Genomic DNA, 57,201 nt, shown 5'->3' with positions numbered 1-57,201 from the left:
TCTGGTTTGGCCGTTATTGCGAGCGCTGTGATGACAGCGCGCGCTGGCTGCGGATCGTCCTCGCCCGCTATGTCGACGGAGACGACCCGCTGGCGCTGCAGGCGGCCGTTGAGCTGGGTGAGAACCTGCGACTGTTACCGGAGGAGGGGGAGTTGCCTGAGCGGCTTCAGGCGGCGTTGCTCGGTGATGACTGGCCGTCGAGCCTGCGGGCCAACTTGCAGCGTTTGCAGTGGGCGGCGTCCCAGGTGCGCGGCAAGCTGTCCCGGGAAAACTGGCAGGCGCTGGTGGAATTGCAGCGCGAAGCCCTGGAGCTGGAGAGCGAAGAGCCGGACTTCGGCGAACTGCTGGATTTCCTCAACCGCCTGGTGATGTCCCTCGCGGCGCTGTCGGGCTTTGCCCTCGACGACATGACCCGCGACGAAGGCTGGCGTTTCTTGATGATGGGCAGGCGCATTGAGCGCCTGCAGTTTCTCAGCAGCAGCCTGGCGGCCTTCCTGCGCGGCGTGGCGGTGTTCGATCAGGCCGGGCTGGAATGGTTGCTGGAACTGGGCAACAGCAGCATTACTTACCGCTCGCGCTACCTTGCAGTGCCGCAATTGATCCCGGTGTTGGACCTGTTGCTGCTGGATGAGCAAAACCCTCACGCGGTGCTGTTCCAGCTGAAACTGGTGAGCCGCACCTTGCGTCGCTTGAATGACGATTTCGGCGTGCCCCGGGAAACCGGACTGGCGCCATTGGTGGAGCGCCTGGCGCGCTTTGACTTGGGCTGCCTGGAGAACCCGCTGTTCGGCGAGTCCAGCGTGCGCGCTGCGCTGGACGGCCTGGCCGACCTGCTGCAAGCGGTGGCCGATGAAAGCGGGCAAGTCTCGGACCGCCTGGCCTTGCGCCATTTTGCCCATGTGGACGATGTCAGCCAGCAAACGGTGTCTGTGTGATGAGTGCCCGCTACCAGATTTTCCACGATACCCATTACCACTACGACAGCCCGGTGTCCCTGGCCCAGCAGCTCGCGCACCTGTGGCCGCGGCCTTGCGCCTGGCAGCGCTGCAGCTCGCAGCAACTGGAGATCAGCCCCGAGCCGACCTCGCGCCGGGATGAGCTGGACGTGTTTGGTAACCCGATCACCCGGCTCGCGTTCGAGCGGCCCCACGATGAGCTGTTGGTCAACGCCGGGCTGACGGTGGAAGTGCTGGCCCGGCCGGTGCTGGATTTCAGCCTGTCGCCGGCCTGGGACCAGACCCGCAACGGCCTGACCTACAGCAGCCAACCGCTGTCGGCCGAAGTGATCGAGGCCTGCCGCTATCGGTTCGAATCGCCCTACGTGCATCTGAAGAAAAGCTTCGTCGAGTTCTCCGAAGACTGTTTCCCGGCAGGTCGCCCTTTGCTGCTGGGTGTGCAGGCGCTGATGGAAAAGATTTTCAGCGAGTTCACCTTCGATGCCGAAGCCACCCAGGTTGCCACGCCGCTGGTGGAAGTGCTGGAGCGCCGGCGCGGCGTGTGCCAGGACTTCGCCCACCTGATGCTCGCATGCCTGCGCTCCCGGGGCCTGGCGGCGCGGTATATCAGTGGTTACCTGCTGACCCAGCCACCGCCCGGCCAGCCACGGTTGATCGGCGCGGATGCGTCCCACGCGTGGGTATCGGTGTTTTGCCCGGTGTCGGGCTGGGTGGATTTTGACCCGACCAACAATGTGCAGCCGGCACTGGAACACATCACCCTGGCCTGGGGCCGGGATTTTTCCGATGTTTCGCCGTTGCGGGGGGTGATTCTGGGGGGAGGGAGCCATGACCCGGAAGTGCGGGTGACGGTGATGCCGCTGGAGTAATGCACAAGATCGTTCCCACGCTCCGCGTGGGAATGCCTGCTGTGACGCTTTGCGTCACCCTGCACATATCTCAAATCGGGACGCGGAGCGCCCCAGGATGCATTCCCACGCGGAGCGTGGGAACGATCACCTATTCAGCGTCTTTCGGTGCTTCGGTGTCGTCTGTAGCCACTGTACCTTCAGCATCCGGGTTCAGTGCACCGGCTTCTTCGTCGGCTGCAATTTTCTTGCGCTGCAGCTTTTCCTCTTTCTTCTGCTCTTTGGCCAAGTCTCTCTGACGTTTGGCGAAGGAGTAATTAGGTTTTGCCATGGGCGATCCTCTGGGGTCGAAGGTGAGGTTGAGCGGCGCGTATTCTGCCTTTAATCGCGTCCCAAGGGTTAATCGGGTTTTTGGTCCACCCATTTGGGCAAGACCAGCGGTTGCCAGGCATCCAGTACGTCAAGCAGCTCAGCCGGCGATTCGCTCATTTGCAGCATGGCACGATGCGGGGCCCGGACGAAGCCTTCGCCGACGATATGATCAAGAAAATCGGTCAACTTGCGGTAAAAACCGTTCACTTCGAGCAAGCCCAGCGGTTTGCCGTGGTAGCCGAGCTGGCCCCAGGTCCAGACTTCGAACAGTTCTTCCAGGGTGCCCAGGCCGCCCGGCAGTGCAATAAAGGCGTCGCTCAGCTCGGCCATGCGGGCCTTGCGGGCGTGCATGCCGTCGACCACTTCCAGGCGGGTCAGGCCTTTGTGGCCGATTTCCAGGACTTTCAGGCTTTCGGGAATGATCCCGATCACTTCACCGCCGGCTTCCAGGGCGGCATCGGCGACGATGCCCATCAGGCCCACGGCGCCGCCGCCGTACACCAGGGTCAGCTTGCGTTGGGCCAGCGCGCGCCCGAGGGCCACGGCTGCTTCACGGTAGGCCGGGTTGGTGCCGCTGCTGGCACCGCAAAACACACAGACAGACTTCAAGGACATACCTGACTCCACTCAGTTGTGGCTAAAGAGTAAAGGCTGGCTTGCGTCTCTCAAAGGATTAAACCTCGCGTTGAGGTGTTTCGCAGGTGCCGCTGGCGCCACAGGCATAGGCGGCAAGCAGGCTGCGGAACAGGCTATTGAGGTGCATGGCTCGGACTCCGGAAGGGTGATGAGCCGATCATAGGCCGGCATCAGTACTTTGGCCGGTAGATTGTGTCGATGAGTCTGATAGCCTAAAGTTGTATACAATCTGTTGATGCAGATCATAAGAATTCCCGCCTGCCTCAGGCACCCTTGTCGCAATATGCGTTTTTTAAACCCTGCCCTGGAGATTCACATGTTTGCCAAACTCGTTGCTGTTTCCCTGCTGACTCTGGCTAGCGGCCAGTTGCTTGCTGCAGAGTGCAAGGTCACTGTCGACTCCACTGACCAGATGTCCTTCAACACCAAGGCCATCGAAATCGACAAGAGCTGCAAGACGTTCACCGTTGAGTTGACCCACTCCGGCAGCTTGCCGAAAAACGTCATGGGCCATAACTGGGTGCTGAGCTCCGCCGCCGACATGCCTGGCATCGCCAGCGACGGCATGGCCGCCGGTATCGACAAGAACTACCTTAAAGACGGCGACACCCGCATCATCGCCCACACCAAGATCATCGGTGCTGGCGAGAAAGACTCCGTGACCTTCGATGTGTCGAAGCTGGCGGCAGGCACTGACTATGCGTTCTTCTGCTCGTTCCCAGGCCACATCTCGATGATGAAAGGCACTGTGACCCTGAAGTAATCACCCTTCAGGCAAAAAAAAGCGCCCTTCGGGGCGCTTTTTTTTGCCTGTAGACAAGCTGCTCTTGTGGCGAGGGAGCTTGCTCCCGCTGGGCTGCGGAGCAGCCCCAATATGGTCACCGCGTAGCATCAGAAAAAGCGGTAAGCAGGTTTCAGGGGCCTCTTCGCGCCCCAGCGGGAGCAAGCTCTCTCGCCACAACAAGCCCTTTTGCCACAATGAGCTGCTGAGTTACCTCAGGGTGCAAACGGCATCACCCGCTTGTGCTCGGTCTTGCGATAGGTGTCGCAGATGATCTTGAAGGCTTCCTCGCGCACCGGCTCGCCGTGGAGGAACGCATCGATCTCGGCATAGGTCACGCCATGGGACGCTTCGTCCGGCTTGCCCGGCGAGAGGTCTTCCAGGTCGGCCGTCGGGATTTTCTCCACCAACGATTCCGGTGCACCAAAGTGCCGGGCAATCGCGCGTACCTGATTCTTCACCAGCCCGCTCAGCGGCGCCAGGTCGCAGGCGCCATCACCGAACTTGGTGAAAAAGCCCATCACTGCTTCCGCCGCATGATCGGTACCGATCACCAAACCACCGGCCGCACCGGCGATGGTGTACTGCGCCACCATGCGCATGCGCGCCTTGGTGTTGCCCAGCACGAAGTCCCGGGAGACCGCGGCCTTGCCTTCAAACGCCGCCACTTCATTGGCCAGGGATTTCACCGCCGGGCCGATGTTCACCGTGTGGCGCTCATCGGGTTCGATAAAGTCCACGGACGCCTGGGCGTCGTGTTCGTCGAACTGGGTTTCGTAGGGCAGGCGCACCGCAATAAAGCGGTAGGCGTCGTCACCCTTGGCCGCACGCAGTTCTTGCATCGCGCGCTGGGCCAGCAGGCCGGCGGTCAGGGAGTCGACGCCGCCGCTGATGCCCAGCACCAACGTTTTGAGGCCTGAATTGAGCAGGCAGTCCTGGATAAAGGTAACGCGCCGGGCAACCTCCGCCTCAAGGGCGGCCTGGTCCTTGAACGGTGGTTGGACCTTGAGCTGTTCAGCAATCTCGCGCTGTACGGCTTGCATGATTCACTCCTTGCTGGGTAGGGCAGGTACTTTGAAAACGTGGCGCAAATAAGCGACGAAGTTCGGATCGGTGCAGTGGGTCTTGCCCGCTTCATCAGAGATCTTTGCGACGGGCTGGCCATTACAGGCGGTCATTTTAAGCACGATGCTCATCGGTTCCACACCTGGAATATCACAGGTCAGGTTGGTGCCGATGCCGAAGCTCACATTGATCCGACCACGCAGCGCGCGGAAAATCTCCAGCGCCTTGGGCAGCGACAGGCTGTCGGAGAACACCAGGGTCTTGCTCATCGGCTCGATCCCCAGCTTGTGATAGTGGGCGATCGCCTTTTCGGCCCATTGCACCGGGTCTCCGGAGTCGTGGCGCAGGCCGTCGAAGAGCTTGGCGAAGTACAGGTCGAAATCGCCGAGGAACGCATCGGTGGTGATGCAATCGGTCAGGGCGATGCCCAACAGGCCACGGTACTCGCGCACCCAGCAGTCGAGGGCGGCGATCTGGCTGTCGATCAGCCGCGGGCCGAGTTGCTGGTGGGCCATGATCCATTCGTGAGCCATGGTGCCCAGCGGCTTCATGTTCAGCTCGCGGGCCAGGTGCACGTTGCTGGTGCCGACAAAACGCCCGGGGAAGTCGTGCTTGAGCACGTTCACCACTTCTTCCTGCACGCGGTAGGAGAAGCGCCGACGGGTGCCGAAATCCGCCACCTGCAATTCGGAAAGTTCTTCGACGCTGGCATTCGCCGTCAGCCAGTCGAACTTGCGATACAGCTGCTCGCGGGCCTGTTCGAGGATCACGGTCTGGTAGCGATAGCGGTTACGCACTTCGCTGACGATTGCGAGCATCGGCACTTCAAACAGGATCACATGCAGCCACGGCCCGCGCAGGCGGATAAACAGCTCGCCGTTTTCGATGCCGGTGTGCACGTAGCGCAGGTTGAAGCGAAACAGCCCGAGGAAGCGCAGGAAATCCGGCTTCATGAAGCTGATGCGCTCCAGGAAACCCAACTGGTCGGGGCTCAGGCTCAGCTCGGCGAGGCGCTCGATCTGGTAGCGGATCTCCGCCAGGTACGGACGCAGGTCTTCACTGTTACGGCAACGAAACTCCCATTCAACTTCCACGTTCGGGTAGTTGTGCAGCACCGCCTGCATCATGGTCAGCTTGTAGAAGTCGGTGTCGAGCAGGTTCTGCACGATGCGATCGGCAAACACACTCTCGCTCATAACGGGAATCTCCAGACGGGTCGGCGATGGGCGCCGACCTTTACGCACAATTAAGGAATGGCGCTAGTGGCGCATAGACCTGTGCTGTTTTGCCAGTGATTTTTTTGAGGATGGCTACCGGCGCCATCGCAGGCAAAGAAGCTCCCACAGGTGAATGCATTCCAAAATGTGGGAGCTGGCTTGCCTGCGATAGCGGTATTGCAGGCAAAGAAGCTCAATCAGACTCAACCTGCTCCATCATCCACTTCACAAAATCCCGCACCTTGGGCACTTCCGCCGAGTGCTCGGGGTAGGCCAGGTAATAGGCGTCCTGGCTCGGCATCGCGTGCTGCCAGGGGTTCACCAGCTTGCCTTCGGCCAACTCCTCTTCCACCAGAAACCTGGGCAATAGCGCCACGCCGCAGCCCACTTGTGCGGCGCGGATGCACATATAAAAGGTTTCGAAGCGCGGCCCGTGGTAGCTGTGTTCGGTGTGATAACCCTGGGCGGCGAACCAGTCGTGCCAGCCCTGGGGGCGCGAGGCGTTTTGCAGCAGCACCAGTTCGCTGAGTTGTGTGGGGTCGGTAAACGGTTGCGCGGGCAGGCTGTCGGGCGAGCACACGGGCACCAGTTCTTCGTTGAACAGCTTCAGGCTTTCAGTGCCAGGCCGTGAGCCCTGGCCGAAGTAGAAGGCCAGGTCGGCCTTGCCTTGCAGCAGCTCGTCGGGCTCCTGTTCGTTGCACAGGTCCAGGTGAATCTGCGGATGCCGCAGTCGCCAGCCCTTGAGGCGCGGCACCAGCCAGCGCGCGCCGAAGGTGTAGGGCGTGGACACCCGCAGCACTTCAGTCTCGCCGCCATAGGAGCGCAGGTAATGGGTGGACATCTCCACCTGGGTGAGGATCTTGCGCACTTCCACCAGGTACAGATCGCCCGCCGGGGTCATCTGCAAGCGGCGGCGCACCCGGCGAAACAGCAGGTGCTGCAGCAGCTCTTCCAACTGCGCGACCTGTTTGCTGACGGCGCTCTGGGTGAGGTTCAGCTCCTCGGCGGCGCGGGTAAAACTCAGGTGGCGGGTAACCGCTTCGAAACACTGCAAGGCGGTGATCGAGGGCAAATGTCTTTTATTCAGCACGGCACGCCTCTTTTTGTTCTTAGCATGAATAAACGGAATGATATCTCGCCTAATCGTCGTTTGTTGGCAAGTCTTGGTCCAGCTACAAATAAGGTCTGGATCGCCGTGTGAACTGGCGGCGCATATTTCTGTTTGTGGATTGAAGGAGTGACCCATGGTTGCCGCATTGCTTGATCGTCTCGGGGTAAACCCGGCGCTGTACCAGTCGGGTAAACAACCCGTGCATTCGCCGATTGATGGCAGCCGGATTGCCAGTGTGCACTGGGAAGGCGCCGCCGAGGTGGAGCAGCAGGTCAGTCGCGCCGAGCATGCATTCGACGCCTGGCGCAAGGTGCCGGCACCCCGTCGTGGCGAGCTGGTGCGCCAGTTCGGGGACGTGTTGCGCGAGTACAAGGCCGACCTCGGCGAGCTGGTGTCGTGGGAAGCCGGCAAGATCACCCAGGAAGGTTTGGGTGAAGTGCAGGAAATGATCGACATCTGTGACTTCGCCGTCGGCCTGTCGCGCCAACTGTACGGCTTGACCATCGCTTCCGAGCGCCCAGGCCACCATATGCGTGAAACCTGGCACCCGCTGGGCGTTGTCGGCGTAATCAGCGCGTTCAACTTCCCGGTCGCCGTATGGGCGTGGAACACCGCGCTGGCGCTGGTATGCGGCAACGCGGTGATCTGGAAACCGTCGGAAAAGACTCCGCTCACCGCCCTGGCCTGCCAGGCGCTCTTCGAGCGTGTGCTGAAGAATTTCAGCGATGCGCCGCCGTACCTCAGCCAAGTGATCATCGGTGGCCGCGATGCCGGCGCCGCACTGGTGGATGACCCGCGCGTTGCGCTGATCAGCGCCACCGGCAGCACCCGCATGGGCCGCGAAGTGGCACCGAAAGTCGCCGCACGTTTTGCCCGCAGCATTCTCGAGCTGGGCGGCAACAACGCGATGATCCTCGGCCCAAGCGCCGACCTGGACATGGCCGTGCGCGCCATCCTGTTCAGCGCCGTCGGTACCGCCGGGCAGCGCTGCACCAGCCTGCGCCGCTTGATCGCCCATGAGTCGGTCAAAGAGGAAATCGTCACCCGCCTCAAGGCCGCGTATTCCAAAGTGCGCATCGGCCATCCGCTGGAAGGCAACCTGATCGGCCCGCTGATCGACAAGCACAGCTTCGAAAACATGCAGGATGCCCTGGAGCAAGCCTTGAGCGAAGGCGGCCGGGTGTTTGGCGGCAAGCGGCAGTTGGAAGACAAGTTCCCCAACGCTTACTACGTGTCGCCGGCCATTGTGGAAATGCCGGAGCAGAGTGATGTGGTGTGCACCGAGACGTTTGCACCGATTTTGTATGTGGTGGGCTATACCGATTTCGCTGAGGCGCTGCGCCTGAACAATGCGGTGCCACAGGGCCTGTCTTCGTGCATCTTTACCACTGACGTGCGTGAAGCTGAGCAGTTCATGTCGGCGGTGGGCAGTGATTGCGGGATCGCCAACGTCAACATCGGCCCGAGCGGCGCGGAGATTGGTGGCGCGTTTGGCGGTGAGAAAGAGACCGGTGGCGGGCGTGAGTCGGGTTCGGATGCATGGCGCGGGTACATGCGTCGCCAGACCAACACCGTGAACTACTCGCTGGAACTGCCGCTGGCCCAAGGTATTACCTTCGACTGAATCTCTGCTCGAAGTGCGGTCAATGTGGGAGCTGGCTTGCCTGCGATAGCATCACCCCGGTGTAACGGATGCACCGAGGTGCCTGCATCGCAGGCAAGCCCGCTCCCACATTTGATCGGGTTCGCACATCAACAATAGTGGTTTGTTAGGTCTCATTGGAGTCTGGCAATGGCATTACGCGAAGCATGTTTGTGGGAGCAACTCACCCCTGGCCGGCCGGATCGCGCTGCGCTCAAGGGCGAGGTCAAGGTGGATGTGTGCGTGATCGGCGCCGGGATCACCGGTTTGTCGGCGGCCATTCACCTGCTGGAACAAGGTAAAAGCGTCGCCGTACTCGAAGCCCATCGCACCGGCCACGGTGGTTCGGGGCGTAACGTCGGCCTGGTCAACGCCGGGATGTGGATTCCCCCGGACGAGATCGAAGCCGGTTTTGGCGAAGCGGTAGGCAGCCAGCTCAACCGCATGCTCGGCGCGGCACCGTCCCTGGTGTTCAGCCTGATCGACAAATACAACATTGATTGCCAATTGCGCCGCGAGGGCACGTTGCACATGGCGCATAACGCCCGTGGCGAGGCGGATCTGCGCAGTCGTGAAGAACAATGGAAGCGTCGTGGCGCACCGGTGGAGCTGTTGACCAGCGCGGCCTGTGAGCAAGCCACCGGTACCAAAAAGATTGCTGCCGCCTTGCTCGACCGACGTGCCGGTACCTTGAACCCGATGGCTTACACCAGCGGCTTGGCCAATGCCGCAGTCGGGCTGGGCGGGCAGTTGTTTGACCATTCCCCGGTCACTCAACTGGAACGCCAGGGCCAGCACTGGTCTGTGCAGACTGCCCAGGGCTCAGTGCAGGCCGAACAGGTGGTGATCGCCTCTAACGCCTACACCGAAGGTGAGTGGACCGAGCTGCGCCGCAACTTTTTCCCCGGTTATTACTATCAGGTGGCGTCGGCCCCGCTGACCGACGAAGCCGCACAACAAATTCTCCCAGGCGGCCAAGGCTCATGGGACACCCGCCAGGTACTCAGCAGCATCCGCCGCGACGCCGAAGGCCGGCTGCTACTCGGCAGCCTGGGCAACGGCAACCAGAAACCAGCCTGGTTCCTCAAGGCCTGGGCCGATCGGGTGCAGCAGCACTACTTCCCGTACCTCAAACCGGTGCAGTGGGAATGCACCTGGACCGGCTGCATCGCCTTCACTCCGGACCACTTGATGCGCCTGTTCGAGCCGGCTCCCGGGTTGGTGGCGGTCACCGGTTACAACGGGCGCGGCGTGACGACCGGCAGTGTCGTGGGCAAAGCCTTTGCGGACTACCTGTGTCACCAGGATCCACAGGCACTGCCGATCCCCTTCGCACCGATGCAGCCGCTGGCTGGTGTGGGCCTGCGCAGCTGTTTGTATGAGGCGGGATTCTCGCTGTATCACGCGGGCCAATGCCTGCGGATCGTGATCTGATCAACGAAATACCGCTCAGAAGCCTGCATTTTCTTAGCCGGCTACTAATCTGTATTGGTGCGAGTCGTAGCAGTAACGCACTGTAAATGTGCACTTCCGTTACGCACGCTGTTACAGGTTCAAGGGTGGCCGTTTAATGGCCGGGTTGCAGTGCTTGAACGGCCGGGTTGCACTTTATGGGTCCAATGGTTGCACCCGGTTGAGATAGACGGTTGCACGTCCAATCAAAAGGCGCCCAAAAACCTGTAATAACAATGACACCGTGTCTTTTTGAATAATAAAAACGTAATGGCACGCCGCTTGCTCTGGGCTTTCGCTGAAAGTTTTTGAAGTGAAGCTGCAGTGCCAATTCAACAAAAACCTCGGAGCACCACTCATGTCCCAGACGTTTTACAAGAAAGGTTTCCTGGCCCTCGCCGTTACTGCGGCGCTGGGTGTTTCTGCGTTTGCTCAAGCTGATGTGAAGATTGGCGTAGCGGGGCCGATGACCGGTGCCAACGCGGCATTTGGCAAGCAGTACATGACAGGTGCCCAGGCGGCAGCCGACGTCATCAACAAGGCCGGCGGCATCAATGGCGAGAAAGTCGTGCTGGTTGCCGGCGACGATGCCTGCGAACCCAAGCAGGCCGTGGCCGTGGCCAACCGTCTGGTTGACCAGGACAAAGTGATCGGCGTGGTCGGGCACTTCTGCTCCTCGAACACCATTCCGGCCTCCGAGGTTTATAACGACGCGGGTGTGATCGCGATCACCCCAGGCTCCACCAACCCGCAAGTGACCGAGCGTGGCATGACCGCCATGTTCCGTATGTGCGGCCGTGACGACCAGCAAGGCATCGTGGCCGGCGACTACATTGTCGACGTGCTCAAGGGCAAGAAAGTCGCGGTTATCAACGACAAGGACACCTACGGCAAAGGTTTGGCAGACGCTACTGCGGCGCAGTTGACCAAGCGTGGCGTGAAGCCGGTGCTGGAAGAAGGCCTGACCCGTGGCGAGAAAGACTTCAGCGCCCTGGTCACCAAGATCCGCTCCACCGGTGCTGATGTCGTGTACTTCGGCGGCCTGCACCCGGAAGCCGGTCCACTGGTTCGCCAGATTCGTGAAGCCGGCTTGAAGGACGTCAAGTTCATGTCCGATGACGGCGTGGTCACCGACGAACTGGTAGCGACCGCCGGCGGCGCACAGTACGTGGACGGCGTGTACATGACCTTTGGCGCCGACCCGCGCCTGCTGCCAGACAGCAAGGCCGTGGTGGAAGAGTTCCGCAAAAGTGGCACCGAGCCTGAAGGCTACACCCTGTATGCCTATGCTTCGCTCCAGGCCCTGGCCGCTGGCTTCAATGGCGCCAAGTCCAACAAGGGCGAAGACGCGGCCAAGTGGCTGAAAGCTCACCCGGTCAAAACCGTCATGGGCGAGAAGACCTGGGACGCCAAGGGCGACCTGAAAGTCTCCGACTATGTGGTTTACCAGTGGGACAAGGATGGCAAGTATCACCAGCTGGAAAAGCAGAAGTAATAGTTAGCGCGATGGGTTAGACGCCACTTGACCCTGTGGGAGCCGGGCTTTTGTGGGAGCTGGCTTGCCAGCGATAGCGTCACCTCGGTTTGACTGACATTCCGAGGTGTCTGCATCGCGGGCAAGCCCGACTCTCACACAAGCCAACTCTCACAAGGGAACGTGGCTGCCAGCCTCTTTTGTGTCTGTCTTTTCCTCCTAGAAGATCCGCACACCCACAGGTGTGCAGGCTCTCACTGCGTGAGATTGCGTTATGGATGGTATTTTCCTGCAGCAACTGGTCAATGGGCTGACCCTCGGGTCGGTCTATGGCTTGATCGCCATCGGCTACACAATGGTCTATGGCATCATTGGCATGATCAACTTCGCCCACGGCGAGGTTTATATGATTTCCGCTTACCTCGCGGCGATCAGTCTGGCACTGCTGGCTTACTTCGGCATCGAATCCTTCCCGCTGCTCATCCTTGGCACCCTGATCTTCACCGTCGTCGTCACTGGCGTTTATGGCTGGGTCATCGAGCGTGTCGCCTACAAACCGCTGCGCAACTCCACCCGACTGGCACCGCTGATCAGCGCCATCGGTATCTCACTGATCCTGCAGAACTACGCGCAGATCGCCCAGGGCGCCAAGCAACAAGGCATCCCGACGCTGCTGGCCGGCGCCTGGAGAGTCGACATCGGCACCGGCTTCGTGCAGTTGACCTACACCAAGGTGTTCATCCTGGTGGCGGCGTTTGTCGGCATGGGCCTGCTGACGTACATCATCAAGTACACCAAGCTCGGCCGCATGTGCCGCGCAACCCAGCAAGACCGCAAGATGGCGTCGATCCTCGGCATCAACACCGACCGGGTCATCTCCTACGTATTCGTGATTGGTGCCGCCATGGCCGCGTTGGCCGGTGTGCTGATCACCCTGAACTACGGCACGTTCGACTTCTATGCCGGCTTCATCATCGGCATCAAGGCATTTACCGCAGCGGTGCTCGGTGGCATCGGTTCCCTGCCTGGGGCCATGCTGGGCGGGATCATCCTGGGTATTTCCGAGTCGCTGTTCTCGGGGTTGATCAACTCTGACTACAAAGACGTGTTCAGTTTCTCCCTGCTGGTGGTGATCCTGATTTTCCGTCCCCAGGGCCTGCTCGGTCGCCCACTCGTGGCGAAGGTATAACTATGTCTGCTGCCTACTCTATCGATATCAAGAAAAGTGTCGTCGATGCGGTACTCGCCGGGCTGATTTCGCTGATCGTGTTCGGTCCGATCGTCGGTGTGGTCCTCGACGGCTACAGCTTCAACCTGCAACCGGCGCGTGTTGGCATCCTGGTGGCCATCGTGATGGTCGGCCGCTTTGCCATGAGCCTGTTCCTGCAAACCCGCAAGGGCCTGCGGATTCTGCAGGGTTTTGAAAGCACCGGCTCCGGTGTGCATGTGCTCAAGCCGGACTACAAATCGCGCCTGCGCTGGATCATCCCGGCGTTGATTGTGATTGCCATCGTGTTCCCGTTCTTCGCCAACAAATACCTGCTGACCGTGGTGATCCTCGGGCTGATCTACGTGTTGCTGGGCCTTGGCCTGAACATCGTGGTGGGCCTGGCCGGGCTGCTCGACCTGGGTTACGTGGCGTTCTACGCCATCGGTGCCTATGGCCTGGCGCTGGGTTATCAATACCTCGGCCTGGGCTTCTGGACAGTGCTGCCGCTGGCGGCGATCTGCGCGGCGCTGGCGGGGTGCATACTCGGGTTCCCGGTGCTGCGAATGCACGGTGACTACCTGGCGATCGTGACCCTGGGCTTCGGTGAAATCATCCGCCTGGTGCTGAACAACTGGCTCTCGTTTACCGGTGGCCCGAATGGCATGCCGGTGCCGTCGCCAACGTTTTTCGGGCTGGAGTTCGTGCGTAAGGCGAAGGATGGCGGGGTGCCGTTCCACGAGTTCTTCGGCATCGACTACAACCCCAACTTCAAATTCCTGTTCATCTACATCGTGCTGTTCCTGGTGGTGCTGCTGGTGCTGTACATCAAGCACCGCCTGACCCGCATGCCGGTGGGCCGCGCCTGGGAAGCCTTGCGCGAAGATGAAATCGCCTGCCGTTCCATGGGCCTCAACCACGTGCTGGTGAAGCTCTCGGCGTTCACCATTGGCGCTTCCACTGCCGGCCTGGCCGGGGTGTTTTTCGCCAGCTACCAGGGCTTCGTCAACCCGTCGTCATTCACCTTCTTCGAGTCGGCGCTGATCCTGGCCATCGTGGTATTGGGCGGCATGGGCTCGACCGTTGGCGTAGTGATTGCCGCGTTCGTACTGACCGTGGCACCGGAGCTGCTGCGCAGCTTCTCTGAATACCGCGTGCTGCTGTTCGGCGTGTTGATGGTGGTGATGATGATCTGGCGACCACGAGGCTTGATTCGTATCAGCCGTACCGGTGTAGTCCCACGTAAAGGAGTGGCGCCATGAGCAAGGAAGTCGTCCTCTCCGTGGAACACCTGATGATGCACTTCGGTGGCATCAAGGCCTTGAGCGATGTGAGTCTCAAGGTCGAACGCAACTCGATCTTCGCTTTGATCGGCCCCAACGGCGCCGGCAAGACCACGGTGTTCAACTGCCTGACCGGGTTCTACAAAGCCTCCGGCGGGAAGATCGAACTCAATGTGCGCGGCAAGCAGACCAACGTGATCCAGCTGCTGGGCGAGCGCTTCAAGGCCACCGACTTTGTTTCGCCGAAGAGCTTCGTCAGCCGGGTGTTCTACAAAATGTTCGGCGGCACCCACCTGGTGAACCGTGCCGGTTTGGCGCGCACCTTCCAGAACATTCGCCTGTTCAAGGAAATGTCGGTGGTGGAGAACCTGCTGGTGGCCCAGCACATGTGGGTCAACCGCAACATGCTCGCGGGCATCCTCAACACCAAGGGGTACCGCAAGGCAGAAAGCGATGCCCTCGACCATGCCTTCTACTGGCTGGAAGTGGTGGACCTGGTGGACTGCGCCAACCGCCTGGCCGGCGAGTTGTCCTACGGTCAACAACGCCGCCTGGAAATCGCCCGCGCCATGTGCACCCGGCCGCAGATCATCTGCCTCGACGAACCGGCTGCAGGCCTCAACCCCCAGGAAACCGAAGCCCTCAGCGCGATGATTCGTCTGCTGCGGGACGAGCATGACTTGACGGTGGTACTGATCGAACACGACATGGGCATGGTGATGAGTATTTCCGACCACATCGTGGTGCTGGACCACGGCAACGTGATTGCCGAGGGCGGTCCTGAAGCAATCCGCAATGATCCTAAAGTGATCGCGGCTTACCTGGGCGCTGACGAAGAGGAACTGGTATGAGTGAGCCAATCCTCGAACTGAAAGACCTGGACGTGTTCTATGGCCCGATCCAGGCCCTGAAGAAAGTCTCGCTGCACATCAACGAGGGCGAAACCGTCAGCCTGATCGGCTCCAACGGCGCGGGTAAATCCACGCTGCTGATGTCGATCTTTGGCCAGCCACGGGCCGAGTCCGGGCAGATCATCTACCGCGGCGTCGACATTACCCACAAGTCGTCCCACTACATCGCCTCCAACGGCATTGCGCAGTCGCCGGAAGGGCGGCGGGTGTTCCCGGACATGACCGTCGAGGAAAACCTGCTGATGGGCACCATCCCGATTGGCGACAAGTTCGCCACCGAGGACATGCAGCGGATGTTCGAGCTGTTCCCGCGGCTCAAGGAGCGGCGTAACCAGCGGGCGATGACCATGTCCGGTGGGGAGCAGCAGATGCTCGCCATCGCTCGTGCGCTGATGAGTCGGCCCAAACTGTTGCTGCTGGACGAGCCGAGCCTGGGGCTGGCGCCGATTGTGGTGAAGCAGATCTTTTCCACGCTGCGGGAGCTGGCGTCTACCGGCATGACCATCTTCCTCGTGGAGCAGAACGCCAACCATGCGCTGCGCTTGTCGGACCGGGCGTACGTGATGGTCAACGGCGAGATTCGCCTTACAGGCACCGGCAAGGAGCTGCTGGTGAATGAAGAGGTGCGCAACGCCTACCTCGGCGGGCATTAAGTCGTTCGCAGGTCCAATGTGGGAGCGGGCTTGCTCGCGAAGGCGGTGTATCAGTCACACATGTATAGACTGACACTCCGCCTTCGCGAGCAAGCCCGCTCCCACATTTTTTTGCGTCGCCTGCAGGCTTTCCTGAAATTGTGGACAACAAATCCAGACACCTGCCAAAGCGCGACATATAGCCGCCGCAAATCCCTGTTTTGTCACAGTTTTGACTTGTCCCCAACCACTGTGGAACCGGCTGTGGGTAACGTGGGAGTAGCTGGCTGGAGGCCTTTGTTTTCGTGGCTTGTAGCACGGTGGTTGTTTATTGAGCAGTGAGTTTTTCGCGACCCCTCGAGGGTTTTGTCAACCTGTTTAAAGACACAGGTATATGACCGGAAGATGTCACTCCGGCCTGTGGATAAGTCTGTGACTAAACTCTGGAAAGAGTGCCGCAGAGGCCGGAATGACTGGCCTGGGGCCATCGTCCTGATTGCACCGTTTTGAACCGGGCTACATATGGCTCGCTCAAGGTCAAGCAAAAAACTTTTTGAATTGCACTGAAAGCCTTGTGTACTGCGGCTTTCAGCTTTTTGCACTTGCCCCCAAAGACTGTGGACGGGGCTGTGGATAAGGTGCGCGCACATGGCTGCACACCACGGCCTGTATGGCTCCCAAGTGATTGGTTGAATTTCGTACAGTATGAGCGGCATTCACCTGTGTCCACAGCGTGTATCAGTTGCCGCCAGCCCGGCAGCCGGGCATTCTGCTGGCTGATTTTTTACCTCGTAGCCCCGCAAGGAGAACACCATGTCCAATACGCTGTTTATTACTGGCGCGACCTCCGGTTTCGGCGAAGCCTGTGCCCGCCGTTTTGCCGAAGCTGGCTGGAAACTGGTGCTCACCGGCCGTCGCGCAGAGCGTCTGAACGCCCTGTGCGCCGAACTCTCCAAGCAGACCGAAGTACTCGGCCTGGTGGTGGACGTGCGTGACCGCAAGGCCATGGAAGAGGCAATTGCCAACCTGCCGCCTTCCTTTGCCACGCTGCGCGGGCTGATCAACAACGCCGGCCTGGCGGTGGGCACCGACCCTGCGCCCAAGTGCAGCCTCGACGATTGGGAAACCATGGTCGACACCAACATCAAGGGTCTGCTGACCACCACCAGCCTGCTGTTGCCGCGCCTGATCGCCCACGGCCGTGGCGCCGGCATCATCAACCTTGGCTCCATCGCCGGCAGCTACCCATACCCGGGCAGCCACGTATATGGCGGCACTAAGGCCTTCGTCAAACAGTTCTCGCTGAACCTGCGTTGCGACTTGCAGGGCACTGGCGTGCGTGTGACCAACATCGAGCCGGGCCTGTGCGAAAGCGAGTTCTCCCTAGTGCGGTTTGCCGGTGATCAGGCGCGTTATGACGCGACCTATGCCGGTGCCGAGCCGATCCAGCCACAGGACATTGCGGACACGATCTTCTGGGTGCTGAATACCCCGGCACACGTGAACATCAACCGTCTGGAACTGATGCCGGTAAGCCAGACCTGGGCCGGGTTTGCGATTGAGCGTGGCGCCAAGGGCTAAGTTCGTCGAGCTGTTGTGGCGAGGGAGCAAGCTCCCTCACCACAGGTTTTTGTCAGCCTTAAATATGCGGCAAATCGGCCAAAACAGGACATAAGGTACACTCCACCCCTGAAAACCCCGCCGCGCTGTGCGGTTCAAAGGTTTTGACAGGAGGATATGTGAGTAACCGAGGTGAGCAGTCGCTGCTCAAACAATCGACCATCCTGATGTTCGCCGTGGCGATCGCCGGGATTGTCACGGGTGTGGTGTCGGGCGCCCAATCGATTTTATTCGACGGCTTTTTCTCGCTGATCGCCACCGCCATCAAGGTGCTGATGCTGATCACGGCCAAGCTGATCGCCAAGAAAAGCAACGAACGTTTCCAGTTCGGCTATTGGCACCTGGAACCCATGGTGCTGCTGATCGAAGGCAGCTTCCTGCTGTTGATAGCCATCTATGCGTTTCTCAACGGTGTGTTCGGCATTATCAATGGCGGGCGCGATATCGAGTTGGGCCTGGTGATCATCTACGCGGCGGTGTTTACCGTCGTCGAGTTCGCCTATTTCTTCTATGTGCGTTATCGCAATCGCACGCTCAAGTCGTCGCTGATCCAGTTCGACAACATCAGCTGGCTGGTGGACGCGATGCTGTCGGTGGGGCTGCTGGTGAGCTTCCTGGCGGCGCTGTTGCTCAAGTCCCAGGGCTACGGGCAGTGGGCGGTGTACGTCGACCCGTTGATCCTGATCCTGCTGGCGTTGAGCATGCTGGCGCCGGCCTTCAAGATCCTGCGCCCGGCGCTGCGGGATGTGCTGGGAATTGTACCGGACCAACTGGACGGCAAAGTCCGCGAAGTGATGGACGCGGCCCAGGCCAAGCATGGTTTCGACGATTACGTGTCCTACGTGCAGAAGCACGGGCGGGCGCGGTTTATCGAGATTCATGTGGTGCTGCCGGCGGATTACCCGGTGGATAACGTCGCCACCCTGGACGGGCTGCGCGAAGAAATATCCACAGGGCTGGGCAAGCCGGACGCGGCCCGCTGGCTGACGATCAGTTTTACCGGGGATCGCAAATGGATTGCGTAAGGCCCAGGTAGCACGTCGCCAAGTGGTAAGGCGTGGTCGACGGCATGTCCCGTCGGCTGACTTGCCCCTTGGCATCGAGGCACTCATTCCAGCCTTTGTCGTGCAGGAAGCGCTGTTGCAGCGCCAGCAATTGGCGTTGCAGCACGGCTTCACTGTTGGGCCGCAAGGTCAGCGCCCGCAGGTATTCGGCCTGGGCCCAGATGCGTTGGGTACCGTCGCGTAGGCTGCCGTCCAGGGCCAGCATGCCGCTGACCGCGCCGGTCAGGTTATCTACACCCTTTTGCTCGGCATAGCTGAACGCTTTGTTCAGGGACGCGTGCAGCGGTGCGCCTCGCAACAAGTCCGAAGACTCCAGCAGGAAGAACCATTCGAACTGGTGTCCCGGCTCAAACCAGTTATCCACAGCCCCCAGCGGTTTTTCCATCATCACGCCGTGCTGGCGGTCGATGAAGCGCTTTTGCATGGCGTTGGCCAGGTCCAGCAATGCGTCCTGGGTGACGGCGTCTTCACGCACGGCCAGCGTGGCGAGGAAGCCTTCGGCCAGGTGCATCAACGGGTTTTGTAGAGGGCCGGACTTGAGGGACGACCAGTTACGCTCCAGCACCGCTTCATACAGGCCGTCGCCGGTGGCGAAGCGTTCGGCGACCACTTCCAGGGCCGCGTCCAGTACCGACTCCACCAGCGATTCACGCACCTTGGCCCAATAGTGGGCGCAGGCAAAGATGATGAAGGCGTGGGTGTAGAGGTCCTTGCGTTTGTCCAGCGGCTTGCCGTGGGCGTCGATGCTGTAGAACCAGCCGCCGTGCTCGGCGTCGTGGAAGTGCCGTTGCAGGGAACGGAACAGCGCGGCGGCGCGCTCCTCGGCAAAGGCTGCGCCGGGCTCGCCGATCAGGCTGGCGAACAGGTACAACTGCCGTGCGCAGGCCATGGCGCGGTAGCGTTGCGGGGGCAACGGCCGATGGTCGGCGTCCAGGGCCTCATAGGGCAGCGCCAGGTCGGCATTCCAGCCCGGGCCATGCCAGAGCGGCACGATCAGGTCGTGGAAGTGCGTCAACACAGCGGTCAATTGAGGCTTGAGGGCGGAGCTTGGAGCGATGGGCATCGGCTGGCGTCGTCACGGCAGGGGTGTTTGCGCGACATGGTATCAGGCTTGGGATCGGTGTTGTCTTTACTGCCGCCTTCGCGAGCAAGCCCGCTCCCACATTCGATCGAGTTCCATTGTTGGAATGCAGTCGAATGTGGGAGCGGGCTTGCTCGCGAAGAGGCCCTCAGGAGCAACGAAAATCAGGCCGCGAGCAACCAAACCCCAGTCGCCGCCGAAGCCGCACCCGCCACCCGCACCAACGGCGCTGCCGCCGCCGGCAGGAAGCGCACCACGGCATAACCCGCCGCATGCAGAACCGCTGTCGCACCCACGAACCCTACGGCATACGCCCAAGGGCTGGACATATCAGGCAGCTCCAAACCATGCGCCACGCCATGGAACAGCGCAAACAGTGCCGTGGCCGCCACCGCCACGAACAACGGCGGACGCACCGCCAGCGCCACCGCCAGGCCCAGCGCCAGCACGGACGCGGCAATCCCGCTTTCCAGCGCCGGCAGTTCCAGCCCTTCAAAGCCCAGCATCCCGCCGATCAGCATGGTGCCGACGAAGGTGCACGGCAGCGCCCAGCGTGCTGAGCCTTTTTGTTGGGCGGCCCACAGGCCCACGGCGAGCATCGCCAGCAAGTGGTCGATGCCGCCCAGCGGGTGGCTGATACCGGCCACCAGGCCGTTGTCGCCGTGGCCGGGGTGGGCGAAGGCGAGGGCGGGAGTGAGCAGCAAGGCTGCGGCTGCGAGAAGTGTATTGAGGCGCATGGACAGGCTCCTTGTTGAGGTTGATCAGGCTGCGGTCAGCAAGCCCTGGCGTTCGATGAAGGCGACGATTTCTTCCAGGCCGACGCCGGTTTTCTGATTGCTGAAGACGAAAGGTTTACCGCCGCGCATGCGCTGGGTGTCGCTGTTCATCAGCTCCAGAGACGCGCCCACCAGCGGTGCCAGGTCGATCTTGTTGATCACCAGCAGGTCGGATTTGCAAATCCCGGGCCCGCCTTTGCGCGGCAGCTTGTCGCCGGCCGACACATCGATCACGTAAATGGTCAGGTCCGAGAGTTCCGGGCTGAAGGTGGCCGACAGGTTGTCGCCGCCGGATTCCACCAGGATCAGGTCCAGGCCGGGAAAGCGCCGGTTCAGTTGGTCTACCGCTTCGAGGTTGATCGAGGCATCTTCGCGAATCGCGGTGTGGGGGCAGCCGCCGGTTTCCACGCCGATGATGCGCTCGGGCGCCAGGGCCTGGTTGCGCACCAGGAAGTCGGCATCTTCGCGGGTGTAGATATCGTTGGTGACCACCGCCAGGTTGTAGCGATCACGCAGGGCCAGGCACAGGGCCAGGGTCAGGGCGGTCTTGCCGGAGCCGACCGGCCCGCCGATGCCGACGCGCAGGGGTTGGGTGTTCATATGATTCTCCAAGATAAAGTGCCCTAGGAACGGAACAGGCGGCTGTACTGGCGCTCATGGGCCATGCACGCCAGGGACAGGCCAAAGGCGGCGCTGCCGTAGTGGTTGGGGTCGAGTTGGCTGGCGTCCTGCTGGGCTTGTTGCAGCAGCGGCAGCAGTTCACTGGTCAGGCGCTGGGCGGCTTGCTGGCCCAGTGGCAAGGTTTTCATCAGCACCGCCAGCTGGTTTTCCAGCCAGCTCCACAGCCAGGCGGCCAGGGCGTCGTCGGGGCTGATCTGCCAGGCGCGTGCGGCCAGCGCCCAGCCCAGGGCCAGGTGTGGTTCGGGTCGCAGGGCGAGAAACTCCCGCGCGGCGTCATCCAGTTCCGGCAAGCCGTTCAGCAGTTGGTGCAGGGAGTAACCCATCTGCCGGCTTTCCTGGTACAGCTCGCGGGTTTCGCGGCTGGCGCGGTGTTCCTCACACAACTGCGCGAGGCGTGGCCAGTCCTGTTCAGCGGCGGCCTTGCAGTGGGCGAGCAGCAGCGGCGCCTCGAAGCGCGCCAGGTTGAGCAACAGTTGATCGCTGATCCAGCGCCCGGCACTTGCCGGGTCGGTCACGCGGTCTTGCTCCACGGCCATTTCCAGGCCCTGGGAATAGCTGTAGCCACCAATCGGCAGCTGCGGACTGGCCAGACGCAACAGCGCCCAGGCTGGGTTCATAGACGTACGCCGAACTGATGCAGCTTGGGTGGGTAGTTGAAGTCTTCGTCGCCATGGCGGGAGTGATGGTGACCACCGCCATAGGCGCCGTGTTCCGGCTGAAAGGGTGCCTCGATGGTTTCAGTCGTCGCACCCAACTGATCAAGCATGGCCTTGAGCACGTAGTCATCCAGCAGGCGCAACCAGCCGTCCCCCACTTGCAGCGCCACGTGGCGGTTGCCCAAGTGATAGGCGGCGCGGGTCAGTTCAAAGGCACTGCTGCAGGTGACGTGCAGCAGTTGTTCAGGCCGGGCGCACACGCGTACGACACGTCCGTCTTCGGCCTGTAGGAATTCGCCATCGTGCAGCGGCGGTTGACCGCGCTCCAGAAACAGGCCGACGTCTTCTCCATCGGCACTGAAACAGCGCAAGCGGCTTTTGCTGCGGGCTTCGAAATTCAGCAGCAACTCTGCGGCCCAGACGGGTTCGGGGGCGATTCGGCGGTGGATCACCAGCATCAGAAAGCTTCCAGCTATGAGCGATAAGCAAGCTAGAGCAAGGGTCTTGCCAACCACGCGGGGAGTAGGAATTCCCTGTAGGCAGGCGGCGTGTGCCACCTGATGGCGCAGGAAATTATTCCAAAATGTTTCATTTTGGTGCGCGAGTGGATTTATAGCACCGGATTCGGGCGCTCGGCGTTGAATTCCATGGCTCGTTGCATGAAATTTCTTTCATCTTTGGGGGTGGAAGAGTTGTTTCGGATTTTTCCCACGCAGTTACAGGATTAGGCGGTCATCGGGTTACGCGCTGTTTCATTAGGATTCCGCTCCGTGTTTAATTCTCAGCGGTTCCATCATGTACAAGTCATTTTTCTGTTTAATCATTGTCAGCTTGTCGCTCACCCTTTCATCCGCTTCGGCCAATCTCCATCGGGCCCCGGCATTTACCCCGCGGCCTTCTATCGACAACGTGATCGATCGTGCCCATGCGCTGCTGGGCACGCCCTACAAGTGGGGCGGCACCTCGGTACGGCAGGGCTTCGATTGCAGCAGCTTTCTGGTGTACCTGTTCAAGACCGAAGCCAACATTCATCTGCCCCGCACGACGTCTGAGATGCACCGCTCAACTGCGGCCACGATCAAGCGCGATGCATTGCAACCGGGTGATGCCGTGTTTTTCAGGGGCAACGGGCGCGGTCAGGTCAGCCACGTCGGTCTCTATATAGGTGAGGGCAAATTCATTCACTCGCCCCGCACCGGCAAAAGCGTGCGCATCGATTCACTGGCCAACAGTTACTGGAACAAGAACTACACCACCGCCAAGCGTTTCCACGCCGTGCGATGATTTATTCAGTGCTGCCCAAGCCTTGCCAATGCTTGAGGCCAATGAAGATAAAGCGCAGTTGCTGGGTGATCTTGGCTTGAGGCGTGAGGTGCGCAGGCAGCGCTTCGGCGGGCGGGTCGATGATGTCGGGCAGGGTGGCGAACACGCTCTTGACGATCAGGTCGGCCATTACGTGCAAACCGTCGGCATCCAGGTGCTGTAGCTTGGGCATCAGGGTCAGGTCGGCGGCGAGGTCGCTGGTGATGTCTTCGCGCAGGGCACCAATGGCTTGGCGCACGGCGAGGCTGCCACCGTATTGCTCGCGGGCCAGAAACAGGAATTGCGAACGGTTGGCGGCGACCACATCCAGGAAAATCCGTACCGAGGCATCAATGATGCCGCCCATCACGAATTCGTTGTGGCGCACCAGGCGAATCGTCGCGCGAAAGGTCTGGCCGACTTCACTGACCAATACCAGGCCCAACTGATCCATATCGGCAAAGTGACGGTAGAAACCGGTGGGCACGATGCCGGCGGTCTTGGCCACTTCACGCAGGCTCAGGCTGCCGAACCCACGGCCACACTCCATCAGATGGCGGGCTGCGTCCATCAGGGCGAGTCGGGTCTGTTGCTTCTGTTCGGCACGGGGCAGCATTGGCAGGCGGGCTTTGTGGACAAGGACAGCGACGCACTCTAGCAAATCAGCTTTGCCAGCGTCGAACTTCAAAAGGGAGAAGGGCGTTGCGGTTCACACAAAGTCAAAGCCCGATCGGGTGATCGGGCTTTTTTCCAGGGCCAGCACGGGCTTAGCTCTGTGCTTGATGCAGTTCTGCCAGACGGTCGGCACCGCCTTCAGCTACGGAACCGGCGTAGGCGCGTTCGTTGGCTTGTTCAGCACCGCCTTCAACCAGGCCTTTCTGTTCCAGGCGATCACGGCCACCTTCGGCAACAGCGTTGCGTTCCATCAGGCGATCAGCGCCACCTTCAACCAGACCTTTCTGTTCCAGACGATCACGGCCACCTTCAGCGACGCCTTCGGTGTAAGCACGTTTGTTGGCTTGTTCCGAACCGTTTTCAGTGATGCTGCCGTTGTAGTCGGTGTTGTTCTTGTCCGAAGCACCGCTGCGAGCCAGGGTTTGGCTGAAGTGGGAAGCATCGGCTTTCACTTGTGGGGTGGCCTGTTCAGCAGCTGGCAGGGCAAATGCGCTGGTGGCCAGGACGGAAAGTACAAAGCTTGCGAGTAATTGGCGTTTCATGATGGGTTGCTCCTTGGGAGGGCGATAAATTGGGTACAGCGCTAATGCTACTCTTGATAAGTCGATATAAAAGTTCATAAACACAATGGTAATAATCAACAGAATTGATTGTTCCCTGCGAGGGCTCTATCTCGCAGGTCTCAAGCCCGCGCTTTTGCACCGAGGTGGGTATTTTCGACACGATCGTGGGTAACAACGGTGCGTGGTTGATGATTGAAATTGTCTGATTGGTCAGGAAAGGCGGTTTTTACCGCTAATTCATCAATGGGGTTAAACCCCCGTGCCGTTTGTCAGTCGTAGCCATATAAGCTGTAGTCAAAACGTGCGCCCCAATGCGCCCGCTCAGTCGTAACCTGGAGTCCTGTGCAATGACGCGCACTCGTAAAATTCTCGCCTGGAGCTGCGCCAGCTTCGTTTTGTTAATCGCCATTGTGGTGTTGGTCCTGGTGTTCTTTGACTGGAACCGGATCAAGCCGCCGCTCAACGCCAAGGTCTCCGAAGAGCTGCATCGACCGTTTGCCATCAATGGCAACCTGGCAGTGGTGTGGCAGCGTGAGCCCGATGAAGGCGGCTGGCGCGCCTGGATTCCGTGGCCCCATGTGATTGCCGAGGACCTGACCCTGGGCAACCCCGATTGGTCGAAAACCCCGCAGATGGTCACCCTCAAGCGCGTGGAATTGCGCATCTCGCCCCTGGCGTTGCTGGCCCAGCGCGTGGTGATCCCGCGTATCGACCTCACCGAACCGAGTGCGCAATTGCAGCGCCTGGCCGATGGCCGCGCCAACTGGACCTTCAAGTTCGACCCCAAGGACCCGAATGCCGAGCCGTCCAGCTGGGTGGTGGATATCGGCGCGATTGGTTTCGACAAAGGCCACGTAACCCTTGACGATCAAACCCTCAAGACCCAGCTCGACGTAGTGATTGATTTGCTCGGTAAGCCGATCCCCTTCGGTGAGATCGTCGGGGATGCCGACGCCAAGAAAGCCCTGGAAAAAGGCTCTGCACCGCAGGATTACGCGTTCGGCCTCAAGGTCAAAGGCCAGTACCACGGCCAGAAGCTCGATGGCACCGGCAAGATCGGTGGCCTGCTGGCGTTGCAGGACGCGGCCAAGCCGTTCCCGCTGCAAGCCCAGGCCAGGATCGGCGACACCAGCATCGCACTGGCTGGCACCCTGACCGACCCGATGAACCTCGGCGCCCTCGACCTGCGCCTCAAGCTCTCCGGCAGCAGCCTGGGCAATCTCTACCCACTCACCGGCGTGACCCTGCCGGATTCGCCAGCCTATTCCACCGACGGCCACCTGATCGCCAAGCTGCATGAGGCCAGTGGCGCGTCGTTCCAGTATGAAAACTTCAACGGCAAGATCGGCAACAGCGACATCCACGGCAACCTCGGCTACGTCGCCAGCCAGCCGCGGCCCAAACTCACCGGTGCGCTGGTCTCCAACCAGTTGTTGATGACCGACCTGGCGCCGCTGATTGGCGCCGACTCCAACGCCAAGCAAAAAGCCCGTGGCGGCGAAAGCAAGCAGCCGGCGACCAAGGTGTTGCCGGTGGAAGAGTTCCGCACCGAACGCTGGCGCGACATGGATGCCGACGTTGAATTCACCGGCAAGCGCATCGTCCACAGTGCCGAATTGCCGTTCACCGATCTTTACACCCACTTGGTGTTGAACGACGGCCAGTTGAGCCTGGAGCCCCTGCGTTTCGGCGTGGCCGGTGGCAAGCTCGATGCGCAGATTCGCCTTAACGGGCGCACCACTCCGATGGAAGGCCAGGCGAAACTCACCGCGCGCAACTTCAAGCTCAAACAGCTGTTCCCGACCTTTGAGCCAATGAAAACCAGCTTTGGTGAACTTAACGGCGATGCGGATATTTCCGGGCGCGGCAACTCCGTCGCGGCATTGCTTGGCACGTCGAATGGCGATCTGAAGATGTTGATCAACGACGGCGCCATCAGCCGCGGACTGATGGAAATCGCCGGGCTCAACGTCGGCAACTACGTGGTCGGCCGCCTGTTTGGCGATAAGGAAGTGAAGATCAACTGTGCGGCCGCAGACTTCGGTATCAAGTCGGGCCTGGCGACGACTCGCCTGTTTGTGTTCGATACCGAGAACGCGATCATCTACATCGATGGCACCGCGAACATGGCCAGCGAGCAGCTTGACCTGACGATTACCCCAGAGTCCAAAGGCTTCCGCCTGTTCTCCCTGCGCTCGCCGTTGTACGTCAACGGGCCGTTTATCAAGCCGAATGCTGGCGTGAAGGCGGTGCCGCTGATGTTGCGTGGCGCGGGTATGGTTGCACTGGGTGTGATTGCCGGCCCGGCGGCGGGTTTGCTGGCGCTGGTAGCGCCGAGCGGCGATGAGCCGAACCAGTGTGCGCCGTTGCTGCAACAGATGAAGGAAGGCAAGGCACCTAAAACAGTGAAGGGCTAGCTGACAAAACCGGGAACCAAATGTGGGAGCGGGCTTGCTCGCGAAGGCGGTGGATCAGTCAAGAATGTGCCGACTGATCCACCGCCTTCGCGAGCAAGCCCGCTCCCACATGGGTTTTGAGGTGTGAGCTGTGTTAGTTACAGGTCCTTCAGAATATCCGCCATGTCGTCGGCGTGTTCTTCTTCCTGGGCCAGAATCTCTTCGAAGATCCTGCGAGTGGTCGGGTCTTTGTCGCCGATGTACTGGATGATTTCGCGGTAGCTGTCCACCGCGATGCGCTCGGCCACAAGGTCTTCGTAGACCATTTCCTTCAGCGTATTGCCGGCCACGTACTGCGCGTGGGAGTTTTTCGACAGCAGGTCGGGGTTGAACTCCGGCTCGCCGCCCAACTGCACGATGCGCTCGGCCAGCTTGTCGGCGTGTTCGGCTTCCTGGGTCGCGTGCTCGAGGAATTCCTCGGCGGCGACATGCGCCTTGACGCCATTGGCCATGAAGTAGTGGCGCTTGTAGCGCAGCACACACACCAGTTCGGTGGCCAGTGATTCGTTGAGCAGACGCAGGATTTCCTGGCGGTCGGCGTCATAGCCTTCAGTCACGGCACCGTTTTCGACGTTCTTGCGGGCGCGGTCACGTAAAGTGGCTACGTCAGACAAATGTGAGTCAGTCATCTCGTTCTCCTGGTACTAATCCGGTTTTGCGCCACGCTCTGTCGGCGTGATCGCTCACTGGTTGTGAGTCCCAGGCAACCCGAAAAGTTTTATCGGATTTTCCAGCGTGTGTCCCGACAGCCGCGCTTCCTCCTGCAACCACTCAAAAAACGCCCGGACCGGCGGATGCCGTTCACGCCCCGGCACGCACAGGGCGCTGTAGCCGGCGCCGTTGACGCGGATTTGTGGCCGGTAAGGCACCAGCAACCCGCTGGCGACGCTTTCCGAGACCAGGATATTGCTCGCCAATACCAGGCCCTGGCCGGCAATCGCTGCTTGCAAGGCGTAGTGTTCTTCGTCGTATTCGCGTAGTGGCGAAGCGGATTGCAACCAATCTTCCCCGGCTTTTTCGCACCAGGCTTGCCAGCCCAGGGCGTACAGCTTGGAGTTGTGCCAGCGCACGCTGATCAGGGTCGGGGTGCGCTCGCGCGCCAGGGCGACTTGTTCGGGGGAGCCATACACGGCGAAACATTCGTCGAACAGGCACAAACCGTACAGGTTCATGTAGTCGTCGATGCTGTAGCGGATCACCAGGTCGACGCTGGCGTCCTGCTGCAAGTCGACCACGGCGCAGTTGGTGTCCAGGCGCAGGCTGATATCCGGGTGGGCGGCATAGAAGCGGCCGAGTCGCGGCACCAGCCACAGGGCCGCGAACGCCGGCGTGGTGGATAAGGTGAGATTGCCGGCGCTGCGTTGCGGGCGCAGGGTATCGACGCTTTGCGCGACGTCCAGCAGGGCGCCATGCAGGCTGTGGAACAGGCGCTCGCCGCGTTCCGTCAGGCGCACCTGGCGCGGCAGGCGCTCGAACAGCTGCACGCCGAGCCAGGTTTCCAATGAGCGAATCTGGTGGGACACGGCCGTTGGCGTTACCGACAGCTCCTGGGCGGCGGCCTTGAAGCTCAACAGGCGTGAGGCTGATTCAAAGGCGCGCAGGGCGGTCAGGGGCAGCGAGGCAAACATGTGAGGCTCCATGGATGAATTCAGTTCATCCAAAACAACTAATGCTCATTTGTGAGGAAGGCCGCTCGACTCTAGATTTGTGTGCAACAGAGGCAGCCATTCCGGTTGCCTGAGTCTAGCGTGTGAAGGCCGACAGATGAAAAAAATGCTTGCGATCCATTCCAGCCCCCGCGGCGAACGTTCCCACTCCCGGCGCCTGGCCGAGGTGTTCCTGGCCGCCTGGCACGCCGCTAACCCTGACGCACACCTGAGCCGCCGCGAAGTCGGCCGTGCATCGATTCCCCATGTCAGCGAAGCGTTTATTGCCGCCAGTTTTCACCCCGAGCCGCAGTCGATGCCCTTGTCCATGCACGCTGATTTGCAACTGAGCAATGAACTGGTGGCCGAGCTGGTCGAGCACGAACTGCTGGTGATTTCCGTGCCGATGTACAACTTCGGGATCCCCAGCGGCCTCAAAGCCTGGATCGACCAGATCGTGCGCATGGGCCATACCGTGGATATCACCCAGGACAGCCAGGGCATCGCCCAGTACCAGCCGTTATTGTTAGGCAAAAAGGCCTTGATCATCACCAGTCGCGGCGGCAGCGGCTTTGGCCCGGGCGGGGAAAACGAGGGGGTGAACCACGCCGATCCGCACCTGCGGACCGCGCTGGGGTTTATCGGCATTGAAGACGTCACAGTGATCGCCGCAGAGGGCGAGGAGTCCGACCCGAGCGTGTTCCGTCGCTCCTGCGATGCGGTCGAAGGCCAACTGCGCGATCTGGCCGGGAGCTTCTGAGGTGTCCTGGCTCTTCCTGCTGATCGCTGCCGGGTTTGAGGTGACGTTCGCCATGGGCATGAAGTACGCCGACGGTTTCACCCGGCTGTGGCCATCGCTGATCACCGTCATCGCGGCGGTGGGCGGGATCTATTTTCTGACCCTGGCCATGCGTGAACTGCCGGTGAGCGTGGCTTACCCGATCTGGACCGCCATTGGTTCACTGGGCACGGTGTTTCTCGGGTTTGCGCTGTTGGGGGAGAGCCTGACGATGATCAAGCTGGTGTCGGTGGGCTTGATCGTCGCCGGCGTGGTGGGGCTCAAGTAGCTTCAGGCGCGCCGACATTGCTGCGAACCGGTGTCGTCCAGCGCTCCGACAAAATCACCCCGCCCAAGGTCAGCAAGCCGCCCACCAGGTGGTACATCGCCAGTTGCTCCTTCAACACCACTGAGGCAATCAACGCGGTGATCAGCGGCAGCAAATTGAAAAACAGCGTTGTGCGGCTCGGGCCGAGGGTCTTCACCGAATGCATCCACGCCAACGGCGCGAGCATCGAGGCCAACAGGCAGGCGTACAGCACCAGCGGGATATTCGACCAGCCAAGGCCGGCCTTGTCGGAGAGCAGGAACAGTGGAAACAGCACCACCACTGCCACCAGCACCTGCAAATACAGCAACACCAGCGGCGGCAAACGCAGTTGCCATTTTTTCAGCAGGGTGCTGTAGACCGCGTAGGCCAGGGTGGCCACCAGCATCATCGCATCGCCCATGTTCAGCCCGTGTTGCAGCAGCGCGCTGAGACTGCCGGCGGAAACCACCACTACCACGCCGGCGAACGACAGCACGGCACCGGTCAGGGCGCCGAAGGTCAGGCGTTGGCCAAGGCTGATGATGGCGGCGGTGAGGGCCATCAGCGGCATCAGCGACAGGATGATGCCCATGTTGGTGGCCGAGGTCAGGTTCGCGGCGTAATACGCCAGGCTCTGATACACCGCCATGCCCAGCACGCCGAGGATGAAGATCTTGCCCAGGTTGGGGCGAATCAGCGACCAATTGGCGATGACGGGTTTGAGCATGAACGGGGTAAACAGCACGCCCGCCAGCAGCCAGCGATAAAAGCCGATCTCGGCAGGGAAAATCGTCCCCACCGCGAGTTTGTTGACCACGGTATTGCCGGCCCAGATAAAAATGGCCAGTAACGGATAAGCGTATTGCATCGAAAGGAGCCTGTTGCGTCTATGAGCGGCGATTATCCTTTGTCTGGATCGAAGCCTATACTTCGATCCAGCCATCCGACCTTTGTATCCAGACAATATGCCGAAGAAATACATCAACCTTCCCGATTTCGACCAGTTGCCGTCCCCGGTGTATTTCCGCTATTCGGAATTCGAGGCCGACACCCATGCCAGTGCGCACCAGCATGCCTGGGGTTCCCTGGACTACTCGGCCCGAGGCGTGATGCGTTTTGAAGTGGCCGGCAGCCGCTTCATGTCGCCGCCGCAGTACGCGGTGTGGATTCCGCCAAACACCCAGCACAGTTCCTACAATGCCCAGGCGATCGTCTACCGCTCGGTATATCTGGCGCACGCCTTGTGCGAGCAATTGCCGGCGAAGCCGTGCACCCTGACCATCAGCGATATCCTCAAGGCGATCCTCAGTGATTTCGCCGAGCGTGACGTCAACATTCCCGAGAATGAAGCCGATGTGCGCTTGGCCCAGGTGCTGGTGGACCAGCTTCGGCAGGCCCCGGTGCACGATTGTTTCCTGCCGTACGCCAGCCATCCCGGGTTACTCAGCGTGCTGGAGGGTATGCAGGCCGATCCCGGGAATAACCGCGCGCTGGCCCAGTGGGCGGAGCAGGTGCATGTCAGTGAGCGCACCCTGGCCCGGCAATTCGTGCGGGAGCTAGGGATGAGTTTCGGCGAATGGCGCCAACGCCTGCGTTTCCTCGCGTCCATCGAAGCGCTGGACAGCCCGCGCAGCGTCCAGGAAGTGGCCTTTGACCTGGGCTACAGCACCGCCTCGGCGTTTATCGCGATGTTTCAGCGCCAGGCTGGCTGCACCCCGGAGCAGTATCGTCGGACGAATATTCGTAGCAGGTGAACGTGTAACAGGGTTTGACTACACTGCTGGGGAGGCCGTGCCCCTCGGCACGGTAACAGGGAGAAAACTCCATGAAGATGCTGCGTATTCCGCTGTTGATGATGGGCTTGCTGTTGTGTTCCCAAGGCTTTGCCGCGACTGCCGCACAGACGGCTCAGCAACAAAAAATGACCACTTGCAACGCCGAAGCCAAGACCAGTGGCAAAACCGGTGATGATCGCAAGGCATTCATGAGCACCTGCCTCAAGGCCGCCCCGGCTGCCAACGACGCCAAGACCCTTACGCCACAGCAGCAAAAGATGAAAGACTGCAACGCCACGGCGAAAACCCAGGCGCTGACCGGCGATGCACGTAAAACGTTTATGAGCACCTGCCTGAAGAAATAATGATGCAGAACCCTGTGGGAGCTGGCTTGCCTGCGATTGCGACCTGACAGTCGATGCCTTCGTTGACTGACCCACCGCTATCGCAGGCAAGCCAGCTCCCACATTGGGCCGGGTTTAGACTTCTCGCTTGATTCACCCAAGGCTGGCAGACTGCCCATCCTTTAACGCCGTTCGTTTTGAGGCTGTATGCCAACGTTTTCTCAGCGTCACGTGTTGTTGTTGGTCAGTTGCGTGCTGATTTTTGGCGGGCTGCTGCTGGTTTTGCCGTTGAAGTTGCTGCCGAGCCTGCTGGCCGGGCTGCTGGTGTATGAGCTGGTCAACATGCTCACCCCGCAGTTGCAGCGATTGATCGAAGGCCGGCGTGCGCGCTGGTTGGCGGTGGCGTTGCTCGGGACTTTGATCGTCAGCATCCTCACCCTGATCTTTGCCGGGGCCATCAGCTTCCTGCTGCACGAAGCGGAAAACCCGGGGGCTTCCCTCGATAAATTCATGGGCGTGGTCGACCGTGCCCGCGGCCAACTGCCGCCGTTCCTTGATGCCTACCTGCCGGCCAGCGCCGCCGAGTTCCGCGTGGCCATCGGCGAATGGCTGAGCAAACACCTCAGCGAATTGCAGTTGGTGGGCAAAGACGCCGCGCACATGTTCGTGACCTTGCTCATCGGCATGGTGTTGGGCGCGATCATCGCCCTGCAGCGGGTGCCGGACCTCACCAAGCGCAAACCCCTGGCGGCCGCGTTGTTCGACCGCCTGCACCTGCTGGTCCAGGCCTTTCGCAACATCGTCTTCGCCCAGATCAAGATCGCTGCGCTGAACACCGCGTTCACCGCGATCTTCCTCGCGGTGGTGCTGCCGCTGTGCGGGATTCACCTGCCGCTGACCAAGACGTTGATCGTGCTGACGTTCCTGCTGGGCCTGTTGCCGGTGATCGGCAACCTGATGTCCAACACCCTGATCACCATCGTGGCTCTGTCGCTGTCGATTTGGGTGGCGGTGGCGGCGTTGGGCTACCTGATTGTGATCCACAAGGTCGAGTACTTCCTCAACGCGCGGATCGTCGGTGGGCAGATCAGTGCCAAGTCGTGGGAATTGCTGTTGGCGATGCTGGTGTTCGAAGCCGCCTTCGGCCTGCCGGGGGTGGTGGCGGGGCCGATTTATTATGCGTACTTGAAGAGTGAGTTGAAGCTGGCGGGGATGGTTTAGGCATTGATGTTGCCTGGACTGGCCCCTTCGCGAGCAAGCCCGCTCCCACATTCGGCTGCATTCCAAAGTTGGAACTCGGTCAACTGTGGGAGCGGGCTTGCTCGCGAAGGGCGCGCCACGGTTTCAGCTAAAACTCAGTAGCCGTAGCGCTTGCTGGCCTCAATCGCCAGACCACTGCCGATACTGCCAAAGATATTCCCTTCCACATGCTGCGCATTCGGCAGCATCGCCGAGATGCTGTGGCGCAGCGCCGGAATCCCGCTGGAACCCCCGGTAAAGAACACCGTGTCCACCTGGGCCACGTCCACCGAGGCATCGTTGAGCAACTGGGTCACGCTGTTGCGCACCCGCTCCAGCAAGCCATCAATGGCCGACTCGAACAATGCCCGACTCAATTCCACGCTCAACCCTGGTTCGACCCGGTCCAGCAGTACATGGCGGCTGTCCTGTTGGGTCAGCTGGATCTTGGTTTCTTCCACTTCCATCGCCAACCAGTGCCCGGCGCGCTGCTCGATCAGGTTGAACAGCCGGTCGATGCCGCCCGTGTCCTCGATGTCGTAGCGCATGCTGCCCAGCGCCAGCTTGGATTTCTGCGAGTACACCGAGTTGATGGTGTGCCAGGTCGCCAGGTTCATGTGGTGGCTGGTGGGCATGTAGGCGCCGCTCTTCATGCGGCTGCCGTAGCCGAACAGCGGCATCATGCCGGCCAGCGAGAGTTGCTTGTCGAAGTCGGTACCGCCGATATGCACACCGCCGGTGGCGAGGATGTCGTCGTGGCGGTTGTCGATCTGGCGGCGCTCGGGAGACAGGCGCACCAGGGAGAAGTCAGAGGTACCACCGCCGATGTCGACGATCAGCACCAGTTCTTCTTTCTCGATGGTGGACTCGTAGTCGAAGGCCGCGGCAATCGGTTCGTACTGGAATGAGATGTCCTTGAAGCCGATCTTGCGGGCTACGTCCACCAGGGTGTTTTCGGCTTCCTGGTCGGCCATCGGGTCGTCGTCGACGAAGAACACCGGGCGGCCCAGCACCACTTCGTCGAACTCACGCCCGGCGGTGGTCTCGGCACGGCTCTTGAGTTGGCCGATAAACAGCGCCAGCAGGTCGGTGAACGGCATGGCCGTGCCCAATACGCTGGTGTCGTGCTTGATCAGCTTGGAACCCAGCAGGCTCTTGAGCGAGCGCATCAGCCGGCCTTCGTAGTTTTCCAGGTACTCGTGCAGGGCCAGGCGACCGTACACCGGGCGGCGCTCTTCGAAGTTGAAGAACACCACCGACGGCAGCGTGATCTTGTCGTCCTCCAGCGCGATAAGCGTTTCCATGCCGGGACGAATCCAGCCGACGGTGGAGTTGGACGTGCCGAAGTCGATACCGCAGGCACGGGCTGGGGATGGGTTTTTCATGTCAATCGGGTTCCGGTTGAAAAACGGCCGCGCAGTGTATGCCACCCGCGTGCAGATGCGTAGGCCGACTATCCGCTAAATACAACGGACTTGTTACCTTGAAAGCCCGGTGTTTGCCCCCAAATCCTCCCCATACGGTTGGTGGCTGCAGGATTCTGCCCGCAGCGCCGATAAACTTCTGACGCACCCTTCGGTCACAAGATTGAGATCGGTCAATCCAGACGCCGCAAACAGGCGCATGCTGTGACGCTGGCAGTGCGATATCGATAACGGACGGTGATACTCCCGATGGACTTCAAAGACTATTACAAGATTCTCGGCGTCGAGCCGACTGCCGACGACAAGACGATCAAGGCCGCCTATCGCAAGCTGGCGCGCAAATATCACCCGGACGTGAGCAAGGAAAAGGACGCCGAAGCCAAGTTCAAGGACGCGTCCGAAGCCTATGAAGCGCTGAAAAGCGCCGACAAACGCGCCGAATACGACGATCTGCGCAAATACGGCCAGCATGGCCAGCCGTTCCAGGGCCCGCCAGGTTGGCAGAGCCGTGGTGGCTATGGCGGCGGTGGCCAGGACACCGGCGACTTTTCGGACTTCTTCAGCTCGATCTTCGGTTCGCGCGGCAATGGTTTTGGTGGTGCCCAAGGCCGTAGCGCCGGGCGCCGGGGGCAAGATGTGGAAATGGAACTGCCGGTCTTCCTCGAAGAGACCCTGTCCAACGAGTCCAAGCAGGTCAACTTCCAGGTGCCGCAATACAACGCGGCCGGCCAGCACGTCAGCAACACCACCAAGAGCCTGAACGTGAAGATCCCGGCCGGTGTGGCCGACGGCGAGCGCATCCGCCTCAAGGGCCAGGGCGCGCCGGGGATTGGCGGTGGTGCCAATGGTGATCTGTACTTGATCATCAAGTTCGCGCCACACCCTAAATTCGATGTGGAAGGTGAGAACCTGATCATCACCCTGCCGCTGGCCCCGTGGGAGCTGGCGTTGGGCACGGAAGTGGCTGTGCCGACCCTCACCGGCAAGATCAACCTCAAGGTGCCCGCCGGCAGCCAGAACGGCCAGCGCATGCGCGCCAAGGGCCATGGCTTGTTGAACAAGGCCGGGCAGCGCGGTTACCTGTTTGTGCAACTCAAGGCGGTGATGCCGAAAAACACCGACGACGAGGTCAAGGCGTTGTGGCAGGAACTGGCACAAAAAGCCGCCTTCGATCCAAGAGAATCATGGAGTAGCTAACGATGAGCAGTCCCCGTTTGGTTCAAGTGAACATGGCAGAATTCTGTGAGGCCACCGACCTGTCGGTGGCCTACGTGATCGAAATCGTCGAGCACGGCATCGTTGAACCGGTGGGGACCAGTCCCGAGTCCTGGCGCTTTACCGATTACGAGCTGGCCCTGGCCAAGCGTGCCTCGGCGCTGCAAAAGGACTTGGAGCTGGAATGGGAAGGCGTCGCCCTGGCGCTCGACCTGCTGGAAGAAGTCCAGCAACTGCGGGCCGAGAACCAGATGCTTAAGCAGCGGCTGGGGCGGTTGGTGCAAACGCCGTAAGTCCGTCAGGCGATGTTGCAGCGCTCCTTGCATGGTACCCAGTCGCGCAGGGTCAGCGACCGAATCTCTTGCGCTTCCGCCACGGCCAGTTGCAGTTGCACTTCTTCAGCCTGGGTTGTGTATTCGTCATCAGTCAGGCTGCCCGCAAGGTGCTCCTCGGATAACGCATTCAACCGCACATCATAGTGGTCCCTCAGGGCGCTGAACGCTTCCCCATACTGCTTGCGGATAAAGGCCTGCCAGAACTCACGGCCCAGCAGTGATTGTACGAAGGCCTTGGAGTTGTCCAGTCGTTCGATTCTGATGGCGACATTAGCCAGTATCTGCGGCGCCACTTGCCCGGTTGCGAGGTAGCGGGCCTCGATGGGTTGACCAGGCAGGCCAAGGCGGCGTGCCAAGCCCATGCGATAGGCCAGGCGGATTTCAATATCTTCGAGTTTTTCCAGGGCGGCGACTTTTTGTTCAGGAGTCATGCTCGACATGCGAATCATGCCTTCTCGAACTCGAATCTCCCCGCTGGCTGATTTTTCCACCTCGTCCAGGCGAAAGAGGCCCTTGCCCAACTCGTACAGTGCCGGTCCCGCCTCGCCATCGCTGGCCCCTTGTGTGGCTTGCCACGTCAGCACCTTGACCTCCATGTCACTGAACACCAGGGCCGCCCGATCACCACAGCGCGGGTCACCCGCCAGGTTGAACAGCTCTTCACACAAGCCATCGTCCCGTGCCGCGTCGAGCAGCTGCCACAGGCGTGATTGCAGGTCGGTGTAGCCGCGGCGGTACTCCGCCGATTCTTTAAGGTTATCGAGGATGTCGAGGAAGATCTGCGCGCCGGGTTTTTCGGCAATCGACTCCCACAGGCTGCGTCTTACGTCGATTTCCTCGGGTGACAGACCGTCGATCCAGTGCTGGTATGCCGGCTCCGGTGTGTCGTCCAGCACCTGTTCTTGAGGGGCGCGAACCTCGACGGTCGCGGGCCGTGGCGCCCGATAACGCATCGCGTGTGCCTGCCGGCGCTCCGCAGCCTCGGGGTGGAGTAAGGTTGCATTGTTCCAATACTCAATCAACTGCCTGCGGGCTTCTGTGGTCAGCGGGTTACCGCCGATAAATGTGACGTTGTTGACGCGGATGACTGCCTCGGCCTCCTCGGGCGGCGGGTTGACTCGGGACTCGGGCAACTGCGTGATACGGTTCTCGGTCAGGTCAACGGTGTCCAACGCCTGATGTGGCCCCAGGCCCTGCGGCCACTCGGTGATCCCGGTGTTTCTCAAATTCACCCCGCGCAGGTTCGGCAGGGTACCGAAGTTGGGGGTACGCGCCAGGGGGTTGCGGCTCAGGTCGACCGTCTTGAGTGAGGTGAGCCCCTCCAGCAGATCCACGTCGGCCTCGGTCAGAGACAACCGGTTGCCCCTGAGGTCCAGGCGGGTGAGCCGGTTCATCCGGGCAACGCTGGGCGGGATTGAACGCAACTCGCCGTTTGACAGTTCGAGCCAACGAGTGTGGCTGAAGTGGCCGAGAAACTCATCCAGACTGTACAGGGATCGCATGCCCTGCAGTTTGATTGACCCTACGTGGCTGAAATCCGCTTCCAGCGCCGGCAAGTCACCGACGCTCAAACCGAGTGCTTCAAGCGTGTAACCGATGGGAGAACCATCACGGGCCAGGGCTTTGGGGGTCATGCGCCGCCAGCACTCCTTGAGGTTCCGGGCAAATTGCCGGCGGTGACTGGCATCCCCTACGCGAAGGTTGGCGTCGTCGGCCGCCACCAGGAACCGTTGTGCGGCCCAGGCGTCCAGCTGGCTGTTCAAGGTTTGCCATTGGCCTTCCAGGCGTGTCAGTTCGGCCGGCGCCCCGTCGCCTGCATCCAATACGAGTCGCTCGTTTTCATCCTCGCTGAAGCCGGGGAAAAGCTCCCTTGCCCGCAGCATTTCGTCGGTGTGGCTCAAGGGGACTTCGAATGCGCCAGGCTGGCCGCCGTTGCGCCAGCCCGGGCGGGTTCGTGAAAGGCGAGTGATGTACGCACGCATCTGTTGATTGGCTCGCGGGGTGAACGGGTTGTCACGCAGGCGGGTCATGCGGTTGAGACGGATGCTGGCCTCTATCTTTTCGGGAGCAGGGTTGAGCAGGCTGTCGGGCACCGCGCTCAGGTGATTGCCGGACAGGTCGACCTCCCTCAGCTCCGGCAATTCCAGCAGGCCCGTGGGCCACTGGTTGATCCGGGTGTAACGCAGCTCCAGCTTGCGCAATCGGAGCAGGGTGCTGAAATCGGGCAGGGCGCCCAAGGGGTTGTCGTTCAGGGACAGTTCTTCCAGGCGGCTCAGGCCGGCCAGTTGGCCGGCGCTGGTTTCGCTCAGGCGGATCGCATTGGCGGACAGGTCCAGGTGCGTCAGCTCCTTCATTGCCGTGATTGCTTCGGGCAGTTCGGTCAGCGTCTGGCGTCCGATACCGCCGACTTGCTTGAGGGTCATACGTTTCAGATTGGGGAAGTTGCCAAGGAACTGCCCGGCGCTCTCGGTGAAGCTCACCTGCTCGAGAACCAACTCCTCGACGTGGCCAAAGTCGGCGTTCACGTTGGGCAGGTTCACCTGGGCGCTGATTTCCAGGCGACGCCCGCTATTGGCCCCGGCACGGGCCACGGTCTGTCGGCGCCAGCAGTTCCTCAACGCATCGGCCGCCGACCGCTCCCGGCCGCCCGGGTCCACCCCAAATGGACGCCGGCTCGTCTCTTCACGGGCACTGCGTTTAACCCAGTCCTTGAGCGCGCGGTCGAGGGTGGCGTACTGGTTTTCCCTGCGCGTCAATTCACTGCGGGCATCGCTCCCGAGGGTCTCGATGAAGGCGTGTGCTTGCTCGTCGTTGAACCCCGGATACAGCTTGCGCACCCGCGTATGGGTGCTGCGCAGTTGATTGAGTTTGTGTAGCGGGGAGCCCCCTGGCAAACGCTGGTTTCCCGCCAACGGTTTGCGCAGCACCGGGTAATCCAGCAGCACCGAGCGTAGCTCATCCCGGGCCAATGGCGCTTGCCGGATCCGCTGCTTCAAAGTGCCGGCGTCCCGTGCCGCGTCGCCCAGCGCGCGGCGCTGGCCTTGTTCGAGCCGCGACAGAACAGCGCCATACAGGTCGGTGGTGCCGAACGATCCGTCTTCACCCATCGCCAGTTGCAGCGGCGGCGCGTCGGCAACTGGACCGACGGCGTCAATCAGCGGACCCTGTTCGCTGCCCAAGCGGATTTCTACTCGCAGGTTTGGGTCCCATCCCGGCAAGCTGGGCAACGTATGCAAGGCCAGGCGCCGACTGTCCTGGCTCTCCAATGCATCCAGGTACAACCCTTCATAGGCCCTTGCCATCCGCACTTGCTGCTGGCTTTCTCGCGCCAGGGCAGTGAGCCTAGGTGACAACTTCTGATGTCCACTCAGCGCGGTCAAATCCGCGTCCGTGGCCGTTTCCAGCAACTGCCCGGCAACCTCGGCCGGGAGACCTGAAAACCGGTCCATGAGCTGTTGTACCTGGGGCGAGCGGGCCAGATTATGGGCGCGGTAATCCGCGTCGAACAGCGAGGCCCGGCAGTCCCTGGCGGCCTGGGCAACTTCCCGGCGCCAGAGCATCGCCTGTTCGTCCAGCACACGAGGGGTAGGATCGAGGACCGCCGGATAGGTCAGGCCTTGTTGCGCCACCACGCGGTCGGTGACCGCCGGGTCAGCCTGCGCGTAATCCAGCGGATCATCGCTGCCCATTTGCTCGATAAACGTCTCAAGTCGCTGATGCAGGCGAAAGCGCTCAAGGCAATCGGTCAACAGGGCGGGCGGCAGTTGCAGGTCTACATGCAGTTGGCGCAGTTGATCGGCGGTGGTGCCACTCGCCAAGCGCACCTGTTCCAGTTGCGCGTCGCTCAAGCCTCGGGTGCGGTAGCCCAGGCGACGCATCAGCATCGGGCCGTCCCACGTCAGCGGCTCTTCGCCTTCATGCAGCCAGGCGCCCGCGCCGTTATGCGCCACCTGCGGGGCATAGGCGTCGGAGCGTGTGGGGTGTTGTATGCGATAGGTGTCACCGTCGGGCTCGGGTTTGAGCGCGTACAGTTGATCGTCGAGGGGCAGCAGGGGGTGTTGGCCGTGACTGTGCAACCCCAGGTCATCAACGGCAGCATTCCTGGGCAGCACGACTTCACTGCGATAGGGCGTAAGGTCCGGCTTCCACAGACGCGGCTCGCCGCCTGGCAGTTGAATAGGTTTGAGCTCCCGTACCACCGCTGGCGGTGCCGTCAGTTTCATCAGGCCTTTTCCGGCACCGACCGTCAAGGCCAGGGTTGCCAGGTTTTGCGCGACGTCGAACCAGTGGTCTTTCGCCGCCTCCCGGTCACCTTCGCTCCATTCCATCACCCCATCGAAGGTCTCATACAGCAACTGGCCCGCCATGGCGGCCAGCATGATTTCGCCGACCACCGGGACGAACGCCAGCGCCAGGCCAATCACGGTCGCGCCGCCTTCCAGCCAATGGGCGATTTTTTGTGCGCGCACCCGGGCGTCGACATCGGCGGTGGGCACTGCCTGGTTGCGGGCATCACTGAGGGCCTTGTCGCGCCCATGCTCAAACAGGTTGGTCCACAGATCGACGTTGCCTGCCCATAGGCCGCGTCTTGAGACCACCATCAAGTACAGGTCGGGAGCGTCCGTCCTTACAACCCTGCAGCCGGTTTTCGGTGGGGGAAGTTTCTGCGGCAGCACCGTATCTGCCAATACCGGGAAGGCGATGTGCAGCATCGTTTGGGTCACCGACGAGCGCGCCACTGTGTCGATTACGGAGGTGGAGCCGGCAGCGGGTTGCGTAAACCGGTTGAAGAACGCCGGCTTGTCGTGTTCATCGAGAAACTGGCTGAAAAAGCGTTGGTAGCTTGTGGGCCCCGGGAGGTCGTTACTGCCTGGCTCGCTCGGTTCTTTATCGCGCGTTACCCACTGACGGTTCAGTTCGGCTCTCAGCTCCCCCAGGTTGTCGTAGCGCTTGAGCGGGTGCTGCGGATCGTGGGGGAGATAGACGATGAAGTCAGTGGCGTATTGGTATTTTTCCACTGGCATAAACACCACGCTCCCCATCAGCGCGCGGTCCATTACGCTCAGGCAACTGAACCACACGGGCTTGCCACCCAGCGTGGGGTTGCGTTCGCCGTCGACAACCTTAAGCACCATGACGAAATCATCCGGGCGAATATCCTGCTTGAGCAACGCCAGGTACGCCGCGGCCCTGAGGGCGTCTTTCTGGCTGGTGATCACGGCGTCGCGCAACCGGGCGGCCACAGCTTCGTCGGTGGGCAGTAATACTTCCCTGAGGTGAGCCTGGTAGCGGGCACCCACGTCCAGTGTGCGGCACAACCTGATAAAGGCGGGCACTCTCAGCGTCTGGCTGATAGTGGGAGACGCACCCTCCCGGTCCGGGTGTTGGGTAAACCCGGAGGCGGGATCAAATGCGCCGTCTTCACCTTCGCTGGCTTCAAAGTTATGCAGGGTGGCCTGTATCAGTGAAACCTCGAGTACTTTGTATTCGCCGGCCTTGACCCCCAGCTTGCCGAGCTTCAGTGGCTCATACAAACGAAGATAGGTGCCTTCGACATCCACGCTGATGTTGAATTGTTCTTTCAGCGCGCTGTTGAGCAGGCCTGTGGCGAACGGCATGAGTGCCTGGATATTTGCCAGGTGTTTATCCACAGCGTGCTGAGATTTGAAACTGGTTTCATTGAACGCCTTCAACGTTCTTCGCTGCAGCGGCGATAAGCTGTCTATCCACTGCGCCTGTTCGAGCCTGGCCTGTTTCAGCGCGACTATCCGGTGGGCCGGCGCTTGCACCAACCAGTCTGGAATAGCCTGGCGAATGAACTCATTGTTGTCGTCTGAAGATGAGGCGGGAGTAACAGCGGGGGCATCCTGCATGGGGGCATTCCTTTGGATAGGCAAAGGAAAAAGGCTACTGAAAACCGCTGTGGATTAATAAGTCGAAAACCCGTTGGGTAACTCGCAATAGTTACCGCATCGGCCCCGGATTACGCATGGGTTGACGACTTAATTACCCCTTGGAATCCACTCTGTATGCATCGGGCGTGGAGCTGCCTTTTGAGGGTTCAGGCAGGGGCGTTCAAACCATTCAAATAGCTACCGCCGAGTGCCAGGGGCGACTGATTAAGGTCATCGCCTTTATTTCCTCAACGGTACTCGTATATGTCAGCACCTCAAGCCTCTGCCCCTCTTTTGCCGGGCAGTGAAGGGCGTCACTATGCACAGATCAAGGCCGCCATCCCCGAGAGTCTGATCAACGCATCCCCCGCACTGCGCGCAGCCATCAGGCAGGCCAGGCCAGAGATCCCCGTCTGGTACGCGGCCGCCACTGCGGAGCAGAGGGCGTTACTCAAAAACCTGTCAGAGGCAAGCTTCAAGTCCAACAAAGCGCTGGAGCAACTAACGGCCAGGGTGCAAGAGGTCAACGCGTTCGCCCAGCCATTGCTGGAGGCGGCGTTGAAGGCCGCGGGGTTTGAGCTGGACGTCAACCAGGTGCATCTGCGCCTCTATGTACCGGTCGAAGGACTAGCGACAGGCTACCGGACCAAGACCTTGTCCCTGTTGCAAGCGGCCTTGAACAATTTTGAGGAGCGTGAGACCCACGCCGGGTTCTCTGACAGCGCTTCAGGTTTTATCACTGCGCCCGGCGCGGATGGGCATTTCGAGCGCTATACCACGCCCCTGACAATCGAGACCTTCGCCCGGTTATGTCGCGACCTGGACTTGGGTAAGCGGTACCAGGAGCACCTCACTACCTACCTGTTGCCCGTGCAAACCGTGTCCAGGGGCTTGCTGCGCGAGCGTTTTATCAACCGGCAAAAGGATGCCTTCAGGGCTGCCGCCTACGTGGCGTTGCTCAAGGGGGATATTGGCAGTGACGACTATGCGCTGCTGCTGCGCATTGCCAATGGCGAGCGACGCATCAAGCTCGGTAACAAGCAGGTCTGGCATCGCTGGCCCACTATCATGGACCTGCAAATGCACGGCTGCCTCATGATCGACCCGAGCGTGGAGCATCGCTATGGGAGCTGGTTTATCGTCTATATCCCCGACCACCCCGACCATCCCATCAAGCGCTACGAAACCCATGCCGCGTACGTAGAAGAAACCACCCGCGAGCTGACCGCTTATAAACCCGAGGACTACTGGGATAGCAGAGGGGTTCAGGTCACGGCACATCAACAGTTTTTCTCACGGTTCATCGGAAAAAAATACCTGGCTTACTACTACGGGCGGTTCACCGAAAAACGCGTCGATGAACCCCTCAGGCGCGTGGCCCTTGGCCCTGATCCAGCGTGGCGACAGTACTACGCAAGAAAATCGCTCATCGAACTCCAGGCGATCAACGCCCTCTTAAAGTCCCCGCGACATATCAGCCGCACGCCGCAGGACCAGCCAAACCTGAACCTCAACGCCCACCCGATCAAGGGGCTGTGGATCGACGTCGATCCTTGGGACGAGCTGTACGCCGACATGCGCAAACGCGCACTCGACGATGCCTTGAGCATGGCGGTGCCCACCGCTCAAACCGACGCTGCCGGGCGTGACCGGCGGCTGGCGCATTTGATGAACATTGGCCTGTTCGCCGTGAACCTGGTGTCGATGATCATTCCTCCCTTGGGGGCAGTGATGGCAGTGGTCACGGCCGGGCAACTGCTGTACGAAGTGTTGGAGGGCGTGGTTGAACTCGGCCAGGGTGACCGCGAGGCCGGCTGGGCGCATATCGGTGATGTGCTGGACAACCTCGCGCAATTGGCGGTGGGCGGCGCTGCATTGCATTTCAGCGTGTCGCCGTTTATCGAGGGGCTCAAGGCGGTCAGGCTGCCGTCGGGAAAGGCCCGCTTGTGGAAGCCCGACCTCGCGCCCTATGCGCAGGACATCCAACTGCCTGCGGGCTCGATTCCCGACCCGGGGGGGGTGCATACCGTCAACGGGCGTCAGGTGGTGTCAGTGGACGGCACTCACTACGCGGTGACCGCGCAAGACGAACCGGACGTGTACCGGGTCCAGCACCCCAGCAGGCCTGGGGCGTATGAGCCACAGATCGTCAACAACGGTTCAGGCGCCTGGACCCATGAAGCCGATGAGCCCCTGACGTGGCAAGGCGCTCCGCTGATGCGGCGATTGGGCCATGTGATGGAAAGCCTGAGCGATACGCAGTTGGAGCAGGTCCGCAAGATCAGTGACACCGACGAAAGCGTGCTGCGCCGGTTGTATGTGGAAAGCGAGCCCACTCCGGCAATCACACTCGATACGGCGGTGCGCATGCGGGCTTACGGGCGTGCCGAAAGCTTGAGTGGGCAGATCCTTGCGGGGTCGATGTCGATGGACCTGGGCAGCTACGCTGCGTCGTTGATGGTGGAAATGCCCGGCTGGCCCTCCGGCAGGACCATCGAAGTATTTGACGGTCATGGCGCAAGCAGGACGGCTTCGCTTTACGGCCAACCTCATACACCCGGGACCAGTCTTATCAGCATCAGTCGCATAGACCTGTTCGGCGGCAAGCTGCCCGCGCTGATCGTCGAGAGTTTGCCCGAGGAGCAGCTTAAAAACCTGCTCGGCCAGAACCTGCCTTACGGGGCCGCGCCGCGTAGCCAGGCGTTGCAGGCGCGGCTGGGGATCCATGCAAAACAGTCCCTGCGGCGGGTGTTCGACAGCCTCTACCTCGGGCGGTCATCGCCTGACAGTGCTGAACTGCAACTGTTTGCGCGGGACTTCAAAAGCCTGCCCAAGGCGATGGCTCAGGAGCTGTTGGACGGTGCCACCGCCGAGCAGCGGGAGGCCTTGATTGCCAAGGGCAAGATTCCCCTGGAGCTGGCGCAGCAAGCGCGCCAGAAGCTTGGGGAATTACGCCTGGCTCGAGCGTATGAAGGGCTGTACCTGGACGCGTTGGCCAATGCTGACACTGAGGCTCTGGTGCTTAATACCCTGGAGCACCTTCCCGGCTGGCGAAACAACCTGCGCATTGAAATGCACGAAGGCTCGGTGAGCGGGCGCTTGCGTGCCAGCTATGGCCAGCCTGGGTCCAGCAACCTCAAGCTGTTGGTGCGAGTGGGCGATGGTCGGTATCAGGCGTTTGACACTCAAGGCAACGAGTTACACGGGGTCGATAGCTTGTACGCTTCCTTGCAGCACGCGCTGCCGGATGCGCATCGCCAGTCCCTGGGGTTGGCCGATGTGGGGCAGGGGCCGCAACTTGGAAAGCTGATTCAACAGCACGCCCTGTCCCGTGCCGGCCTGCGCAAGGTACTGGGCATGCAACCGTTGGACACACGCTTTTTCGTGCCGCCGCAGCGCTCTTCTCTCGGGCGGGTCGGTTATTCCTGGAGTGGCCGTGGAGGGGAGTCCTGGGAGCACAAAGTTCAGCAGCGTATCAAAGCCCTCTACCCCGCTTATGACGAAGCGCAGATTGCTCGACTGCGTGCACCTCACGCGCCGGCCGACGATACCTGGCTCATCTCCCTGGAGCAGGAGTACGAAACGCTCTGCTCCACGCTGGAGGCCTGGGAAGCATCACCGATCCAGGGTTATGGTGACGCCAATAGCGCTGAATACCGAGAGCAGCGTGCCATTCGTAAAAAACTGGGAAGGTTGTTGATTAAAGCCTGGCGGCGTGTGGGTAAGGTTGATGTGGATGTTTTCGGGAATACGCTGGGCCAGAAGATCGAACTGGAGGGAGTTGAGATACAACCTCAGCTGGGGTCGCTTCCGGCGCTGAGCGCCAACTTTGATCACGTCACTTACCTGGAAATCTCCGACGCGGAACTGACCGATGCTGTCGAGCCTTACCTGGCTCCCTTTCGCGGCTTGCGCACCCTCAACCTGAACCACAACCTGCTCACTCGCCTGCCCCTGTTGCTTGAGCATCTGCCCAGGCTTGAGGTGTTGAGCCTGGCGGAAAACGCGATTGTGCTGGACGTCGCGGCCGTCAACCGATTGAAGAATCTCACCCGACTCCACACACTCAATTTGGAGTCCAACCCGCTGGGCATGGCACCGGATATCAGCCGGATGGGCCGGCTGTTTCGGGTTCTTCTGGGCAATAGCGGGCAAAGTGTTTGGCCGACTGGCATCTTCGACATGCCCCGGCCACGCTGGTTTACCCTGATCCTGGAAGGTAACGCGCTTGAAGTGCCGACGGTCGAGCCAGGTTCAGTGAAGGCTGCGATTCTTGCGCGCACCCATGTCAGCCGGACCTTGCTGACGTCCGAGGGCCTGCACCAGCTCAAGCGGTATATCGAATCTGTTGGCATGGACCCGGAGCGGCAATTTCCACCCGGAGGGATGGAGGACAGCGCCCGATGGAAAGCCGGCCTCACCCACCGGGAGTGGGGCGCCTTGCAGCCCATATGGAATGCCGTGGAGGAGGCCAAGGGCGCCGAACCGTTCTTTAACGAAATCCGCAAGTTGAGGGAGTCTGCCGATGTCGTATTGGAAGGCTTCGAGGAAGACCTTACGGCCAAGGTCTGGCGAATGTTGCGCGCCATGGCCGATAACACCCGGCTGCGTGAGAAGCTTTTCGACATGGCGATGGCGCCTACCAGTTGCGTTGATGCGGGCACCCAGTTGTTCAATGCCATGGGGATCGAAGTGATGGTGTATGAGGCTTCGATCCACCCTGACCCCGAGGTGGTCGCGCAACTGATGCTGACGGTGGCCAAAGGCAGGACTCGGCTCAACAAGCTGGGAGAAATTGCTCGCGCCCGGGTAGTGGCATTGAGTGAGCAAGGCCGCAAGTTCCCCAATGATCCGATTCGGCGAATCGATGCCGCTGGAAACCCCGAGCGGGCTATCGATGAAGTAGGGATCTATCTGGCGTTTTCGACCGGGTTGGCCGAGCGGCTTGAGCTGCCCTGGCAATCAGGGGATGTAATGTACCCTGAGTCTGACGTCACCTCGCAGATGCTGGACGATGCTTTTGATCGGGTCATGGCATTGGAGGAGGGCGACCTGCTCAGGGATGCCCTCGTCGAGTTGGACTTCTGGGATGAGTACCTTGAGCGCTCGACGCCCGCGGCCTTTGTCTGGCTGACGCGCAAAAGGGCGGCGCTGGAAGACTTGACGAGTGCCATGAATGATCTGGCGGCCAATGGTCGACTGCCTGAGTCGCAGAAGATGGCCCTGCGCAATACCCTGCGCAATTCGGCCCTGATGCTGGACAAGTCGGTTGAGGACTTCCCTCCCGGCACGCCCATGCACCAGGACGTCTATGATGCGCTTGCGGTGAAACTGCACGAGGAGCGCAAGGCGATTCTCCAGAGGCTCACTGACGAGGCTCTGGAGATCGCGCTTCAAAATAGAAAATAACGCTGCGCCATCGGCAGCACATCCGCCGGTTCACACCACAGCAACACGCCGTCGGCCTTGACCTGATACGTCTGCGGGTCGACCTCGATATCCGGCAGGTAATCGTTGTGGATCAAGTCGGTTTTCTGCACCTCGCGGCAACCCTTGACCACGGCGATCTGCTTCTTCAAGCCCAACTGCTCGGGCAAGCCTGCCGCCAATGCCGCCTGGCTGATAAAGGTCAGGCTGGTGGCGTGCAGCGAGCTGCCGAAGCTGGCAAACATCGGGCGGTAGTGCACCGGTTGCGGCGTCGGGATCGAGGCGTTGGCGTCGCCCATCAGGCTTGAGGCAATCGCGCCGCCCTTGAGGATCAGCGTCGGCTTGATCCCGAAAAACGCCGGGCGCCACAGCACCAGGTCGGCCCACTTGCCCACTTCAATCGAGCCCACTTCGTGGCTGATGCCATGGGTGATCGCCGGGTTGATGGTGTACTTGGCGATGTAGCGTTTGGCGCGGAAGTTGTCGTTGCCTTCGCCGTCGCCCGGCAATGGCCCGCGCTGTTTCTTCATCTTGTCGGCGGTCTGCCAGGTGCGCGTGATCACTTCGCCGACACGGCCCATGGCCTGGCTGTCGGAGCTGATCATCGAGAACGCGCCGAGGTCGTGGAGGATGTCTTCGGCGGCAATCGTCTCGCGGCGGATGCGGCTTTCGGCGAAGGCCACGTCTTCGGCAATGCTCGGGTCCAGGTGATGGCAGACCATCAACATGTCCAAGTGTTCGTCAATGGTGTTGCGGGTGAACGGCCGGGTGGGGTTGGTGGAACTGGGCAGCACGTTGGGGAAACCGCAGGCCTTGATGATGTCGGGCGCGTGACCGCCACCGGCGCCTTCGGTGTGGTAGGTGTGGATGGTGCGGCCCTTGAAGGCGGCGAGGGTGGTTTCGACAAAGCCGGATTCGTTGAGGGTGTCGCTGTGGATCGCCACCTGCACGTCGTACTCGTCGGCGACGCTCAGGCAGTTGTCGATGCTCGCGGGCGTGGTGCCCCAGTCCTCGTGCAGCTTCAAGCCAATGGCGCCGGCCTTCACTTGTTCGATCAACGGCTCCGGCAGACTGGCGTTGCCCTTGCCGGTGAAGCCGATGTTCATCGGAAACGAATCGGAAGCCTGGAGCATGCGCGCCAGGTGCCACGGGCCAGAGGTACAGGTGGTGGCGTTGGTGCCGGTGGCCGGCCCGGTGCCGCCGCCGATCATGGTGGTGACGCCGCTGGTCAGCGCCTCTTCGATTTGCTGTGGGCAGATGAAGTGGATGTGGGTGTCGATGCCGCCGGCGGTGAGGATCATGCCTTCACCGGCGATCACTTCGGTGCTGGCGCCGACGCAGATGGTCACGCCGGGCTGGATGTCCGGGTTGCCGGCTTTGCCGATGGCGAAGATGCGGCCGTTCTTCAGGCCGACGTCGGCCTTGACGATGCCCCAGTGGTCGATGATCAGCGCGTTGGTGATCAGGGTGTCGACCACCTCATGGGCGAGCAGTTGGCTCTGGCCCTGGCCGTCACGGATCACCTTGCCGCCGCCGAATTTCACTTCTTCGCCGTAGACGGTGAAATCCTGTTCGACTTCGACGAACAGCTCGGTGTCGGCCAGGCGGACCTTGTCACCCACGGTGGGGCCGTACATGTCGGCGTAGGCTTGGCGACTGATTTTCATGTGTTTGCCCTGAGAAATTTGTGTTGAATGTGAAGTCGCTTTCGCAGGCAAGCCAGCTCCCACAGGGGAATGCATTCCAAAGGTGGGAGCTGGCTTGCCTGCGATGAGGCCCTAAAGGTCACCCATGATTTTCCCGGCAAACCCGAATACCCGGCGCTTGCCGCTCAATTCCACCAGTTCCACTTCACGACTCTGCCCTGGCTCAAAGCGCACGGCGGTGCCGGCCGGGATGTTCAGGCGCATGCCACGGCTGGCGGCACGGTCGAACGTCAGTGCGTCGTTGGTCTCGAAAAAGTGATAGTGGGAACCGACCTGGATCGGCCGGTCGCCGCTGTTGGCCACGCTCAAGGTGGCGGTGCGCCGACCCACGTTGAGTTCGATGTCGCCAGGCTGGATCTGAAATTCGCCAGGAATCATGCAGGTTGCCCCAGGGTCTTGAAGTAGATGGCGGTCGGGGTGTAGCGCCCGTCCGGGCTTTGGCAGTAGTCGGGCAATTCACCGATCTTGGTGTAGCGCAGCGACTGGTAGAACGCTTCGGCACCGGAGCCGGCTTCGGTGTCCAGGTACAGCAACCCGCGTTTGTACTGGCGGGCACTCAGTTCCAGGGCGCTCATCAGTTGCTGGCCGAGGCCGCGGCGCCGGGCCTCGCTGTGCACCAGCAGCTTTTGCACTTCTGCACGGTTCAGGCCGTTGGCTTTCATGCACAGCGCCAATTGCACGCTGGCGATGACGTGCTCATCACGCACCACCACCCACAGCAGCAGGCTGCCATCGTTAAGGCTGGCCTGCACGCCGTTGAGATAAGTGCCGGCCTGGGCTTCATCGAAGTCGGCCATGAAGCCCACCGATGCGCCGTGCTTCACGGCGTCCAGCAACAGCTCAATCAAACCCGGGCGGTAATGGGCAAAACTCTCGGCATTGACTCGACGCAGTTGGGCGTTCATCGGTGTCACTCCTTGGGCGGCGTAGCGCCTGGGTTGAGCGTCAGTTGCATGAAGGTCAGGTCCAGCCAGCGTCCGAACTTGGTGCCGACCTGGGGCATCTGCCCGGTGGTGATGAAACCCAAGCGCTCATGCAGGCGGATCGAGGCCTGGTTGCCGCTTTCGATGGCGGCGACCATCACGTGTTTGTCGCAGGTTTTCGCCCGCTCGATCAGCACCTGCATCAGCTGTGGGCCGAGGCCTTTGCCGCGCTGGTCGTTGCGCACGTACACCGAGTGTTCGACCGTGTGGCGAAAGCCTTCGAAGGGCCGCCAGTCACCGAACGAGGCATAGCCGATGACCTGCTCGTCTTCGATGGCCACCAGGATCGGGTAAAACTGCGATTGGCGGGCACTGAACCAGGCCTGGCGGTTGCCCAGGTCTACCGGTTGTTCGTTCCAGATCGCCGTGGTGTTCAGCACCGCGTCGTTGTAGATATCGCGAATCCCTGGCAAATCGGCGTGCACCGCATCACGAATCAAAAAGGACATGGCCGGACCTCAGGCGATGGGTTGGTGGACGGTGACCAGCTTGGTGCCGTCGGGGAAGGTGGCTTCCACCTGGATGTCCGGGATCATTTCCGGAATGCCTTCCATCACCTGTTCACGGGTGAGCAGGGTGGTGCCGAAGTGCATCAGCTCGGCGACGGTGCGGCCATCGCGGGCGCCTTCCATCAGCGCGGCGGAGATGTAGGCGATGGTTTCCGGGTAGTTGAGCTTCACACCGCGCGCCAACCGCCGCTCGGCCACCAGGCCGGCGGTGAAGATCAGCAGTTTGTCTTTTTCCCGTGGGGTCAGGTCCATCGTTCAAAGTCCTTCAAACAACATTCATAAAAACACTGAAGATCCGATGTGAAAGCTGCTTTATGTGGGAGCTGGCTTGCCTGCGATGCGGGCGACTCGGTATGTCTGATGTACCGAGGTGATGCCATCGCGGGCAAGCCCGTCTCCCACGGGGAGCAGGGTCGACTTTTGATCTTCATGTGCTCCAGATTCTCGGTGATACCGCCTCGCGGCCCAGTACGGCCGGGCGCAGCAGGCGCCACAGCGCGATCAGCCAAGCTCGCGCCAGCAGCGCTTCACTGGCCAGGCAGCGGGCCACCAGCAGGCCGGGCAATTGGGTCAGGTCGCCGCGTACCGCGTGGGGCAGGGAGCGGCATTGTTCGAGCAGTTCAGGGTCGATTTCGCCGGTCACCAGCAAGGTCGCAAACACCGGTTGCCCATCCAGCCCGATGGGCGAGTCGAGCAAACCGTCGGCGCCCACAATGCGCTGGCGTTCATGCCAAATCAACTGGCCGTCGCGGCGGATATCCAGGTGCGACTGGAAGTGCCCGAGGTCGAAACGCTCGCCGCTGGCGGGGCGCCCCAGGGCGACTACGTCCCAGTAAAACAGCCGGGCATCGCCTTGCAGGTCGATGCGAGTGGTGAGTTCGGCCTGGGCGGCGCTGAACACGATGGTCTCCTGCGGCAGCCATTCCAGCGTCGCACCAGCCTCAACCGTCAGCTCCAGTTTCTGATAGGCCGGCCCGCCGGCGCGGTACCACTTGGCCGCGCCGGGGCTGGTCAGTTGCGCCCAGGCGCCTTCGGCGACATGGGCCGTGATGTCGAGGCGATCACCGCCGGCAATCCCGCCCGGCGGGTGCACGATGATGTGCTGGCACACCTCGGGGCCTTCGGCGTACAGGTGCTTTTGCACCCGCAGCGGGCCGAGGTGACGGCGCATCACCGGGCGCGTGGTGTCGCCGAAGCGCGCGTAGCCGAGTTCCAGCTCGGCGTGCCAGCTGGGGGTGAACAGCGCGGTGGGGGCAGGTAGGGTCATGGTCAGTGCTTATCGTTAGGACGCTACAGATTAGATCGTAACGAGCCCGCGCACACCCTCGCTTTCCATATTTTCTCCGCGCCCCTGCTGGACGATTTCGCCCCGGGACATCACCAAGTACTGGTCGGCCAGTTCCGCGGCAAAATCATAGAACTGCTCCACCAGCAGAATCGCCATGTCACCGCGTGCCGCGAGCTTCTTGATCACCGCGCCGATCTCCTTGATCACCGACGGCTGGATGCCTTCGGTGGGTTCGTCGAGGATCAACAGGCGCGGGCGGCTGGCCAGGGCACGGCCGATTGCCAGCTGCTGTTGCTGGCCGCCGGACAAGTCGCCGCCCCGGCGTTGCTTCATTTGCAGCAGCACCGGGAACAGCTCGTAGATGAAGGCGGGCACTTCCTTGGCTTCGGAGCCGGGGAAGCGTGACAGGCCCATCAGCAGGTTTTCTTCCACTGTCAGGCGGCCAAAAATCTCCCGGCCCTGGGGCACGTAAGCGATACCGGCGTGCACCCGCTGGTGCGGCTTGAAGCCGGTAATGGCCTTACCTTCCCAGTTCACCGCACCTTCCTTGGCCGGCAGCAAGCCCATCAGGCACTTGAGCAAGGTGGTCTTGCCCACGCCATTGCGGCCCAGCAGGCAGGTGACTTCGCCGACTTTTACCTCAAAGGAAAGCCCGCGCAGGATGTGGCTACCGCCGTAGTACTGGTGCAGCTTGTCGACTTGCAGCATGTTCAAAATCTCCTCAATTCCTTGTGGGAGCTGGCTTGCCTGCGATACAGGCGACTCGGTGTATCAGCTGCACCGTGTCGATGCCATCGCAGGCAAGCCAGCTCCCACATAAAGCATCAGCGGCCGAGGTAAACCTCGATCACCCGCTCATTTTCCTGCACCTGTTCCAGCGACCCTTCGGCCAGCACGCTGCCCTGGTGCAACACTGTCACGTGGTCGGCAATCGAGCCGACAAAGCCCATGTCGTGCTCCACCACCATCAGCGAGTGCTTGCCCGCCAGGCGCTTGAACAGCTCGGCGGTGAACTCGGTTTCGGCGTCGGTCATGCCCGCCACCGGTTCGTCCAGCAGCAACAGTTGCGGGTCCTGCATCAGCAGCATGCCGATTTCCAGGAACTGCTTCTGGCCGTGGGACAGCAAACCGGCGGGGCGGTTGACCGAGGCGGTCAGGCGGATGGTGTCGAGGACTTCGCTGATGCGGTCTTTCTGCTCGCCGCTCAAACGCGCCCGCAGGCTGGCCCACACCGACTTGTCGGTCTTCTGCGCCAGCTCGAGGTTTTCGAACACGCTGAGGGCTTCGAATACCGTGGGCTTCTGGAACTTGCGACCGATGCCGGCCTGGGCGATCTGCACTTCGCTCATGCTCGTCAGGTCCAGGGTTTCGCCGAACCAGGCCTTGCCGTGGCTGGGCCGGGTCTTGCCGGTGATCACGTCCATCAGCGTGGTCTTGCCCGCGCCGTTGGGGCCGATGATGCAGCGCAATTCGCCGACGCCGATGTACAGGTTCAAGTCGTTCAACGCCTTGAAGCCGTCGAAGCTGACGCTGATGTCTTCCAGGGTCAGGATGGTGCCGTGGCGGGTGTTCAGGCCTTTGCCGGCAGCCTGGCCGAGGCCGATGGCATCGCGGGCGCTGCCCTGGTCTTTGTTGGGTTCAAGGATAGGTTCGAGCATAAATTCGGCCGTCGCTGTGATCCTCATTGGTCGCCCCTTTTCTTCAGCAGGCCAATCACACCCTTGGGCAAATACAGGGTGACGATAATGAACAGCGCACCGAGGAAGAACAGCCAATACTCAGGAAACGCCACGGTGAACCAGCTCTTCATGCCGTTGACCACACCGGCGCCCAGCAGCGGGCCGATCAAGGTTCCACGCCCGCCGAGGGCCACCCACACAGCGGCCTCGATGGAGTTGGTCGGCGACATTTCGCTGGGGTTGATGATGCCCACTTGCGGCACATACAACGCGCCCGCCAAACCACACAGCACCGCGCTCAACACCCAGACAAACAGCTTGAAGCCACGCGGGTCGTAGCCGCAGAACATCAGGCGATTTTCCGCATCCCGCAGTGCCGTCAGCACCCGGCCGAACTTGCTCTGGGCGAGGCGCCAGCCGATGTACAGGCTGGCTACCAACAACGCCACGGTGGCTACAAACAGCACTGCCCGCGTGCCCGGCTCGGTGATGCCAAACCCGAGGATGCTGCGGAAATTGGTAAAGCCGTTATTGCCGCCAAACCCGGTCTCGTTGCGGAAGAACAGCAGCATCCCGGCAAAGGTCAGCGCCTGGGTCATGATCGAGAAATACACGCCCTTGATCCGCGAGCGGAAGGCGAAGAACCCGAACACCAGCGCCAGCAAGCCCGGTGCCAACACCACCAGGCACATCGCCCAGAGGAAGTGGCTGGTGCCGGTCCAGTACCACGGCAATTCGGTCCACGACAAAAAGGTCATGAACGCCGGCAGCTCATCGCCGGACGCCTGGCGCATCAGGTACATGCCCATGGCATAACCGCCCAGCGCAAAGAACAGGCCGTGGCCGAGGGACAACATCCCGGCATAACCCCACACCAGATCCAGCGCGAGAGCGACGATGGCGTAGCACAGAATCTTGCCCACCAACGTCAGCGTGTAGGCGGAAACGTGCAACGGGTTTTCCGATGACAACAGCGAGAACAACGGCAGCGCCAGCAGCAGGATCAGGATCACTGCACCGACCGCAACGGTCACCTTGGGGCCGGCCTTTTGCGCGGCCGTGAGCATCAATGGCTGGTTCATCAGTCGATCACCCGTCCTTTCAGTGCGAAGAGTCCCTGCGGGCGTTTCTGGATGAACAGAATGATCAGCGCGAGGATCAGGATCTTGCCGAGCACGGCACCGATCTGCGGTTCGAGGATCTTGTTGGCGATCCCCAGGCCGAAGGCGGCCATGACGCTACCGGCCAATTGACCGACGCCGCCGAGCACCACCACCAGGAACGAGTCGATGATGTAGCTCTGGCCGAGGTCCGGGCCGACGTTGCCGATCTGGCTCAAGGCAACACCGCCGAGGCCGGCGATGCCGGAACCGAGGCCAAAGGCGAGCATGTCCACGCGCCCGGTGGGCACGCCGCAGCAGGCGGCCATGTTGCGGTTCTGGGTCACGGCCCGCACGTTGAGGCCCAGGCGCGTCTTGTTCAGCAGCAGCCAGGTCAGCACCACCACAAACAGCGCGAAGGCGATGATCACGATGCGGTTGTACGGCAGCACCAGGTTGGGCAGCACCTGGATCCCGCCGGACAGCCACTCCGGGTTGGCCACTTCTACGTTCTGCGCACCGAATACCAGGCGCACCAGTTGGATCAGCATCAGGCTGATGCCCCAGGTGGCGAGCAGGGTTTCCAGTGGGCGGCCGTAGAGGTGACGAATCACCGTACGTTCCAGGGCCATGCCGATGGCGGCGGTGACAAAAAACGCCACCGGCAGCGCGATCAGCGGGTAGAACTCGATGGCCTGGGGCACGTAGCGCTGCATCAGTAACTGCACCACATAGGTGGAGTAGGCGCCGAGCATCAGCATCTCGCCGTGGGCCATGTTGATCACCCCGAGCAAGCCGAAGGTGATCGCCAGGCCGAGCGCTGCCAGCAGCAGGATCGAACCCAGGGACATGCCGCTGAAGGCCTGGCCGAGAATCTCGCCCACCATCAGTTTGCGTTTGACCTGAGCGAGGCTGGTTTCGGCGGCGGTGTGTACCGTGGCGTCGGCTTCGACGCCGGGGGCGAGCAGGGCTTCCAGGCGAGTGCGGGCCAGCGGGTCGCCGGTGCCGCCGAGCAAGCGCACGGCGGCCAGGCGCACGGCTGGGTCGGGGTCTACCAGTTGCAGGTTGGCCAGGGCGAGGCTGAGGGCAACGTGTACGTCGTCATTGGTTTCGCCGGCGAGTTGCTGGTCGAGGAATTTCAGCTGCGCAGGTTGTGCGCTTTTTTGCAGAGTCTGGGCGGCGGCAAGGCGCACCTTGGGGTCGGCGGCGAGCAATTCCTGGCTGGCTTGCACGTTGTCGATCAGGCCGCGCAGGCGGTTGTTCAGGCGTACGGTTTTGGTCTCACCGTTGACCGTGATCTGGCCTTGTTGCAGGGCGTCCACCAGCTCAATGCGCGCCGGGTCGGGCTGGGCGGCCCAGTCCTGGAGCAGCTTGGCTTGTTGCATCGGGTTGGCGTTGATGAAGTCTTCGGCGTCGCTGGCGTGTGCGGCGAAGGGCAGCAACAGCAGGGCGGCGAGGATGAAGCGGTATAGGGCAGTGGGCATACAAAATGTCCTGATCATGCACGGACAATGTGGGAGCGGGCTTGCTCGCGAAAGCGCTGGCTCAGTTTCGGATGCGTCGACTGACACACCGCTTTCGCGAGCAAGCCCGCTCCCACATTTAGACCGAGTCGGTCTTAGTTGCTCTTGACGGCGTAATCCGGCTTCTTGTCATTCCCCGGAATGTACGGGCTCCACGGCTGCGCCCGAATTGGCTCCTGGGTCTGCCACACCACCGAGAACTGCCCGTCAGACTGGATCTCACCGATCATCACCGGCTTGTGCAGGTGGTGGTTGGTCTTGTCCATGGTCAGGGTGAAGCCGGACGGCGCGGCAAAGGTCTGCCCGGCCATGGCTTCACGCACTTTGTCGACGTCGGTGGACTTGGCTTTCTCCACCGCCTGCGCCCACATATGGATACCCACGTAGGTGGCTTCCATCGGGTCGTTGGTCACGGCCTTATCCGCGCCCGGCAGGTTGTGGGCCTTGGCGTAGGCTTTCCAGTCGGCGACGAATTTCTTGTTCACCGGGTTCTCCACCGACTGGAAGTAGTTCCAGGCGGCGAGGTTGCCTACCAGCGGCTTGGTGTCGATGCCGCGCAGTTCTTCTTCACCCACGGAGAAGGCGACGACAGGAACGTCGGTGGCCTTCAGGCCCTGGTTCGCCAGTTCTTTGTAGAACGGCACGTTGGAGTCGCCATTCACGGTGGAGATCACGGCGGTCTTGCCACCGGCCGAGAACTTTTTGATGTTGGCCACGATGGTCTGGTAATCGCTGTGGCCGAACGGGGTGTAGACCTCTTCGATGTCTTTATCGGCTACGCCCTTGGAGTGCAGGAACGAACGCAAAATCTTGTTGGTGGTGCGCGGGTACACATAATCGGTACCCAGCAGGAAGAAGCGCTTGGCGCCGCCGCCTTCTTCGCTCATCAGGTATTCAACCGCCGGGATCGCCTGCTGGTTCGGCGCCGCACCGGTATAGAACACGTTCGGCGACATCTCTTCGCCTTCGTATTGCACCGGGTAGAACAGCAGGCCGTTGAGTTCTTCGAACACCGGCAATACCGATTTGCGCGACACCGAGGTCCAGCAACCGAATACCACGGCGACCTTGTCCTGGGTCAGCAACTGGCGGCCCTTTTCAGCGAACAGCGGCCAGTTGGAAGCCGGGTCAACCACTACCGGTTCGAGCATCTTGCCGTTCACGCCGCCCTTGGCGTTGATCTCGTCGATGGTCATCAGCGCCATGTCTTTCAGCGAGGTCTCGGAGATCGCCATGGTCCCGGACAGCGAGTGCAGAATGCCGACCTTGATGGTCTCGGCGGCCTGTACCGTCCAGGTCATGCCCATCGCGGCGATGGATGCCGACAGTGTGAAAGCCTTGATCAAGCTGCGACGCTTCATTGTGCAATCTCCATGACTCAATGATGTGATGAGGGAGTGATTGCAAAGGCTGTGCCGGGGTGCGCAATCGTGGTGCGCGGGCGCTGTGATCGGGCTATGGGGTTGGACGGTGCACCAATGCGGCGCCAATCGCGGTGGCGTGTGCGCGCAGGCGCACCCTGATGGTGCCTGGCGCCCCGAGTCTTAACTATCTAATGCCTGCGT

The 57,201-nt window shown here is 61.2% G+C and carries 50 protein-coding genes (1 of these 50 running past the window's edge); 22 read left to right on the top strand and 28 right to left on the bottom strand.

From position 1 onward, the window contains the following. Window positions 1–935: the 3' portion of a circularly permuted type 2 ATP-grasp protein gene (locus JFU58_RS30115; protein WP_063033378.1), read on the top strand. Its footprint begins 1,552 nt before the window's first position; 935 of the gene's 2,487 nt are visible here — the last part of the coding sequence; the start codon falls outside the window, past its left edge; its stop codon occupies window positions 933–935. After that, window positions 935–1,825, top strand: a complete 891-nt coding sequence (locus tag JFU58_RS30110) for a transglutaminase family protein (RefSeq protein ID WP_017478354.1) — start codon at window positions 935–937, stop codon at window positions 1,823–1,825. Before JFU58_RS30115 ends, JFU58_RS30110 begins: the two co-directional genes overlap by 1 nt. A 130-nt stretch (window positions 1,826–1,955) precedes the next feature. On the opposite strand, the gene JFU58_RS30105 is transcribed toward JFU58_RS30110, so the two are convergent. Next, window positions 1,956–2,135 carry a hypothetical protein gene (locus tag JFU58_RS30105; RefSeq protein ID WP_017478355.1) on the bottom strand — a complete coding sequence of 60 codons (180 nt, stop codon included), beginning with the start codon at window positions 2,133–2,135 and terminating at the stop codon, window positions 1,956–1,958. A gap of 68 nt (window positions 2,136–2,203) precedes the next feature. Then, window positions 2,204–2,791 carry an LOG family protein gene (locus JFU58_RS30100; RefSeq protein ID WP_177069980.1) on the bottom strand — a complete coding sequence of 196 codons (588 nt, stop codon included), beginning with the start codon at window positions 2,789–2,791 and terminating at the stop codon, window positions 2,204–2,206. A 337-nt stretch (window positions 2,792–3,128) separates the two neighbouring features. Between JFU58_RS30100 and azu the strand changes: the two genes are divergently transcribed. Further along, window positions 3,129–3,575, top strand: coding sequence for an azurin (gene azu / locus JFU58_RS30095; protein ID WP_008439083.1), 447 nt, complete (start codon window positions 3,129–3,131; stop codon window positions 3,573–3,575). A gap of 233 nt (window positions 3,576–3,808) precedes the next feature. Here azu and nadE read toward each other — a convergent pair whose 3' ends face one another. The 3 genes from nadE to JFU58_RS30080 form a co-directional block, all read right to left on the bottom strand. Further along, entirely contained in the window at window positions 3,809–4,636 is an 828-nt protein-coding gene (nadE, locus tag JFU58_RS30090) for an ammonia-dependent NAD(+) synthetase (protein ID WP_003217462.1), read from the bottom strand. Window positions 4,637–4,639: 3 nt separating this feature from the next. Next, the gene (pncB, locus tag JFU58_RS30085; RefSeq protein WP_017478359.1) at window positions 4,640–5,854 is read right to left on the bottom strand and encodes a nicotinate phosphoribosyltransferase; all 1,215 of its coding nucleotides are present in this window, start codon (window positions 5,852–5,854) and stop codon (window positions 4,640–4,642) included. Window positions 5,855–6,068: 214 nt separating this feature from the next. After that, the gene (locus tag JFU58_RS30080) at window positions 6,069–6,965 is read right to left on the bottom strand and encodes a LysR substrate-binding domain-containing protein (protein WP_201143001.1); all 897 of its coding nucleotides are present in this window, start codon (window positions 6,963–6,965) and stop codon (window positions 6,069–6,071) included. A gap of 154 nt (window positions 6,966–7,119) precedes the next feature. Here JFU58_RS30080 and amaB point away from each other — a divergent pair, with 154 nt between their 5' ends. From amaB to JFU58_RS30035, 9 genes are all read left to right on the top strand, one after another. After that, window positions 7,120–8,610: an L-piperidine-6-carboxylate dehydrogenase gene (gene amaB / locus JFU58_RS30075; protein ID WP_017478361.1), complete on the top strand. Its 1,491-nt coding sequence runs from the start codon at window positions 7,120–7,122 to the stop codon at window positions 8,608–8,610. Window positions 8,611–8,778: 168 nt separating this feature from the next. Beyond that, entirely contained in the window at window positions 8,779–10,062 is a 1,284-nt protein-coding gene (gene amaA / locus JFU58_RS30070) for an L-pipecolate oxidase (protein ID WP_201143000.1), read from the top strand. A 376-nt stretch (window positions 10,063–10,438) separates the two neighbouring features. Then, window positions 10,439–11,575 carry an ABC transporter substrate-binding protein gene (locus JFU58_RS30065; protein ID WP_017478363.1) on the top strand — a complete coding sequence of 379 codons (1,137 nt, stop codon included), beginning with the start codon at window positions 10,439–10,441 and terminating at the stop codon, window positions 11,573–11,575. A 253-nt stretch (window positions 11,576–11,828) separates the two neighbouring features. Next, window positions 11,829–12,743 carry an ABC transporter permease subunit gene (locus JFU58_RS30060; protein ID WP_003217447.1) on the top strand — a complete coding sequence of 305 codons (915 nt, stop codon included), beginning with the start codon at window positions 11,829–11,831 and terminating at the stop codon, window positions 12,741–12,743. Between the two features lie 2 nt (window positions 12,744–12,745). Beyond that, window positions 12,746–14,023 carry a high-affinity branched-chain amino acid ABC transporter permease LivM gene (gene livM, locus JFU58_RS30055; protein WP_201142999.1) on the top strand — a complete coding sequence of 426 codons (1,278 nt, stop codon included), beginning with the start codon at window positions 12,746–12,748 and terminating at the stop codon, window positions 14,021–14,023. Further along, window positions 14,020–14,895, top strand: a complete 876-nt coding sequence (locus tag JFU58_RS30050; RefSeq protein ID WP_063033375.1) for an ABC transporter ATP-binding protein — start codon at window positions 14,020–14,022, stop codon at window positions 14,893–14,895. The genes livM and JFU58_RS30050 overlap by 4 nt, the downstream gene beginning before the upstream one ends. After that, window positions 14,892–15,608, top strand: a complete 717-nt coding sequence (locus tag JFU58_RS30045) for an ABC transporter ATP-binding protein (RefSeq protein WP_003217439.1) — start codon at window positions 14,892–14,894, stop codon at window positions 15,606–15,608. The genes JFU58_RS30050 and JFU58_RS30045 overlap by 4 nt, the downstream gene beginning before the upstream one ends. 792 nt (window positions 15,609–16,400) lie before the next feature. Beyond that, window positions 16,401–17,168, top strand: coding sequence for an SDR family oxidoreductase (locus JFU58_RS30040; RefSeq protein ID WP_017478365.1), 768 nt, complete (start codon window positions 16,401–16,403; stop codon window positions 17,166–17,168). Between the two features lie 158 nt (window positions 17,169–17,326). After that, window positions 17,327–18,232, top strand: coding sequence for a cation diffusion facilitator family transporter (locus JFU58_RS30035; RefSeq protein ID WP_017478366.1), 906 nt, complete (start codon window positions 17,327–17,329; stop codon window positions 18,230–18,232). Here the strand turns inward: JFU58_RS30035 and JFU58_RS30030 are convergent. The 5 genes from JFU58_RS30030 to ureE form a co-directional block, all read right to left on the bottom strand. Then, a complete protein-coding gene (locus tag JFU58_RS30030) occupies window positions 18,204–19,334 on the bottom strand; it encodes an AGE family epimerase/isomerase (protein ID WP_177025918.1) in 1,131 nt (376 codons plus the stop codon). The two genes, JFU58_RS30035 and JFU58_RS30030, sit on opposite strands and share 29 nt — an antisense overlap. A gap of 182 nt (window positions 19,335–19,516) precedes the next feature. Next, window positions 19,517–20,089 carry a HupE/UreJ family protein gene (locus JFU58_RS30025; RefSeq protein ID WP_017478368.1) on the bottom strand — a complete coding sequence of 191 codons (573 nt, stop codon included), beginning with the start codon at window positions 20,087–20,089 and terminating at the stop codon, window positions 19,517–19,519. Between the two features lie 24 nt (window positions 20,090–20,113). Next, window positions 20,114–20,728, bottom strand: coding sequence for an urease accessory protein UreG (ureG, locus tag JFU58_RS30020; RefSeq protein ID WP_003217431.1), 615 nt, complete (start codon window positions 20,726–20,728; stop codon window positions 20,114–20,116). A gap of 23 nt (window positions 20,729–20,751) precedes the next feature. Next, window positions 20,752–21,426, bottom strand: coding sequence for an urease accessory protein UreF (locus tag JFU58_RS30015; RefSeq protein WP_063033370.1), 675 nt, complete (start codon window positions 21,424–21,426; stop codon window positions 20,752–20,754). Next, window positions 21,423–21,923 carry an urease accessory protein UreE gene (gene ureE, locus JFU58_RS30010; RefSeq protein WP_017478370.1) on the bottom strand — a complete coding sequence of 167 codons (501 nt, stop codon included), beginning with the start codon at window positions 21,921–21,923 and terminating at the stop codon, window positions 21,423–21,425. Before ureE ends, JFU58_RS30015 begins: the two co-directional genes overlap by 4 nt. Before the next feature lie 337 nt (window positions 21,924–22,260). Here ureE and JFU58_RS30005 point away from each other — a divergent pair, with 337 nt between their 5' ends. Continuing rightward, entirely contained in the window at window positions 22,261–22,749 is a 489-nt protein-coding gene (locus JFU58_RS30005; protein ID WP_093202310.1) for a C40 family peptidase, read from the top strand. Window position 22,750: 1 nt separating this feature from the next. On the opposite strand, the gene JFU58_RS30000 is transcribed toward JFU58_RS30005, so the two are convergent. After that, on the bottom strand, window positions 22,751–23,383 hold the full coding sequence (locus JFU58_RS30000) for a TetR family transcriptional regulator (protein WP_017478372.1): 633 nt from the start codon (window positions 23,381–23,383) through the stop codon (window positions 22,751–22,753). A 151-nt stretch (window positions 23,384–23,534) separates the two neighbouring features. Continuing rightward, the gene (locus tag JFU58_RS29995) at window positions 23,535–23,984 is read right to left on the bottom strand and encodes a hypothetical protein (protein ID WP_063033368.1); all 450 of its coding nucleotides are present in this window, start codon (window positions 23,982–23,984) and stop codon (window positions 23,535–23,537) included. A 368-nt stretch (window positions 23,985–24,352) separates the two neighbouring features. Between JFU58_RS29995 and JFU58_RS29990 the strand changes: the two genes are divergently transcribed. Next, complete coding sequence (locus tag JFU58_RS29990) at window positions 24,353–26,422, top strand: AsmA family protein (protein ID WP_201142998.1); 2,070 nt, start codon at window positions 24,353–24,355, stop codon at window positions 26,420–26,422. A gap of 137 nt (window positions 26,423–26,559) precedes the next feature. Here the strand turns inward: JFU58_RS29990 and JFU58_RS29985 are convergent, their stop codons facing one another. Beyond that, window positions 26,560–27,090 carry a ferritin-like domain-containing protein gene (locus JFU58_RS29985; RefSeq protein WP_017478375.1) on the bottom strand — a complete coding sequence of 177 codons (531 nt, stop codon included), beginning with the start codon at window positions 27,088–27,090 and terminating at the stop codon, window positions 26,560–26,562. A gap of 54 nt (window positions 27,091–27,144) precedes the next feature. Beyond that, on the bottom strand, window positions 27,145–28,101 hold the full coding sequence (locus JFU58_RS29980; RefSeq protein WP_201142997.1) for a LysR substrate-binding domain-containing protein: 957 nt from the start codon (window positions 28,099–28,101) through the stop codon (window positions 27,145–27,147). A 124-nt stretch (window positions 28,102–28,225) separates the two neighbouring features. On the opposite strand from JFU58_RS29980, the gene JFU58_RS29975 reads away from it, so the two are divergent. Next, complete coding sequence (locus JFU58_RS29975; protein ID WP_201142996.1) at window positions 28,226–28,867, top strand: FMN-dependent NADH-azoreductase; 642 nt, start codon at window positions 28,226–28,228, stop codon at window positions 28,865–28,867. Between the two features lies 1 nt (window position 28,868). Further along, window positions 28,869–29,174 (top strand): DMT family transporter, encoded by a 306-nt coding sequence (locus tag JFU58_RS29970; protein ID WP_076018017.1) that lies wholly within the window; start codon window positions 28,869–28,871, stop codon window positions 29,172–29,174. Here JFU58_RS29970 and JFU58_RS29965 read toward each other — a convergent pair. Further along, window positions 29,167–30,063: a DMT family transporter gene (locus JFU58_RS29965; RefSeq protein ID WP_177025926.1), complete on the bottom strand. Its 897-nt coding sequence runs from the start codon at window positions 30,061–30,063 to the stop codon at window positions 29,167–29,169. The two genes, JFU58_RS29970 and JFU58_RS29965, sit on opposite strands and share 8 nt — an antisense overlap. 97 nt (window positions 30,064–30,160) lie before the next feature. On the opposite strand from JFU58_RS29965, the gene JFU58_RS29960 reads away from it, so the two are divergent. The 3 genes from JFU58_RS29960 to JFU58_RS29950 all read left to right on the top strand — a co-directional run bounded on the left by JFU58_RS29960 (window position 30,161) and on the right by JFU58_RS29950 (window position 32,535). After that, entirely contained in the window at window positions 30,161–30,949 is a 789-nt protein-coding gene (locus JFU58_RS29960; protein ID WP_201142995.1) for an AraC family transcriptional regulator, read from the top strand. A 71-nt stretch (window positions 30,950–31,020) separates the two neighbouring features. After that, window positions 31,021–31,335 carry a PsiF family protein gene (locus tag JFU58_RS29955; RefSeq protein WP_017478381.1) on the top strand — a complete coding sequence of 105 codons (315 nt, stop codon included), beginning with the start codon at window positions 31,021–31,023 and terminating at the stop codon, window positions 31,333–31,335. Between the two features lie 186 nt (window positions 31,336–31,521). Further along, a complete protein-coding gene (locus JFU58_RS29950; RefSeq protein WP_003217402.1) occupies window positions 31,522–32,535 on the top strand; it encodes an AI-2E family transporter in 1,014 nt (337 codons plus the stop codon). 134 nt (window positions 32,536–32,669) lie between these two features. Here JFU58_RS29950 and JFU58_RS29945 read toward each other — a convergent pair whose 3' ends face one another. Continuing rightward, window positions 32,670–33,938, bottom strand: coding sequence for an Hsp70 family protein (locus JFU58_RS29945; protein WP_093202293.1), 1,269 nt, complete (start codon window positions 33,936–33,938; stop codon window positions 32,670–32,672). Window positions 33,939–34,226: 288 nt separating this feature from the next. Here JFU58_RS29945 and JFU58_RS29940 point away from each other — a divergent pair, with 288 nt between their 5' ends. Both JFU58_RS29940 and JFU58_RS29935 read left to right on the top strand, forming a co-directional pair. Then, window positions 34,227–35,174 (top strand): DnaJ C-terminal domain-containing protein, encoded by a 948-nt coding sequence (locus JFU58_RS29940; RefSeq protein WP_003217399.1) that lies wholly within the window; start codon window positions 34,227–34,229, stop codon window positions 35,172–35,174. 2 nt (window positions 35,175–35,176) lie between these two features. Beyond that, the gene (locus JFU58_RS29935) at window positions 35,177–35,485 is read left to right on the top strand and encodes a chaperone modulator CbpM (protein ID WP_003217397.1); all 309 of its coding nucleotides are present in this window, start codon (window positions 35,177–35,179) and stop codon (window positions 35,483–35,485) included. Between the two features lie 5 nt (window positions 35,486–35,490). Here the strand turns inward: JFU58_RS29935 and JFU58_RS29930 are convergent, their stop codons facing one another. After that, complete coding sequence (locus JFU58_RS29930; RefSeq protein WP_201142994.1) at window positions 35,491–41,400, bottom strand: NEL-type E3 ubiquitin ligase domain-containing protein; 5,910 nt, start codon at window positions 41,398–41,400, stop codon at window positions 35,491–35,493. 285 nt (window positions 41,401–41,685) lie between these two features. Between JFU58_RS29930 and JFU58_RS29925 the strand changes: the two genes are divergently transcribed. Beyond that, on the top strand, window positions 41,686–46,830 hold the full coding sequence (locus tag JFU58_RS29925; RefSeq protein ID WP_201142993.1) for a dermonecrotic toxin domain-containing protein: 5,145 nt from the start codon (window positions 41,686–41,688) through the stop codon (window positions 46,828–46,830). On the opposite strand, the gene ureC is transcribed toward JFU58_RS29925, so the two are convergent. From ureC to urtA, 11 genes are all read right to left on the bottom strand, one after another. Further along, the gene (ureC, locus tag JFU58_RS29920) at window positions 46,815–48,515 is read right to left on the bottom strand and encodes an urease subunit alpha (protein WP_063033358.1); all 1,701 of its coding nucleotides are present in this window, start codon (window positions 48,513–48,515) and stop codon (window positions 46,815–46,817) included. The genes JFU58_RS29925 and ureC overlap by 16 nt on opposite strands. Before the next feature lie 111 nt (window positions 48,516–48,626). Continuing rightward, window positions 48,627–48,932 carry an urease subunit beta gene (locus JFU58_RS29915; protein WP_063033357.1) on the bottom strand — a complete coding sequence of 102 codons (306 nt, stop codon included), beginning with the start codon at window positions 48,930–48,932 and terminating at the stop codon, window positions 48,627–48,629. Continuing rightward, on the bottom strand, window positions 48,929–49,459 hold the full coding sequence (locus JFU58_RS29910; protein ID WP_063033356.1) for a GNAT family N-acetyltransferase: 531 nt from the start codon (window positions 49,457–49,459) through the stop codon (window positions 48,929–48,931). The genes JFU58_RS29915 and JFU58_RS29910 overlap by 4 nt, the downstream gene beginning before the upstream one ends. A gap of 5 nt (window positions 49,460–49,464) precedes the next feature. Beyond that, window positions 49,465–49,986 (bottom strand): GNAT family N-acetyltransferase, encoded by a 522-nt coding sequence (locus tag JFU58_RS29905; RefSeq protein WP_063033355.1) that lies wholly within the window; start codon window positions 49,984–49,986, stop codon window positions 49,465–49,467. Window positions 49,987–49,995: 9 nt separating this feature from the next. After that, window positions 49,996–50,298 carry an urease subunit gamma gene (ureA, locus tag JFU58_RS29900; RefSeq protein ID WP_003217383.1) on the bottom strand — a complete coding sequence of 101 codons (303 nt, stop codon included), beginning with the start codon at window positions 50,296–50,298 and terminating at the stop codon, window positions 49,996–49,998. A gap of 175 nt (window positions 50,299–50,473) precedes the next feature. Continuing rightward, a complete protein-coding gene (locus JFU58_RS29895) occupies window positions 50,474–51,313 on the bottom strand; it encodes an urease accessory protein UreD (protein WP_063033354.1) in 840 nt (279 codons plus the stop codon). A gap of 30 nt (window positions 51,314–51,343) precedes the next feature. Then, the gene (urtE, locus tag JFU58_RS29890) at window positions 51,344–52,042 is read right to left on the bottom strand and encodes an urea ABC transporter ATP-binding subunit UrtE (protein ID WP_017478391.1); all 699 of its coding nucleotides are present in this window, start codon (window positions 52,040–52,042) and stop codon (window positions 51,344–51,346) included. A 116-nt stretch (window positions 52,043–52,158) separates the two neighbouring features. Then, a complete protein-coding gene (gene urtD / locus JFU58_RS29885) occupies window positions 52,159–53,019 on the bottom strand; it encodes an urea ABC transporter ATP-binding protein UrtD (RefSeq protein ID WP_003217378.1) in 861 nt (286 codons plus the stop codon). Then, window positions 53,016–54,095 (bottom strand): urea ABC transporter permease subunit UrtC, encoded by a 1,080-nt coding sequence (urtC, locus tag JFU58_RS29880; RefSeq protein WP_201142992.1) that lies wholly within the window; start codon window positions 54,093–54,095, stop codon window positions 53,016–53,018. Before urtC ends, urtD begins: the two co-directional genes overlap by 4 nt. Then, window positions 54,095–55,597 (bottom strand): urea ABC transporter permease subunit UrtB, encoded by a 1,503-nt coding sequence (gene urtB, locus JFU58_RS29875; RefSeq protein ID WP_063033352.1) that lies wholly within the window; start codon window positions 55,595–55,597, stop codon window positions 54,095–54,097. The genes urtC and urtB overlap by 1 nt, the downstream gene beginning before the upstream one ends. Before the next feature lie 134 nt (window positions 55,598–55,731). Further along, on the bottom strand, window positions 55,732–56,997 hold the full coding sequence (gene urtA, locus JFU58_RS29870; protein ID WP_003217372.1) for an urea ABC transporter substrate-binding protein: 1,266 nt from the start codon (window positions 56,995–56,997) through the stop codon (window positions 55,732–55,734). Window positions 56,998–57,201: the final 204 nt, after the last annotated feature.

Origin of the sequence: Pseudomonas sp. TH34 (assembly GCF_016650865.1) — a bacterium.
Lineage (GTDB): Bacteria > Pseudomonadota > Gammaproteobacteria > Pseudomonadales > Pseudomonadaceae > Aquipseudomonas > Aquipseudomonas yamanorum.
The sequence above is the reverse complement of the archived record's forward strand: the minus strand, read 5'-3'. Positions and strand labels throughout refer to the sequence as shown.

Coding starts and splice junctions, on each gene's coding strand:
- JFU58_RS29940 (WP_003217399.1), top strand. CDS start 34,227: ATGGACTTCAAAGACTATTACAAGATTCTCGGCGTCGAGCCGACTGCC.
- JFU58_RS30105 (WP_017478355.1), bottom strand. CDS start 2,135: ATGGCAAAACCTAATTACTCCTTCGCCAAACGTCAGAGAGACTTGGCC.
- JFU58_RS30040 (WP_017478365.1), top strand. CDS start 16,401: ATGTCCAATACGCTGTTTATTACTGGCGCGACCTCCGGTTTCGGCGAA.
- JFU58_RS30025 (WP_017478368.1), bottom strand. CDS start 20,089: ATGCGCCTCAATACACTTCTCGCAGCCGCAGCCTTGCTGCTCACTCCC.
- azu (WP_008439083.1), top strand. CDS start 3,129: ATGTTTGCCAAACTCGTTGCTGTTTCCCTGCTGACTCTGGCTAGCGGC.
- urtB (WP_063033352.1), bottom strand. CDS start 55,597: ATGCCCACTGCCCTATACCGCTTCATCCTCGCCGCCCTGCTGTTGCTG.
- JFU58_RS30110 (WP_017478354.1), top strand. CDS start 935: ATGAGTGCCCGCTACCAGATTTTCCACGATACCCATTACCACTACGAC.
- JFU58_RS29930 (WP_201142994.1), bottom strand. CDS start 41,400: ATGCAGGATGCCCCCGCTGTTACTCCCGCCTCATCTTCAGACGACAAC.
- JFU58_RS29965 (WP_177025926.1), bottom strand. CDS start 30,063: ATGCAATACGCTTATCCGTTACTGGCCATTTTTATCTGGGCCGGCAAT.
- JFU58_RS30050 (WP_063033375.1), top strand. CDS start 14,020: ATGAGCAAGGAAGTCGTCCTCTCCGTGGAACACCTGATGATGCACTTC.
- ureG (WP_003217431.1), bottom strand. CDS start 20,728: ATGAACACCCAACCCCTGCGCGTCGGCATCGGCGGGCCGGTCGGCTCC.
- urtC (WP_201142992.1), bottom strand. CDS start 54,095: ATGAACCAGCCATTGATGCTCACGGCCGCGCAAAAGGCCGGCCCCAAG.
- urtA (WP_003217372.1), bottom strand. CDS start 56,997: ATGAAGCGTCGCAGCTTGATCAAGGCTTTCACACTGTCGGCATCCATC.
- JFU58_RS30005 (WP_093202310.1), top strand. CDS start 22,261: ATGTACAAGTCATTTTTCTGTTTAATCATTGTCAGCTTGTCGCTCACC.
- ureA (WP_003217383.1), bottom strand. CDS start 50,298: ATGGACCTGACCCCACGGGAAAAAGACAAACTGCTGATCTTCACCGCC.
- JFU58_RS30065 (WP_017478363.1), top strand. CDS start 10,439: ATGTCCCAGACGTTTTACAAGAAAGGTTTCCTGGCCCTCGCCGTTACT.
- JFU58_RS29955 (WP_017478381.1), top strand. CDS start 31,021: ATGAAGATGCTGCGTATTCCGCTGTTGATGATGGGCTTGCTGTTGTGT.
- JFU58_RS30100 (WP_177069980.1), bottom strand. CDS start 2,791: ATGTCCTTGAAGTCTGTCTGTGTGTTTTGCGGTGCCAGCAGCGGCACC.
- nadE (WP_003217462.1), bottom strand. CDS start 4,636: ATGCAAGCCGTACAGCGCGAGATTGCTGAACAGCTCAAGGTCCAACCA.
- JFU58_RS30000 (WP_017478372.1), bottom strand. CDS start 23,383: ATGCTGCCCCGTGCCGAACAGAAGCAACAGACCCGACTCGCCCTGATG.
- JFU58_RS30015 (WP_063033370.1), bottom strand. CDS start 21,426: ATGAACCCAGCCTGGGCGCTGTTGCGTCTGGCCAGTCCGCAGCTGCCG.
- JFU58_RS29960 (WP_201142995.1), top strand. CDS start 30,161: ATGCCGAAGAAATACATCAACCTTCCCGATTTCGACCAGTTGCCGTCC.
- JFU58_RS29950 (WP_003217402.1), top strand. CDS start 31,522: ATGCCAACGTTTTCTCAGCGTCACGTGTTGTTGTTGGTCAGTTGCGTG.
- JFU58_RS29905 (WP_063033355.1), bottom strand. CDS start 49,986: ATGTCCTTTTTGATTCGTGATGCGGTGCACGCCGATTTGCCAGGGATT.
- JFU58_RS29995 (WP_063033368.1), bottom strand. CDS start 23,984: ATGAAACGCCAATTACTCGCAAGCTTTGTACTTTCCGTCCTGGCCACC.
- JFU58_RS29945 (WP_093202293.1), bottom strand. CDS start 33,938: ATGAAAAACCCATCCCCAGCCCGTGCCTGCGGTATCGACTTCGGCACG.
- pncB (WP_017478359.1), bottom strand. CDS start 5,854: ATGAGCGAGAGTGTGTTTGCCGATCGCATCGTGCAGAACCTGCTCGAC.
- JFU58_RS29990 (WP_201142998.1), top strand. CDS start 24,353: ATGACGCGCACTCGTAAAATTCTCGCCTGGAGCTGCGCCAGCTTCGTT.
- JFU58_RS29910 (WP_063033356.1), bottom strand. CDS start 49,459: ATGAACGCCCAACTGCGTCGAGTCAATGCCGAGAGTTTTGCCCATTAC.
- JFU58_RS30060 (WP_003217447.1), top strand. CDS start 11,829: ATGGATGGTATTTTCCTGCAGCAACTGGTCAATGGGCTGACCCTCGGG.
- ureE (WP_017478370.1), bottom strand. CDS start 21,923: ATGCTGGTGATCCACCGCCGAATCGCCCCCGAACCCGTCTGGGCCGCA.
- urtE (WP_017478391.1), bottom strand. CDS start 52,042: ATGCTGCAAGTCGACAAGCTGCACCAGTACTACGGCGGTAGCCACATC.
- JFU58_RS30045 (WP_003217439.1), top strand. CDS start 14,892: ATGAGTGAGCCAATCCTCGAACTGAAAGACCTGGACGTGTTCTATGGC.
- JFU58_RS29980 (WP_201142997.1), bottom strand. CDS start 28,101: ATGGAGCCTCACATGTTTGCCTCGCTGCCCCTGACCGCCCTGCGCGCC.
- urtD (WP_003217378.1), bottom strand. CDS start 53,019: ATGAGGATCACAGCGACGGCCGAATTTATGCTCGAACCTATCCTTGAA.
- JFU58_RS29975 (WP_201142996.1), top strand. CDS start 28,226: ATGAAAAAAATGCTTGCGATCCATTCCAGCCCCCGCGGCGAACGTTCC.
- JFU58_RS29985 (WP_017478375.1), bottom strand. CDS start 27,090: ATGACTGACTCACATTTGTCTGACGTAGCCACTTTACGTGACCGCGCC.
- JFU58_RS30030 (WP_177025918.1), bottom strand. CDS start 19,334: ATGCCCATCGCTCCAAGCTCCGCCCTCAAGCCTCAATTGACCGCTGTG.
- JFU58_RS29925 (WP_201142993.1), top strand. CDS start 41,686: ATGTCAGCACCTCAAGCCTCTGCCCCTCTTTTGCCGGGCAGTGAAGGG.
- JFU58_RS29935 (WP_003217397.1), top strand. CDS start 35,177: ATGAGCAGTCCCCGTTTGGTTCAAGTGAACATGGCAGAATTCTGTGAG.
- livM (WP_201142999.1), top strand. CDS start 12,746: ATGTCTGCTGCCTACTCTATCGATATCAAGAAAAGTGTCGTCGATGCG.
- amaB (WP_017478361.1), top strand. CDS start 7,120: ATGGTTGCCGCATTGCTTGATCGTCTCGGGGTAAACCCGGCGCTGTAC.
- JFU58_RS29915 (WP_063033357.1), bottom strand. CDS start 48,932: ATGATTCCTGGCGAATTTCAGATCCAGCCTGGCGACATCGAACTCAAC.
- JFU58_RS29895 (WP_063033354.1), bottom strand. CDS start 51,313: ATGACCCTACCTGCCCCCACCGCGCTGTTCACCCCCAGCTGGCACGCC.
- amaA (WP_201143000.1), top strand. CDS start 8,779: ATGGCATTACGCGAAGCATGTTTGTGGGAGCAACTCACCCCTGGCCGG.
- ureC (WP_063033358.1), bottom strand. CDS start 48,515: ATGAAAATCAGTCGCCAAGCCTACGCCGACATGTACGGCCCCACCGTG.